The following is a 57671-nucleotide window of genomic DNA, read 5'->3' as shown; positions in this document are numbered from 1 at the left end:
AGCGCCATGGATCATCAATGTGCGCAGATAGCGATCGCCGCGCTTGCTGATACCGAACAGGCGGGCTCGCCCTCCACTGGATCGTTGTTTCGGCACGAGACCGAGCCATGCCGCAAACTGGCGGCCGTTCTTGAAGCAAGTTCGATCACCTACGGCAGCGATCAAGGCTGTCGCGGTCACAGGGCCGATACCTTCGATCTTTCCAAGCCGCTGACATAGTTCGCTGTTGCGAAAGAGCTCCCGAACCCGCCGATCATAAGATGCAATGCGTTGGTCCAGTTCGGCCAACTCCGTTTGCACTTCTCGGATCAGCACCCGCACCAATTCATTGAGACCATCGTCGCTGCCCCCCGTAATTTCAGCAAGGGCCCGGCGCAGCCGTGGGATGTCGCGGGCAATGACCACTCCATGCTCGGCTAGAAGTCCACGAACCTGATTAACGAGCTTGACCCGATCTGCAACCAGACGGCTGCGAATGCGATGAACCGCTTGAATCGCCAATTGATCGGCTAATTTCGGCGGAACAAAACGCATCGTCGGGCGGCCTACGGCTTCGCAAATCGCTTCAGCGTCATTCCGATCGTTCTTGTTGGACTTGACGTATGGCGTCACGAACTGAGGGCTGATCAGCCGAACCTCATGGCCGAGATCGGAAAGCACCCTTGCCCAATAATGCGCTCCGTTCGAGGCTTCCATGCCGACCAGACATCGTGGCAGATTGGCGAAGAAGGGGGCTACCGCATCGCGGCGTAGCGTTTTGCGCACGACGACTTTCCCGTGGCAGTCGACACCGTGAACCTCGAAGACGTATTTCGCTAGATCCAGGCCTATTCGAACGATCTGCATGACATCCTCCTTCGTTGCAGTTGGCGTTCGAGATTTCACCTCGCCTGGAGGGCGGGGTCCATACCATTGGCCTCCGCAGGCAAGGGCTTTCTGACGTTGCTGCCAGATTGGTCGGGTGCAGGCATGTATTCGGCCTTTGAGTGCGGCCTATTGTTGCCGCTGGCCCTGATGAAGTCCGCTGATCGGATCCCAGAAAGGTCAACGCGCTTTTAAGCGGCACCCACTGAGCGGGTTTGTCCGATCCCGGCTCGACCGTCCGTCATCACACCATCAGCGCCTCACCAATCTCGGCAATCCTTCTCGACTGCTCAAACGGCGGCCGAAGCCTCAAAGCGTCGTCCGGACATCATTAGCGCCCAAACGACCCGCGCCATTTTGTTCGCCAGGGCGACGGCGACGACGTTGTATGGCTTCTTCATCAGAAGATCGGCCGCCCAGCGAGTTGATGGCGCTTTTCCTGTTCGGCTGAAGCGGCGTACGGCATGGGCACCGACCACGAGAAGGCGGCGGAGATAAGGATCGCCCTGCTTGCTAATCCTGCCGAGACGGTCCTTGCCGCCCGATGAGTTCTGCCGCGGCACCAGACCTATCCAGGCCGCCAGCTGCCGGCCGGATTTGAAGAGCGCTACGTCTGTCACGGTTGCGGCGATAGCGCTTGCAGTGATCGGGCCGATTCCCGGAACTGTCTCCATGCGTCGGCTCAGTTCATTCGAGCGATGCCAGGCATGAATCTGGCGATCCATCTCGCTGACCTTCTCGTGCACTTCCCGCAATTGCCCGATCAGCGGAAGAAGCGCCGACTGCGCAAGCGGCGAGATGAGATCGTGATCATCATCTTCAACCAACGCGATCAGCATTCCGACGCCAGCAACACCCTGGCGGGTCACGATGCCGAACTCCGCCAGGTGGCCGCGCAAGGCGTTCACCAGCATTGTCCGTTGCCGGATCAAGAGCTCGCGGACCCGATGCAGCATCAGTACGCTCTGTTGCTCCTCGCTCTTCACCGGAACGAAGCGCATCGTCGGCCGGGCCACCGCCTCGCAGATCGCCTCGGCATCCGTCGCATCATTCTTCTGCCGCTTCACTTTACATATGGCTTGACGTAGGATGCAGGCATCAGCCGAACGTCGTGACCCAGTGACATAAGAACCCGAGCCCAGTGGTGCCCCGTCGCGCAAGCCTCGATGCCGATTAGGCACGGCGGCAATGCTTTGAAGAACCCAGCGACATCATCGCGGCGAAGCTTGCGACGGACAACGACAGCATCAGCGCCATTGACCCCGTGGACCTGAAACACCTGCTTGGCGATACCAGACCAATTGTGGTAATCTTCTCCATGGACGGCTCTCCCTCATGTGACTTTCGACAGCCACACTTTGGCACCGTCCACCACATCAGGTCACCGTCCCTGGCGCAGATCAGGTGACGCTTTCCTTTTCGTCCAGTTCGTTCGCCTCGACCTGTTCGGCTTCTTTAAGCCCGAGGAGAAGCTGATCTTCAGTAAGTGTTTCGGCGCGTCGGCCCGCTGGCGCTGCAATCCTCTGATGATCTGGCGCAGATAGGCATTTTCCGCTTCGCGCGAAAGCACCATCGCTTTGAGCGCATTCAGGTCACTCGGGGCGCAGGTGCAGGCGGCACGGCCGGTCCAGTCCGCGAGTGTCAAACGGTCGAGAGCGATGTCTCGCCGCTTGCAGATTTTTGGCAGTCTGTAGAGAGTGAGGTGATCGGCGCATTTGGAGACGGCGACTAGGCTAGGCTACGATCGCTTTTGTCGGAATGCCACCTTCGATCAGTCTTGCGGGACCCTGGTAGGCCGGCGGGCGCGCCTGAAGTCGGATCACCAGCATCGCTATAGAAACCGAGGGGACCACACCTCTTCGATCAGTATTTTCCAGCCTGCTCAAGTTGCTCGAAAAGCTCTTGTACGTTGTTTTCAAGAAATGCTTCCTCTCCGTTCCGATGGATGAGTTCAAAGCTTATCCCCGTATTAGGGCATCGAGAAGAGAATGCTTGTGTTAGGCCAGGTCCCTCAATAATGGTCGTGTCGAACGACAATCCCCGCGCTCTAAGCGTATTGACCGCCGCCGACACATCGTCGACAGCTAATGCAACATGAGCTAGACCTACCCCGTAATTTTGGACAAGTTGAGACACCTGCGACTCTGGCTCTGTGCCTTGGCAAAGTACAAAGCACATGTCGTTCCGAACCATGTCCGCACACACCATCCCAGTCTTCTTACCCTTTATATGCAAACGCCGCCTAAGCTTAAAGCCAAGGACATCTTGAAACAGGTGGATAGCGTCATCTAGTTTATGAACCGCCAAAGCTATGTGATCAATGCTGTGTAATCGAGGGTCATGATGGCCATTTGCCTCGATAGATACTTTCAGAGAGCCATCAGACGGCGAACCCACGGGATAAGTCATTTTTTTTGAGTCCTTCTGTTTAGGTGACGCAGCCAATTTAATGATCAAGCCATAAGCTTGCTAACAGCCTGATTACACATGAGTAGCCTCGCGTACGGGAATGGTCCATTTTTGCGTGGTCGTGGGACAATTTCTGCTCAGTGTGAGCGCGTTTGTCGATGACTTGCATTTAACATGCCAACGGAAAAAACAGGCGCTGGCGTCTGGAGCGGTTTCGCCGCTGACAGGGGGCAGGTCAAGCCGGTCAGGTTCACGCGCTTTGAAGCGGTGGGATCCCGATCGTCTGGTCAGGATCATGCGCGCGGAGCGCAAGGCATGATCGCCTCAGGAGTTGTCGTTTACGTGTCGTGCCACCAGATCCGGAGAGCATGAGGAACTGTGGGGCGGTTGGTGGCGGAGGCTCTCTGAACGGGCCGGAACGGATGCGGTGCTTCTTGATCTTGTTGTATAAGGTTTTGCGGGTAATGCCGAGCGCGGCGGCAGCTTTGCCGCGGTGAAGCTTGTTCCGGCGCAACGCGTCGATGACCCATTCTCTCTCCGAAAGGGTCGTGGTCCCTTTGGTTGCCGGTTTGGCTCCAAGAACCGGAAGGACCCGTTCCGCCGTGATAATGTCTGCAGCCGCTCGAACAGCCGCCGCGAACCGAACCGAGACAGGGTTTTGGTGGTCAGCGAGCCGGACATGGCATCGTCATCGAGCAGTCTTTTGACCACCTCCCCCGCCCCCTTGGCGCGCAACTTTGGCATCACCGCAGCAAGCGGCTCGGCGCGCTGCGAAAGTTCTGCGGCCAGCCGCAAGGCATCATCCGCGCCCTGGGCCAGCGCCAGGCACGCCGCCCTTTCAAATTCTTTTTGCTCCCCCGGCCGAATCCGCTTGGCGCGACCGTCACCGGTTCGGAAGGCTAGAGCAAAAGCCTGGGCCATCAGCAGCGGCACCGGCCGCGGCCAGCGCAGCTTTTGCGCCAGAACCAGATCGGCGCACCACCACGCCAGCAATTCCGCTCCCGGCGACAGGGCAACAACACGGCTGGCGGCTGCCGCAGCTGTAAACGGCGCCGGCCGGCCGGCGCGCATCACATCGTCAATCGCACCCGGGAGATCGGCAAAACCGTCATCCCAGCGCAGCCCGAACTGATCGACCTTCAGCCAGCCTCGCGACGTCGATCGCCGGCGGCCGCGATGCCAGCTGCCGCCACGCAGCCAAAATGTTCCCGGCGGGGCCGGGATCGCCGTCAGCAGGACGCAGATACCAGGCATTGCGTAGCGCGGCCTCATCCTCGGAGCGGCCGGCTAGGCGCACGGCGGCAACGGCGCATTTCAAGGCAAGCCGCTGCCGCCAGGCGCCGGCCCAGGAAGGCTGCGGCGCCCGTGCGAGGCTGTCGAGCGCGCCCAAGGCGGCGCCGGCCTGGAAGGCGGCGTCGGCGTCGCTCGGCCCGCCGCCGGCGGCAAGCGCCCAGGCCGGGACGGTCGGCGGCGAGGCGGGACTGGCGGTCGCGGGATCGAGGCGAATCATGATTTCGAGGGTAAAGCGCCGGTGCGCTTTGCGCTAGAATTTTCGCGCCAAAACGCACAGCCTGTCGGCGTGATAAAACGAACGATAATTGCATTATCGTTCGTTTTTGTCATTACGTTAGAAATGGCCGCTGTCGCCCGCGGTTCAACGGTCGCAGGAGAGTGTCAGCGACCTTTTTGAAGACTGGTGGTCATTAAAGGAGGTTGGACGATCACGGTGCACGGGCATCTGCCACAGACGCTTTCAACCCTGCGGGCGCAAGTCTGTCACCGGCCGGTAGAAGATCACACGCACCGACGGAACAAGCTGGTTGAGGTAATCGAAATCCCCAACATTGCCGGTCAGGACCGTCGCGCCCAGCAGACCGGCCTGGTGCAAGATCAGCGCATCGTTGAGGAAGCGGCGTTCATGGCCCTCCCCTTTCGGCAGACGGCTCAGCCGGAACAGCAGGCCGGCAAGCATGCCGGCGCGTCCCCAGGCGGTGGCGTCGGGTGCATGCAGCCGGTGCACTGGAATGTCTTCAATCGTGCCTGCAACCACTTTCAGGACCGACTTCGTCGTGGGGTGCGCTGGGTCGAGCCGGCCGAACAGGTGGCTGAGCTCGGCAAGGCAGACGGCCGAGTGCTGACAGAGCCTATAGATCAGAAGGTCATCGACCACTTTGGGCGTGCGCCCCTGAAGGACATCCAGATAGACGCTCGTGTCGAGAAGCAATGCACCGCCGACAGGCGGCTGGTCCCCTGCCCAGGACAGAGCGGAATCCGGCCGCCGTTCCAGCCCGCCGGCACGCCGCTGTGGTTTGAGGGAACGCAGTGCGCTCCCGAGATCAAACGCCAAGATCAATGTCTGCGGAGATGCTGCCCTTGCGGCGGACGAGCTGGGCGCCAAAATCGTCCTCGAGGGCCAGCCGCGACAAGGCGAGCTCCAGCAGCTCAGTGTCGGAGGTCACATGAGCGCGCTTCTTTGCCGCCTCGATCAATTCCGACGGCACCCTCCCGGAAAGGCGTGTGTTCTTGGCCGCGCCGAGAAGGCCGACCGCCCTCGCCTGCTCAAGCACCAGACGGTTCCGGGTGTGGGCGATCCGCTCCTCGCTTTCGGCTGCCGTTGCGCCACGTACGCTCATCCTGGATTCTCCTGTTGAACGAAACATAAGGGATGTTGAACATGAAGGCAAGGATCGGCACTGAGAAAGAGGGCTCTAGGAGGGTCAACACTGGATCGGACATGGTCCGTCGCCCGGTCATGCTATAGCACGACCCAGCGTGTGGTCGTACGCGACCGGCGCAAATCCCGGGAGCTATTGGTCAAGCACCTCGCGGTGGACAATTGGGCGCTTTGGTCGCACGTTGGGGCTCTCAGAATCGCACCACTGTGACATTCAAATGATCGAGAGTTTCGATGGGCAGTCCCCGCAATTTCATGACGCCCATCGACGCGGTCGACACCAGCGACCTGCCTGACATTGTCGACGTCGTCATGGAAATGGGGCACCCGGATGAGGCTCCCTCCCCTCCCACGCAGGTCCTCGACCCGCGACAAGCATCACTGCCTGCGCATCTCGAAAAGCTGGCCGACCGCGCGCGCGATTACGTCGAGGCGGCGAGTTCGGCAAACACCCGTCGCGCCTATGCCGCCGACTGGAAGCATTTTTGCGCCTGGTGCCGGCGCCAGGCGTTTGATCCGCTGCCGCCAGATCCACAAGTCGTCGGCCTCTACATCACGGCCCAGGCCTCAGGATCGGAACGGGACAAAAAGTCTGTGTCGACCATTGAGCGCCGCCTGTCGTCGCTGACCTGGAACTATACGCAACGCGGTCAACCGCTCGACCGGAAGGATCGGCATATCGCCACCGTGCTCGCCGGTATCCGCAATAAACACGCCTCCCCTCCCCGTCAAAAGGAAGCCATCCTGCGCGACGATCTTGTCGCCATGCTGGAAACGCTCGATCGTGGCACGCTGCGCGGTCTGCGCGGCCGCGCCATGTTGCTTTTGGGCTTCGCCGGCGGCCTGCGCCGCTCCGAAATCGTGGGCCTCGATGTTGCGCGCGATCAAACCGAGGACGGCTGCGGCTGGATTGAAGTTTTCCCGGACAAGGGCGTGCTGGTTACGCTGCGAGGCAAGACCGGCTGGCGCGAGGTCGAGATTGGCCGCGGCTCGTCCGATGCCACCTGCCCGGTCGTCGCCCTGCAGACCTGGCTGAAGCTGGCCCGCATCGCGCATGGCCCCCTCTTCCGCCGCGTCACGGGGCAGGGCAAAGCTGTGGGCGCCGAGCGGCTCAACGATCAGGAGGTGGCGCGGCTGGTCAAACGCGCGGCCTTGGCCGCCGGCGTGCGCGGTGATCTTTCCGAGGGCGAGCGCGGCCAAAAGTTTTCGGGCCACTCGCTGCGTGCCGGCCTCGCGTCCTCTGCCGAGGTTGACGAGCGCTACGTGCAGAAGCAGCTTGGTCACGCCTCGGCAGAGATGACACGCAAATACCAGCGCCGGCGCGATCGCTTCCGCGTCAATCTAACTAAGGCATCAGGATTGTAGAGTGCGGTACGCCCCCCAGCCGCAGGGGACTCTGGATGCGCCAATCCACCCCGGCGCCACAGATCCAACCGTCAAGTTGATGGGTTTCCAAGGTTTATTGGTGCGGCGCAAGCCTCCAACTTGAGGAGCTGTTCCCAGCTGGGAACTCAAAGTACGGGTTGTGCGAGAAGTTTGCTTCTCGATGAGTTCTCCAGGATCCTTCGCCGACACGTGGACTAGCCCCCGAGGGAAGTTGCCTGGCGACTGCAGGAGCCTCTTGCTCGACGCTGGAGGAAAGTGCGCGTGGACAGGGCGCCCACGTGCCAAACGGTGCTGATTGCTGTCAAATCGCATGGGACGCCTGGCGACAGATCCGAGCCGCTGAGTTGCCATTCGCGAGAGTCGCTCGGCCCGGAAGGAATGCCTCGTTGCAGGGTAGGGGCCGTGGGGCGTCTAACTTGTCAGCCTGGGGCGATCACCGAAGTGGCATCGGAAGCGGCGCGGCATGGCTGCATCACAAACACAACCCATCGTCTCCGACGCAAAGGATGGTGACTCCCCTAGGACTGCGCGAGCTCAGTGCCTCCTCCGTCACAACGGGAATTTCGCCGCCGCGCCAATGGGGGGTATCTCTCCATGCGCAGAAACCTACCGGCGCTTCTGTAGGTCGCTCGCCGCCGTACGCGGAAGCCAGAGGCCAACCGGTACACCAACGTCGACTACCTACGAGAACAAAACGGGCAACGGGGCTCCCCGTGCCCCCATGCTGCGTAACCACCTTCATAGCTGTCTTTTTCAATGCCTGATGCGCAACTTTGACGGCACAGGGAAGCCAGCGATAACGAAAAGTTCCCAGCTGGGAACTGCCCTGCGTCCATTTGCTCGAATTCTCCGAATCGGGCATACCTCCAGTAACGGAAAAACCGCGTAATTCGAAAAGTTGGCGTAGTTGGCGTGGCGTTAACAGCTTGTTAACCACAGTCGCTATCAATAGGCGCTGGGTGCAAGAGGAGAATCTGGGTGACGCGGCATCTAAGTAGCCTTCAGTTCATGAATACCTTTTCGACGAAACTCGAGAAGGCACTCAACAATCTTTCGCTGGCTCAGTATCCTCCTGATGCGATTCGTACGATGCGCAAATTCACTTCGACGGAAGTGGCAGCATTGCTAGGAGTGACCGAAGCTTACATACGGCAGGTCTCCTTAAAAGGGCAGGGACCTGAGCCAGAGACAACGACCACCGGAAAGCGCCTATATTCTGTGGAGCAGGTGCTGGACCTTCGGATGCACTTGGCGGAAAAGGCACGGAAGAAATGGATCAATCCTCGTCGTGTTAAAGGCGAGGATTGCCAGATCATCGCGATCACGAACTTCAAAGGTGGATCGTCCAAGACAGCGACCACTATTCACTTGGGTCATTGGTTGGCACTACGTGGATATCGCGTTCTCGCAGTCGACATGGATCCCCAGGCGTCGTTAACAAGTCTGCAAGGAGCGTTACCCGGATTTGACTACCGAGAAGGTGACACCCTTTACTCAGCGATTCGGTTTGACGATCCGGTGCCAACGGAAAAGATTATTCATCAGACGCATATCATCGGATTCGACGTCATCTGCGCCGGTCTTGAGCTGACAGAATTCGAAACGGCCGTCACCCTTGAGATGCGCAAGAGCGGTGGAACCAGTTTTCTGCTTCGAGTGTCACAGGCCCTCGAACAGATCGTCGATAGCTACGACATCGTTCTTCTCGACTGTGCGCCGTCACTCAATTTCCTGACACTTTCATCGCTCACTGCCGCTACCGGAGTCCTAATCCCAGTTCCAGCGCACATGCTCGATGTCGACTCCACAGGGAAGTTTTTGGAGCTGGCCGCATCTTATATGCAAATCCTGGATGAGGCTGGTGCAGGCGCACGTTGGGATTTCGCCAAATTCCTCATCACAAAGTTTGAGGCCAACGACCACCCGCAAGCCAACATGCAGGCCCTAATGCGCCAAGTGTTTGGCGAGGATTTACTTCTGAATTCAGTCTCCAAATCCACTGCGGTTGCGGACGCTCTCACTTGGAAGCAGAGCCTCTATGAAGTGCAACGATCGAGGTTTTCGGCACCTAAAACTTATGATCGTGCAATCGAATCGATCAATGCCGCGAACGCGGAAATAGAAAGCCTCATCACAATGGCATGGAGGCGAGAACAGTGAGCCGTAAAGATTCTAAGGGCATGTTTGCTGCTGTTTTGGGGCAACTCGGGGAGGACAATTCGGAGGAGGGCGTCAGCCGCCGCACGTCATCGCCGCACCTGATGAAGGTGGCGGCTGGTGTTCGCCAAATGCAAGAGCGTAGCGATATCGCGGACAAGTTACTGAAGTCAGGCGAACAGATCATTGAACTCGATCCCGACAAAATACGGCCGTCGTCTATCACCGATCGATATGATGACGCCTACGAGATTTCCGCCATTGCTGAGATCACTGAATCCATGCGGGAGCGCGGTCAAATTGTGCCTGGATTGGTTCGGCCAGTACAAGGCAAGGATGGCGAGTTTCAAATCGTCTATGGTCGCAGAAGATTAGCGGCAGCTAAGCAGCTTGGGATCGGATTCAAAGCGGCCGTCCGCGAGTTAACTGATGAACAAGCAGTCATTTTCCAAGGCGAAGAAAACACCGCTCGAGAGGATCTTTCATACATTGAGAAGTGCGCTTTTGCGCTTGCGCAGCAGGAAGCGGGATACAAACGGGACACCATCTGCGCTTCGCTGTCGACAGGAAAATCGCATGTGTCCGAGATGATCAAAATCGCCTCATCGGTCGACAAGGAGATACTGCAATCGATTGGTAAAGCTCCCGGGATTGGTCGAGGACGATGGCAGGAATTCTCGAACCGCTATTCCATAGACGGCTCACCCGCAAAAGCTTTCGATCTTGTTCGCAAAAACAAATTCCGCGAGGCAACGTCCGACGACAGATTCATTATTCTGCTTGAGACGCTTCCATCGGATCATAATGCGATCAAAGAACCTGCGGGTCCGGCCAAGCCATCAAAGCCCAAGATTGCTATGAAATCCTGGGCTGCTCCAGACAAAACAGTCAGCGTCAGCCTCAAAGACAACGGAAAAACTACCATGATTGCCGTGGGAGAGGCTGAAGGATCGCGTTTCGCAGCGTTTATCGCCGGACAACTGGACGACCTGTTTGAGGCCTTTCGGAAGTCCATCACGAAACAAGGAGTCTGAAACCGCAAAAGAAAAAGGCCCCCGAACGGCAAGCCGTGGAAGCCTCTCTCTGAACTAAGCACTCTGAGAATCGCATCTCCACGAATCACTGTCAAGAGTCATTGGCGTCGTTTTGGCGAGCAGGTTTCTTTTGCCTAATCGAGGGTGAAAGAAAATGGAGACGACTATTGCAACGACGCCCTTTGGGCGGCGGCCGATGACGCTTGGCATGATTTCAAGCCAGGTCACCGCAAGGGCGGTGCCGAAGGACGCGACTGTTCACAAATGGCATGTCTTCCAGGATATCAAGGACGCCAGGATCGCTCTGGGGGCCACAGATCGCGCTTTGGCCATTCTCGACGCACTGTTGTCGTTCCATCCGGACACGGCGCTTTATGGCGACGGCGAGCTGATCGTCTGGCCATCCAACGAACAGCTGATCCGCCGCGCCAACGGAATGCCCCCAACGACCTTACGGCGGCACTTGGCCGTCTTGGTCGAGTGTGGATTGATCATCCGTCGGGACAGCCCAAACGGCAAGCGCTTCGCCCGGAAAGGGCGGGGGGGCGAGATCGAGCAAGCCTATGGCTTCGACATCTCGCCGATCGTCGCGCGCGCCGAGGAATTCAAGGAGCTGGCGGAAGCGGTCAGATACGAGAAGAAGGCCTTTCGTCTCGTTAAGGAGCGGCTAACCATATGCCGGCGTGACATCGTCAAGATGATCGACGCCGGGATTGAGGAGGGCGTGCCGGCGAATTGGGGCAGGGTCCAGCAGGCCTACCAGGCGATTGTCGGCCAGATACCACGCACCGCACCCAGACAGACCTTCGAAGCGATTGCCGAGGAGCTTGAAGGCCTTTGGGCTGAAGTGCGTGAAGCATTGGAATCATTTGTAAAAACACAGAAAATGGACGCCAATGAGTCCCGAAATGGACGCCACATACAGAATTCAAAACCAGACTCTAAACTTGAATCTGAAAGTGGCTTAGGAAATATAGATGAAGCGGGCGGCAACGTTGCGGACACCGACAACGTACGGAGCCTGCCGAAGCGCGAGCTGCCGCTAGGGATCGTGCTGGATGCCTGCCCGAACATGCTTTGGCTGGTAAAGGGCGGCGGCGGCATCCGCAATTCGCGTGAATTTCTGGCCGCGGCCGAGGTTGCCCGGCCGACCATGGGCATCAGCCCGAGCGCCTGGGAGGAAGCGCGAACGGCAATGGGTGAGCAGCAGGCGGCGATTACCATTGCTGCGATCTACCAGCGACAGGACCAGATCAACAGCGCCGGCGGATATTTGCGCAGCTTGACGGACCGGGCAAAGACCGGAAAGTTCTCGGTCTGGCCGATGGTGATGGCTTTGTTGCGGGCCAAGCTTGACGCGTCGAAGACGGTCGGAACCGGTTCAGGAACTGAAGCCGCTGCCGTCGATTTGGAGACGGCAGGCAAGGTTGTGCGCACCGAATCCCGGTTGGAAATCAGCGATGCCTTGCGACGCAGCCTCGACAGACCGGGGCGCGGATCATGATGAGGAGGGCGGGTTTTGATCCGCTCTATAAGCTTGAACGATCGCTGCAGCGCTTGTCGGGACGAGCGTCTTATGAGAGCATCGAAGGCATGAAGAACGAACACGACCGGGAACCGACGCCCGATGAAACCGCCGGAATGGTGTGGTGGAACTCACTTGCGGAATCCGATCGTGCGGCTTGGCTGGCGCGGGCTGACAGCGCGGTTCCAGCTGATGCCTGGGCCGTGTACAAGCGGCTCGGGGATCTTGAGCGTCAGCCACGGACCGTAAACTGAGGACCATTCTGTAACGGGATGACGTCCTTGTCCCTCGGTCAGCTCGCGGGTAGTTCGGCGACGAGACCAAGCCGGCGGGCTCGATCAAGCAGGTTCTTGACTGATGAGGCCGACCATTTAGCGCTCCCTCGTGGGGTTCGCTCATGCAGGCGCTCGAGCTGGCCAGCGATGTCGCGTAGCGATAGGTCTGGGTTGGACTGATCCCTGCCACAAGGGTCATCAGGCGATCTTCGGGAGGCTGAGGAGACGCCCTCTTTAGCAGGGTGGATCCGGCCAGGTGCTCGGTGACGAGCCACCTCACTGCCCGCCGCAGTCGTTCAGGCGTCCAGTCGAGGCCGCGCTGCTTCAGGACCCGAGCGATATCGTCCCAGTTGTGATCTGGTCGCATCCGGCGGACTGTCGGAAGCCACTGGTTCATCGTTGATTGTAGCCGTCGGCCATAGGCTGCCTTTTGCACCGCAGTCATCTTCGCCAGGGCTTCGGGCTTGCGCTCCCGGATACCAGGATTGCCAGGCAGCCGCCCCTTCGCTCGTGCGGCGATGATGCCGGCCTTGGTCCGCTCCGAAATCAGCGCACGCTCGAGCTGGGCAACGGCGCCGAGTACCTGTAGCGAAAACATGCCCTGTGGCGTCGACGTGTCGATTGGATCTCGGAGAGATCGGAAATGCGCGCCCTTCTCAGTCAGATCCTCGATCACCTGAAGAAGATGGCTGACCGAGCGCGCAAGGCGATCGAGACGCACAACGACCAGGACATCGCCGGCGCCGATATCGCTGATCAACCGCAATAGGCAGGGCGAGCTCTTGACGCACCGGATCCATGTTCCTGAACGACGACGTCGCAGCCGGCCGACCGCAGCTCAATCTCCTGCGCCTCCGTCGCTTGTTCGTCCGTCGACACGCGCGCGTAGCCGATTTGCCGGCCCTTTGGTCGACCGGAGCGTCGATCTTGCGCTTCACGGCCCATTTGCGGCGTCTCTCAGCATTGGGAAGGGCGCTTGTACAAACGCCGAAGATATCAATAAACGATCGTTTGTAAACGTTTCTAGTGACCCTTTTGCGTAGCTCCTACGGCTTCGATGAGCCTGAAAATCAACGTTTTCTAGCCTCCTGACCGCTCCAGGGCGTGGTGCTGTACAGTCCCGATATGAGGTCATTATCGATAGTGATTTTTCTCCCTGAAGAAGCACGATGTAAGTCCAGCGATACCCTCACTAGCTTGACCAACGCGAATCAGCCATCATGACAACAATGGCTTACACGCTCGACAAACTGCCCCTGGAAACCCTGATCGGGCCGGTTGCCCGCGCGACCGCGGTTGTCGGTTTTACTTCCCGATTTCAATTGAAGCGCTAAGGTGAAAATCCCACCCTGCCGGGCCGCTATTCGACGGCCGAAAACGGGGGGAGGGGGCTTTGCTACAGTCCCGACGCCTTGGTGAGATTGACGCGAAAGCGATCGCGCCGGCGCTGATACTTGCGGGTCATCTCCGCGCTGGTGTGACCAAGCTGCTTCTGGACGTATCGCTCGTCGACCTCGGCAGAGGACGCCAGGCCGGCGCGCAGCGAATGGCCGGCAAACATCATTCCGCGTTCGCCTTCGGGCAGATCGCCGCGCACGCCCGCTGCCAGCGCGGTCCGCTTGACGAGGCGGGCGACCTCCTGGTCGTTGAGCCGATCGGCGCCGACGGCCTTGCCCTGGCCGGTGACACGCCGGAACAGGGGACCGTGCGCGATGCGCGCCAGCTTGAGCCAGGTCTGCAGCGCCACCACAGGGCAGGTTGTGTCGGACGAGCCTCGCCCGATTTCGACCTCGCCCCAGCCGGTCTTGCCGCGCAGGCGCAACAGCATGCCCTTGTCGAGGATTTCGATCCAGCCGGAAGAATCCTCGGTCTGGTCGCGGCCGCAATCCAGGCCGACAACCTCGGAACGGCGCAGGCCGCCGGCAAAGCCGAGCAGCAGCATGGCCCGGTCGCGCAGGCCGCGCAGGGTGCCTCGCTCGAGCGTTTCCAGCATGGCGATCAGATCCTCGGGCATCACCGCCTCCTTCTGCCGGGGCGGGGCGGCGTGCTTGTTGCGGATGCCGGCCATGACCGTGGCGATATGGCGGTCTTTTCTGTCCAGCGGCTGGCCACGCTGAGAAAAATTCCAGGTCAGCGAGGAGAGCCTGCGTTCGATCGTCGAGACGGAATTGGGTTTCTTGTCGCCGGTCGCCTTTCCGGAGGCGCATGCGGTGATGTAGAGCCCGACAACCTGGGGATCGGGCGGAAACATCTCGACGCCTTGGCGCCGGCACCAGCTCGCAAACTGCTTCCAGTCCGAGGCGTAGGCGCGGCGGGTATTGGCCGAGCTCGCCGCTTCGACATAATCGCGGGCGCGATCGGCCAGCGCGTCGAGATGCGCCGGCAGGCGAGGATTGGCGACGGCCGGAAGAGGGGAGGGGGCTTCGGCCGGCGGTTCTTCCGGCGTTGCGCCCATCTCCATGACGACGTCGATGATGTCCGGCAGGTCGCCATCGGTCTCGGCCGACACCTGCGCGGTCGAAACATGATCCGCCGACCCTGCACTGTGGGACGGTCCGGAAGGTCGCTCGGCGTGATTTTCGGGCTTCTGCTCGATGAAAACGGTCATTCCTTATATAAAGACGAAAACGACGGATAAGGCAACATTATCGTTCGTTTTAAGCACACGACAGGCACAGCGCTTATTGTCCATTTTTGTTGTCAAAAGCGCCGCCGTGATTCATCGTACTTTCGATGATTCTGCGCCCCAAACCCCCTCCGCGCCACGACGCCACGCTTGGCCGTGCCCCTTCAACCGCGCCGATGGCAATGGTGCCGGCCTGGCTGCGCCGGGCGGTTCCCGATGCGCAAAGCCTTGCGGGAAAAGGCGTTGAGGACGTCGCGCTCGCCGCCGGCGCCACCATCGGCGCGCTCGATGCGGTGGTCCGCCGGCAGGAGCGATGGGCCGGCGCCTGGCGGCAGCGCCTGGCGCTTTCGGCGGCCGCTGCAACGGCGAAGCAGGCCGGCCGCGTCGAGGATGAAAGCTCGCTGCGCGATGCCGTGGTGCTCACGCGGCCGGGCGACAATGTCGGGCCCGCCGGTCTTTTGCTCCTCGCCTGGCGTCGGCTGGCGACCCGGCCCGCGGAGGGGCTGCTGGAGGAGAAAAGCCTTGTCGCGGTGCTGGCAGAGTTCGGCTATGCCCGCGACGACGAGGCGGTCCGCGATCTGACGGACGATCTTCGGCAACTCGCCGCCAGGGACGGGACGCTGGGAATGACGACCGGCGCCATCGCGATCGCCGAACGCCACGGCTTTGCGCACGCCCTTGGCGCCTGGCTCGCCGACGCCCTGCTGGCGCAACGGACGGGTTGGGCATATGCGGTGCCGCTGCTGGGGGCCGATGCGGGCTTGGGCGCAAGCGCGCGCCCGCGTCGATCGGCAGCCGGCTCGGTGGCGACAAACATTGAGACAAGCCCTGAGCGTGCGAAAGGGCTGCTTGCCGCGCAGGCACGCGCTGCGTTGCGCGCCATTGATCTTTCCGCCGAGCTCGAGCGCCGCGCGGACCGGCTGCTTGCCGTCACGCCGAAGCTTAGAGCCAAAGCAGCGGACGCTGTTGTCGACAAGCTCCTGTCGGACGACGCCATTGTGGCGTCGGCAAAGATTGCCGGCATGAGCGACCGCAGCCTGCGCCGCTTGTTCGAGCGGCTGGTCGAACTCGGCGCCGTGCGTGAACTGTCCGGCCGCCCGACTTTCCGCATCTACGGGCTGTGACGGCGATGGCGGAGAGTGCGGCGAGGCGACGAAAAAGTGAGCAAGGAGGCGAAGGCCTCTTCGACCGCGAGCTCGACCATCTGCCACCGGAGGCGCGCTGGCGTGAATGGATGAACCGCGTCGAGGCAACTATTTTTGCTGCCAGCGAGCCGGTCGGCCGCGAGACGCTGGCGCGGATCGTCGGCAAGACTTGCAGCATCGATCTTCTCATCGACGACATCCGCGAGGAGTTGCGTGGCCGGCCCTATGATCTGGTGGCGGTCGCCGGCGGCTGGAAGCATCTGACGCGGCCGGCCTATGCCGACGCCATCCGCAGTGCATTTGGCACGGCCACCGGCGGGAGCGGGCATGCCAAAGACCTCACGCAAACCGAAGTGCTGGTGCTGATGTGCATCGCCTACTTCCAGCCGATCACCCGCGCCGAACTGTCCTCCTTCTTCGGCAAGGAGATCAGCCGCGACCTGATCGGCAATCTGCGCAGCTTTGGCTTCATCGCCTCTGGCCCGCGCGCGCCGCAGCCGGGCGCCCCCTATACCTATGTCACCACCCAGGCGTTCCTGCTTGAGTTCGGGCTCGACACGCTGCGCGATCTTCCCGACTTCGGGGCGCTCGAGGACGCTGGCCTGCTCTCGAAGGAAAAGCTGCTGGCGGGCGACATCATGCCGGGGTTCGCCGATGACGGCGACCCTGGTGCCGTCATGGACGAATAGTACCCGCGCCAGGACTGCCACCGATCATCAGGGTTGTGGAACTCGGAGCCTGCGGTGACGCTTTCACGTGGTTCGATCACCGGCCACGCGCAGATAGGCCGTCAGCACGTCGGCAAGACCAGCACAGGGCTGTGGTGGGCACATGGATCTCGGCCTCGTCTGATGCTTGCCCAGGAAGTCGGCGAAGCGGGCAATCAATTCGTCATGGCCGCCCGCCGCCAAGATTATCCGACGCCGATGCGCGACTGCGGCGTCCTCGTGTGTCACAAGCCAGTCCAAACGTTTTGCCGCGAGCTGATTGAAGCAGCGAATGCGTGCGGCGGTCGAGAGATTCGTAAGGGTTCCCCCCAGGCCGATATCGGCGCCGACGGGTGCGCGTAGCACGCGCGAGACAACATCGATGGTTGCCGCCGAATCCGTTGCCGATTCCACCCGGCATATATCCGCGATCGCGCGTTCCAGCCGACGTGCGGCCGCGTTGACCCCTGCCTTTGGGGCAGCCCGCAGATCGAAGCCGCACCGTGCGCAGAAATGCTGAGGGACAAGCTCGACCTGGTCGAACGACACAATTGCGGTGCGGCAAGCGGGACATCGATCTCGAAGGCCGCAGCCATGCGCGGAGCAGGAGATTCGCGACGCCAGGCGCCACCGCCGCCGGAAATAGGGCGCCTCGTCGCTGGCGAGGCAGAGAGGACAATACTGCATCCAGCTCGAACGGTTCCGGTGGACGTTCTCGCGCAATGGCAGCAGGAGTGGCGTCAACGCCGGTTCAGCCATTGCCATTGCCGATATCGTTTCCTGACGAACGTTCGTCCGATCGGCCAGCAGGGCGGCTGCCTCCCGCGGAAGCTGGAGATCGAGACGGGGCGACCACATCCCTTCACCCAGCCCGAGGGCGCTGGCGAACGACCGCGGCGCGATGCCGTTCGCGAGGGCAAGGCGGTGGAGCCAGCTCGACAAAAGCTCGTCCGGCTGCGGGTCAACGGAAACAGGCCACCGATCCCGAACGACATCCCTGTAACGCTCGCGGATCTCGATGGCCAAAGCGCCGCCGGTCACAGCAGTTCGTTGCGCAGCGGCGCCCGGCGGCGCTTCGAGACGGGAATGTAGTGTAGCGCCTCGAGGCCTGATTTCGTGATGCGCTCGGCGCCCAACCTTGCCGCGGCCACGGCCGCCGCGGTGACGATCGCCACGATCTCGCCGATCAAACCTTCGGAAAGCTGGAAAATCGTTCGTGCCAACGGTTCATCGGAGAGATCGGAAGCACGCGCGAGAGGCAACACGCCCTCGAGGCTGTCGAGGAGTGTCAGGAACTCTTCGCCGTATTGCCACCGCGGTACGGCCTGCAGCTCGAACCTGCTCGCCATCTCGCTGGTCTCGTTTATGAAATCGTAGACGGCGACCTCGCCGATCAGGACCGGGGAGATGTCGAACTGACGGCCGATCCGCCTGAGGAAGGCAAGAACCGCCTCGACGTCGCGAGCCCGGCCACGCAGGGCATTGTGGAATTCGTCGAAAATGAGGATCCTGGGCTTCAGGCTGCCAAGCAGATGATCGATCTGCTCAGCCTTGCGGCCGATATCCCGATTGTTGCCGACCGGCGCGCGCAGCGCCTGCAGAATGCTTCCATAAAAGTGCGCAAGGCCGGCCCCCTCGCGCGTCTGAACCACCCATACCCGCTGCCGCTCGGCGGCTCTCAGGCGTTCCACGGCAAATCGTTCCGCGATCATCGTCTTACCGTTGGCATAGGGTCCGACCAACATCAGCCCTCGCGTCCGCAACGCCGGCGGCCGGGCGAGCAACTCGGCAAGACGCTCATGCGCCTGCAGCGCCACCTGATGCCCGACCCATCGCGGCGCCAGGATGTAGGCGATCCGCTCTTCCATGCTTTGGTCGAGATACGGACGAACGTGGTCGAGCAAATGGTCCGCCACGTCACCAGTCCTCGACCGCCAGACGGCGCTTCTGGCGTACCGGATGCTCGGCGGGTGCCGGCGTCGCCGGGCGCATCGCCTCATAGGGTTTGGGCGCTTCGGCTGCGTGCGCCCGGCGGACCGCATTGCGCACGTCCGCCTTTGAAAGTTTCTGCCTGCCAGCGATTTCCGCAATCCGGCGGCGCAGCGTCACCTTCTCGACGTCCGACCGAGCGTTTGCGGCACGTCGGCAAACACGATCACCTTCATGTTCCCACAGTGTGATCGGTGTAGTGAGCCCGTCTCTTCTCGCCACCGGCCGGAACTCGCGTGTGTCGGGATCCCGGATGTAAATGTGGCTGATGTCGCGAGGGTCATATCTCATCTCGAGCCGGCCCAGACGGTCCCGCCGCGGGACGAGACTGCCTAGCCATGGTGAAAAATAGTCCAGCGCGAACTTGCTGACGCCCTGCGGCGAGATGCGCCTCTCCGCCCCAGGCATGAATGCCAGCAGGACCCGCATGGGATCATCGTCGAAGCGGGGCAAATCGTGCGCCAGCCGGTTCCATTCTGTCGCCGGTACCTTCAAAGTCTTTGCGTTCTCCTGCAGATTATGATCGATCACGGCGAGCGCGACGCACCGCTCGAGATCGGCGAAGCTGAGACGGGCTCGCCGCTGCGCGGGGTATTCGTCACGGTCCGCCACGGATCGTCCCGTCGAGCCGGGTTGCGTCACAAGCACGGCGTTGAGCTTCCCGAGCAGCCTTTCGACGACGCCGCCCTGGTGGACGCGGCCGCTATCCCGGTAGCGGACCCGAATACCATAGTCCTCGCATCCACGTTGGAAGGCGTTCCCTTTGAACTCCTTGGCCGAGTCGGTGACGATTAATCGTGGTCGACCGAACATCGGCCAACCATGCTCGATGCCGCGCGCGGCCAACCACGCCTCCCTCGGACACATGGCGTGCGCCAGGCAGAGCGCGACCGATAGCCCCGACGGCTTCTCGAGGGTGAGGCAGATGCCGAGAATGCAGCGGGTCGCCACGTCGGTGACGATCGTGAGATATGCCCGGCCAATGAACGTTCCGCCTCCGTCGACGACCTCCACGAAGTTGATGTCGGTCGGCGTGTGATCGATCTGGCAGACATCCAGTGGTCGCGCCGCATGAATGTATCCTGGTCGCGGTTTGAGCCGCTGAAGGTGCTTTGGGTTTGCAGATCGCTTCTTCGCAATCTCCTCGGGGCTAAACAGCGTGGGTATGCGGCGGGCTACAGTAAGATAGGAAGGAGCTGCCAGGCCGGCCTCCTCGCAGCGAGCCCGGATCTCGGCCACCGCGGGAGCGAGCGGCGGCGCCTCCAGCACCAGCCACTGCTCTCGCAACGTTGTTGCGACGATCGTCTCGATGCCTTGATCAAGGCGCTTCTTGCGGCTGCCATCCAGCCGAGGCAGCAGCGACGTCACAGTTCGATCGATGCGATAGCGCGCCAGCAGATTGTAAATCTGGCGGGTGGAGAGACGCAGCTCAGCCGAGGCTCGCTCGATTGCCGCCCGGCGCGGTCCAAGATCGTCGAGAATTTTGTCGAGCTCGCGCGCGACACGACGTGCCGCCAACCGTGTTTCATCAGATCGCGATGAGCCAGGAGTGGCTTTTCGGTTGTGCATGGGGCGTGGCAAATCGAGCGTCAGTGAAATCGTTAGCGAAAAACTAAGCCCGTCCTAGCGCCCAAACCTAACCGGCATATGACGTTCGGGCGTTTGAAATCGGGAAGTAAAAGCGACAGCGACCGAGGTTTTGGTCCGCCTCGACGAGCGGGTCGCCCGTTCGCCGGTCCGCGACGGCTTTGTCGAGCGCCAGCATTTTGCCGACGCGGCTTCCGCGCTATGGCTCGAGGGCGAACTCGTCCACCTCGAGGACCTCGTGCTGCACGACGCCCACATGGACATCCGAGCCCCGACCCACGAACTCACCCGGGCGCACGCGGTGCTGCGAACCCGTCGGCGGATTTTTGCACAGAAGCCAGACTGGGCGCTCAGCCGCGATGGTTTTTTGGCGCTGACCGGTCGCGTCGGCGCCATGCCGGCGGCGGGCCAAAAAAGCCGGGACGGGGAGGGGGCTGAAACTGCCCCTGTGGAAGCCGACGATCGCGATGACGCTGAGGCCGACCGGCTAGCCGAAGAATTTGCCGAGATCGATGCCGTCCTGGCGCGCTCGTCCAAGATTCTCAGCGGCGCCGACGTGCCGGCGAAAGCGGCGCGCCCGGACGACCGGCCGGACCTGATTTATGATCTCGACTGGAATGAGGAAGAACGGCTGGCCGAATGGCAGGCTGTGCTCGCGGAAACGCGGGAATTCCCGGTCGTGCTGCGCGGGGCGGTCCTGCTCGAAGCCTGGTCGAACATCGAGGTGCTGCAGCATGCCACGTGGCTCGGGCCGCTGCTCGTGGCTGCACTGCTGCGACAGGAAGGACTCGCCGCCCACCATCTCGCCAGCCTGCATCTCGGCGCGAAAAACATTCCGCGCGAGCGGAGGCGGGCGCGCAATCGCGGCGATCGGCTGCTCGCCTTGCTCGATGCCATTCACGACGCAGCAGTGGCTGGCCTGAAGGAACACGATCGGCTGGTGCTGGCAAAAAGCCAGATGGAGCGGCGGCTCAAACAACGGCGCGCCAGCTCGAAACTGCCCGACCTGGTCGAGCTGGTACTCTCGCGGCCGCTGGTCTCGACGGGCATGATCCAGGAGCGACTAAAGGTGACAAAGCAGGGGGCGCTCAATCTTGTCGGCGAGCTCGGCCTGCGCGAGATGACGGGCAGGGGAAGGTTTCGTGCGTGGGGGATCGTGTGATGATGGTTTTTGGACGATAGACGGGCTGATGCTGGCGGCTTGTCAATAGTGTGGTCGGGGATTGCAATGCCGTCACTAAAAACAAACCTGGTTAAATGAATAGATCGGCTCCCAAGCCGACCAATACAGCGGACGCCATGCAGCCGCTTTTCGAGGTGGCCAGCACTTCGATTCTTAACACACCCCGGGAACCGAAGCCTTGCGGCCTGCACCTCTGTCCGGATGGCTGACCAAGGACTCCCGGGGCCACCGGCCTGAACCGGGCATCCCGCCTGAGGGGCCGGATTCGGGTCTTTTCGGCTGATCTGTCAACAAAGGAGCGATTCTGCAAGCGTTCGTCGACGCCTTGCGATCCTCTCAGGTTGGGGGATCGAGGTCACCTGTGCATGTGGCGTACACCGTGCTAGTGCAGTCTTGGGACGGCACGGGGCTTCACATGGACAAGCAGACTAAGGGTGCATGGGTCATCCATCACGGCAGGAAGATTTCGGGCGACCAGCGTGGCGCGTCGGAATACAGCGCGATAGACCTTGCGGCGAAGGCGGCTTCGCTGCTGGTCAGGCTTGCGGAGAGCAAGCAAGCGGACTTGAACAAGAGCCAAGTGATAGCCGCTGCAAGGATCGGCGGCCTGAATCCTAAGACAGAGCTTCAGGCATGCCTCACCCAGCTTCAGAATCGGCGGGTCATCGACGTCGCCGCTGACGGTTCGGTTTCGGTCATTGGCGTGACCGGTCGCACCGCGCTTGGTCACGCCTCGGACCTTTTCGACGAGAACGAGCCCCAGCCCTTCGAGCTCGCCTCCATAGGCCTGGCGGAGCTGGCATCGTCCTCGCCCGTCGGCGTGAAGGCTGCGTCCGAGTACGTCGGCGACACCTATAAGCTCACCAAGAACGATACCTCGGATTTCCTCGGCCAGGCTTATGGCATCGGGTTCGTTGACGCCGAGGGAGAAGGCGATGACCGCCTTCTGTTCAACGGCAACCTGTTCCGCCGGAACACAGCGAAAAGACCAAGAAGGTGCTCGACTCGCTGACCCCGGCCGAACAGGCAAGCCTCCAGCAGTTCGAGCAGCTGCTCAAGGTGAAGGGCGCGGTCGTAGCCACTCACGCCAAGAAGATGCTTGGCGCCCCACTGCTCTCGAAGCTGCAGGCCGCTGCCGTCTTCGACATTAACGTAGTTTCCAACGAGGCCGGCGAACACGCGTTCATGACGTCGCCAGGCGCGTTCCACAAGTTTACCAGTCCGCTGATCGACGACGCGTTTGACCATGCCAAGGCGCTGGTTTCCGCTCTCAGCTACGGCATGTCGCAGAGCACGCCTGTCCGCGGCCGGATTTGGGGAGTTGAATTGATCCTTGCCAAGCTGCTCCGGGGCGAGGCGGTCGGCCCAGCTCCTGCCATCGGGAGCGACTACAGGGCGCTGGAGTTCGAGCGCGTCGTCCAGATAACGCGTACCGGAAACGGCTATTTCACAATGCGCCTCCTGAAGATGGAGGTCGGTCAGATCGCCTTGCAGGTTCTGAAGGGTGGCGATGCCGCCGCAGCGGCGCTGGAAGTGCTTCCGAGCGCTGGCATGAGCGGGTACACTCCTCCGGAAGCCGCTCGGACGGATTTCCGGACAAAGAAACAGGGCCCTCAAAGCAAGTCGCAGATGCGGACGCTGTTGAGCGCCGTACGCGGTGGAGGCAGCCTATGATGGCCACGGCAAGCGGTGCAAAGGGTCTGAAGACCGAAGAGCTGGTCAGAGCCTATTTCCTCCGTGCCGGGTTCTTCGTTATGCGCGGAATCAAGCTGCGGCATGATGGCGTCGAGCTGACCGACATCGACATGTGGGTATACGAGCGTTCAGCGACGCTGGCCCGGCGGCGCACTATCATCGACATCAAGGACAAAAGGACTCCGCAAGCCGCGGAACGGCTGTTCTTCGTCAAGGGAGTGGCAAGCGTCATCTCCGTCGAGGGCGCAGGCGTGGCCACGACCGACAGCCGCCCGATGCTCCGGGAGCTGGCGCGGAAGCATGGAGTCCTGTGGATCGACGGGGCGGACCTCCAGCGCCTCAAGAACAGCGACGCGCTTTCCGGACTGAACCGCATGACCGAAGAGGAATTCAACGGCGAGATCGCCGATATCGACAACGCGAGAAACGGTCGCGTCTTGAGGGACAAGATAGACGAGGTGAAATCCGCTGTCGCCGACAAGTTCGGGCCGTCATGCGCCAATACCGCGCTTGAAGGCTTCCAGCTGTTCGCCCGCGAGGCCGTGAACGCGCATCCTGCTTCCGCCGCCGCTCGGGGAGCCGGACGCCTCACCTATCTCGCAGCCGCCATCGCTGCCGCCGCCTTCGATTTCGCGTCTGCGGACACCGCCCTCAGACCCTCTGCCGAACGCGTTCGACACATGACCGACGCCATCCGTTTCGGGGCGAACACCGAGGGAGCACTCGCTAACCTGCGGTGGACCGAGGCTGCGATCAGGGAATACTTGCCGAACGGCGCAGGGCTGGCTCAGGTGGTCCGGGAGAGATTCACGGCGGAGCTGAATGCGGTTCCTGCCGAAGCACTGGCAGAAATCGTCATCAGGCTGAGCAATTCGGAGAAGCTGTTCAGCATCGCCAAGTCCCTTGAGAAGGCCGCCTACGCGTCACATCTCGTTTCCTTCGATCACCTCGACGCGGACACAAAGGGATTTCTCGGTGCGTTGCTCGACTTCGGCGATATCAGCCGACCGAAATTCGCGGAAGGTTGGACAGGCCATCCGCAGGCTGACACTGGCATATCCGGCAGATTCATTGAAGTTAAGAACGACGGCCGAAAGGTATCGGATAAGAGCGAGGAAGGCTCTGATAAGAGGAAAACCCCTCCGGCTCCGGGAAAGAATCAGCGCCGTCTGCTGTGACGGCCGGCCTCGTCAATCGTGCGGCCGCTGCCTCACGCTTTTGAAGCCTGACATTATAAGCCGCGCTACCGAGCGGCCCCAATGTCGAAAAGCTTATGGACGAGCCCATCGATGTTGTGGGAGTCCAGCCCCTCACTTGAACCGTCTTCTGTGATGATCAACCTTCCGTCTGGTGACGTCTCGGACCACCGAGCAAAGCCATTCGCACGGTATAGCGTCTCCTTCCTAGCCCACCGATTACGATAGGACGGGAGGTCTAGCCTGCCGCAATGCTCCCAATACCAGACCTGCTCGCCAGCCGTGACGCGAAAGTCGGCCCAGCGCCCTCTGGCGTTGTCGGAGAACGGCAGCGGCGGCTCCACCTCGTAGATCAGTAGCCCGCGCTGCTCGAACCCATACAGAATGTTGGCAATCGCCAACTCCGATTTTGAGCTGACATATTCGCCACGAATGGTGCGATGCTTGAGGTGCTCCTCAAGGAATCCCCGCGTCTGGTGGATGATCCCGGCAGGCAGGCCCGTCGGTGGTATCGTTCGCTTGGGATCAGTTTCGCGCAGCAGGTTGGTCGTCCTCGCGCCGACATCGGAGAAGGCGTCGTGGCGGTAGGCGAGCACCCGGTCGAATCCTCCTTGGTGCAGTATCCAGATGCGCTCGGTCTGCCGAGTTAGCGCCGTGTAGATCATCTCGCGCGACAGCAATCGGCTGTTTGCTGGAAGGACCAAGATGACAACGCCGAACTGGCTGCCCTGCGCCTTATGAACTGTGACAGCGTAGGCCAACTCTAGATAGGGCTGGCCGTCATCCCGAAATGCCGAGCGTGAAAAGCCGAATGAACGGTCGCTACGTCCGGCGAATTCTACATTCACAAATTTGGGGTTCGCGTGACCATAGGCAGTCTGCCCCGTAACAAGTCCGATCTCGCCGTTCGCAATGTATTCTTTCTCTTTGGGACTATAGCCCGGCTGGTACTGATAGGCTTCCCGCTTGTGATTTCTGACGCAGATCACCTTGTCCCCGTAGGTGATCTGTTCGGGTCCCTGCGGCTTGACAGTTCGGAACCACTTCTTTCTCCAAGATACCTGGTTGGACCTGATTGCGCCGGCCAACCGTTCGGCCCGATATCGGTCCTTGATGAGCCGGTTAAGATAGATCGATCCACCGGCTTGCGCGCGGTTGACGGATAGAATCTGCCAAGCCTCGGCCTTCGCGGAGCAGCCGGAATCGAAGTTGAGATAGCCTTTGGCGTTCTTGGCGGCGCCGAGCGAGGTTTCGATATTCGCAATGACGTCTCCACGATCGTTAGCCGCGAACTCTGTCTCGAAGATCGACTGAACCAGCCCGGGCAACTCCGCCACGGATTCCCATTGCCGCAAGCGAAGGTGATGGTCATCGAATCCATCGAGCGTCATGGCAGCGACCTCGTCCTCGCCCGGCTCCAGATGGCGTCCCGAAAAGATTGCCGCAAGCTGCGCATCGCTTCGGTCGCCCCGCTGGCGCATCGACACAGTGAGTTCGGCCACACATTGAGGGTGGTGGCGCCGAAGGTAGGCGATGATGTCGACGAACGGACACCCGGCACCGATCGGCGGCAATTGGTAAGGATCGCCGACCAGGATGATCCGGCATGTGGGTGGTAGCGAGTCGAGCACGGCCGCGAGCATGTCCTCCGTCAACATCGACGCTTCGTCGATGATACAGCAGGTCGCCCCGTCCTTGGCCGCGCCGGGATTGGGAGCGTAGCGGCCAGTCTGGATGTCGTATCGGTCGAAGGCGAGCAGGAACTGCGCTATGGTGCGCGCTTCTCCCGGACGGTTGGTCTCGGTCCCCAACCTCACGCGGGCCTTGCCCGTTGGAGCCAGAAGCAATACGCGCAAGCCGACGATTTCCGGCCGTTGCAGCAGCAGTTCCAGAACCGTCGTCTTGCCCGTTCCTGCCGGGCCGACGAGCATCGCAATCCGCGAACCCGCGAGCCGCGCCAATGCCGTCGCTTTTTCCTTGCGCGCTCTCGCTTCGGTTTCGACGTCGCCAGGCGAGGAACCGAATTTATCCTTCAACAGTGCGGACCAATCCACTGTTGTGGCGGCTGTGGATATGGCAGCTCGTTCTTTGACAGCCTTCTCCAGCAGCTTACGGTAGGCGACATATCGGTCGAGCTGCGCGGTCGGATTCTTGTCGCCCGGCCCGACCTCTACCTGCGGGGAAAACTCGTCGCGGAAGAGGTCCAGAAGGTCGGCGTCTAGTGGAAGCGGGCGGGTCAGCGTCAGCGCGGCGGCTTCCTCCGCCAGCCGGTCGGCGGCGACGATCGTGTTGCCTCTTCCAGCCGCCTCTTCGAGCAGCTGCGCGGTGGCTGCTCGCAGTCGGAAGCGATTGTCGTATTCACCGAGATCCTTACAGCACCCACCCGGCAGGGGGTGAGCCTCGGCGACAACGGAACCCGGCAACAAGCCGCGATCGACGGTGGCGAACGCGACAGGGTCCTGTTGATCGCGGTCATCTTCGAACAGCCTGTAGGGATTCTTTAACAGGTCCGACGACTCTATCCGGCTGGTCGCGCGAGAGGCCTGATCCTTAGTCAACTCGAAACGGGCAAGGAGTTGGAGAGTGTCGTAGCGCGCGGCGTCGCCCCTGACCTTGGCCCATCTCTTTTGCAGCGTGGATGTGATCGTCGGCGATCCTGGCGGAGCGGCGCGGCGGCCGGACAGGATCTCATCCGCCACTGGCCAAGGGTCCTCGTTCGATTTCAAAATGCCGCTAAGCGCGATCGCGAACAGCGTGCCGTTGAAGCCGCTGTGCAACGTCGACAGGGCAACGCCTAGGCCGGGCGCCGGTCCTTGAAGTCGCCACAGGTTGGAAAGTTGCTCGTCGATCCATTCGATCTGCCCGGTCCAGGGACCGTCCAGCACCGTCGCGATCTTCTCGAAGGCGGCACGGGCGGCGAGCAAGGCTGCGGCCGTAGCTCCATGGCTGACGTGTTCGCTGCCGTAGGAGAACTGGACTCGTGCGTCCTCCGGGGCGAACGCGACATAGTCGGCGGGATCGAGCGTTTCGTCGGCAGCGGCCGCGCGTAGGATGTCGTGATAAGGCAGGACGAAGCCTCCACCGTATCCTGCCAGGTCGCCTTCGCCCTTAAATGGACGAAGGCTATGTTGGACAGACCGCTCCCATACCATCGCCCTCAACCGGTTATCGGGCGTAGTATCGGCAGGATCGTAGTCGTATTCGAAGATGCGGTGCTTCTTCTCCAGGATCGCCGCACCAAGCAGCACGCGCCGTTCGTCGTCGCAGAGCGGTGTTCGCGTCGCGTAAAACAGCACCAGGCTCTGATGCTCGACCAAAGGTTCGGCGAACGCGTCCAGCAACGCCTTCTGGTGATCGTGATGCTGGACCCACGACGTGTTCTGGAGGAACGGTGGTTCGGACGGCTCGCGCTCGGGGTCGATCGCAAGCTCCAGGTCTGCGGCAAGTGCAAAACCGCTCTCGCGCAGCATCCAGCGGTAGGGGATCAACTGGGCGCCGAAGGCGGGCAAGTGCAGCGTTTTGGGCCGCATATGGCGGTGATCCTCGCTCCACGTCGAATAGCTCATCACGCTCTGGATGGTGTGGTTGCGCGGGGCGAGGAAAGCGGCGCTAGCCTTGATGCAAGGCGGGATCTGGGCATCTGTCAGGTCATCGAAGGCTTCCCCGGCAAGCTGAATTTCCACAGGGTCCTTGCGGCCCTCGGCTATAAGTCGAAGCGCCAGGCACGACGCGTTGCCTAGGGGGTCGTCACAGACGTGGCCATCCCACGCCCGATCATGCCAAGGCACACGGACCGAGACATGACGAACTGCTGCACTCATGCGTTCTCTCCCCAAGCCTTCGTGAAACGGACAGACTCCGCGTATTGTGAGCGCCGCCCCCCAGCTAGTTAAAACGGATCATTCTGGCCGATTGAGTAGCCATGAGTGGGGTCCGCCGTCAGTCGTACGCGTCCTTGCTATCAAGGTAATCGGCAACGCGGTTTGGTCTGACCGGAAGTGGCTCCGCGTCGGCGAACTGGCTCGGCAAGCGAACTTCCGGTCCCTCACCGAAGGGAATCGACAACCCGTAGCTTATCGCAAACCGTCGAAAATCGCTGGAAGCCAACCCTGTCATGTCCAAGTCCTTAGGTGCCGCAACTTCCAATAGCTGGTACGGCGGAACGCCGGCCCCAAAGTGCCCAAACTTGTCATAGGTCGAACTGATCGCGGTCTGGTACCAAGCGGAAGGAGCGCCGCCGCCGCCCAAGAAAACGACGAGTGGCGTCATTCTCGTTCTATCGAGACCGCCAAGACTGCGAATGTTCTTTCGTGTAGTGTGATGGTCTTGAATTGCGTCTTCTTGCCAATTTCGACCATCCTTTTGCTTGGCCGTCATAACGACCTTCCCGACCAACTGTCTCACGCGATGTTCGAAATCTGCCAGGACTTCAACGTTTCCATTGCTGACTAGTCGCTTGAGTTTCTTGTCGTCGATATCACGTGGTGAGCCTGACCCGAGCGCCGAAGCCAAGGCCGAAATTCCGAGCGGCGATACCTTACCGGAATAGAAATAGACTCGGCGCTCGCCATGGTGATTCAGGAACTTGAAGGCTACGCCATCAACCGTTCCGCCACCGATATCGAAATAGACATAGATTCCTGCGACCGCCTCCCGCGACATCACGAAGGATTGGACTGCAGCCGCTATCTCGGGAACCGCATGAAAATCCGAAACCTCGCCCTTGAGACGATCAACATCCCGCCGATAGGCGGAAACGGCTTCCCCCACGGTTTTTGGGAGCTTGGCGTTCGCAACCCAAATCCACGAAATACCCAGCACCCTGCGAAAGGTGTCGATGGCTACCGAATCGTAGTGTTCCACCGGAACGCCGATATTTGCCGACCAGACAGGAACTCGGTTCCTTAGCCTGTCACGTTCGTGCTTGCGTATCCATTCCTGGCTGCGTGAGAGCACCTTGGCAAGAAACCAGCTAGCGAGCGCACATGTGGCTTCCCTGCTGCCAAGGTCGACGCCATCGACGACAGGCAAGTCTTCGCCAATTGGCGACCCGGCGAGCCTCATCTTGAGATATGGCACCAGCACCGCTCCGCGCGGAGCCTGATCGGCGGTATAGAGCGTGCCCTTTTTATCCACCGCGACGATGGACGGCAACAAGGCGTCATGCGCCGAGGCAGCATCGAAGGTCACAAGGAATGAGTCTTCCGTCCCAACGTCCCGGAAGCAAACCTTGGTGAAGCTCGTGCCGAAGTCGATGCCGAGATTCAGGAAGACCTGGTCTCGTCCCGTGGATCGCGCGCTAGGTTGTCCTAACCCATCCCCGGAGCGCTTCTCATTGTGTTCAGCAACTAGACGTTTGGCGGCGCGGCCGGCCCCAACGACCAGCCGTTTGACTTTGGCTACCGGAGTCGGTTTCTGCGTCGATCTCTGCCCATTCTTTGGCCTGGAATCGACCGTTTTTCGGGTCGCCTTGCTCTTCTTGGAGGCGGGATCGTAGAGCTGATCAGGTAGCTGCCCGGACGTTTGTGAAACCGTTGGCGGAACTTCGGTCGGCAACGGCAGACGCTCGGCGGGGAATTCCGTCGGGCCTAGAGGAGCCACTTCATCGGTCGGGACCTCTATCTCATCGAGGGGATCCGTCGCGCTGTGCTCGCCAAACAGCCGGTCGCGGAGAGTAAGCAGTCTTTGTCGCCAATTACCAAGCATCATTCCACCCTGATTACCCCGATCGCCAACGGAACCATCGTTTCCTCGACGTGACGCCTTCTGGTTACCCGCTCGATCTTTGTCTTGAGTTGCTCTTCCTCTTTGCGGATGAGACCTTCCGTCATCGGAATGGGCTTGAGATTACCCGCAACTTTGAATCGCTGGATGCGCCCCCCGAGTTCATCCAGTCGACGTCGCGCGAATTTTTTGGCGCTGGTTTCCTGCTGTTCGCAACGGACAGCGTTTTCCGCCTCAAAGTCCGAAAGCCGTTCGCCGAACATGTCCGCCAGATGCTGTTCGCAGACCGAAGCGGCTTCGAGCACAGATTTTATGTCTCCGATGACGTTCTGGGCGTTGGGAAAAAGGGAAGCGGAGCCTGCTGCAATCGCGATGAGTTCTTCGGAACTTGAATTGCTCAGGGGTTCCGCATCGCCGATACGCAATGCGCTAAACGCCAGCGTCTCATTGGATCTGACACCCGCGAATGACCACCGATGCGCGGAAAAAACATAATCCCCAGGCGGGAAGCTGGTCGCTCCTGACGGCAACTTGAGCGCTGCCACCCGATGAAGCTGACTTCGATCGGACTCATAAGCGTTTCGTATCCATTGTACCAATGGATGGCTCGGCTCGATGAATTCTACGTCAGGACTGACATCGTCAGTTTGGCGAGGATCGAACAGGCACAATATGGGCTTGTAGCTCTGGTGCATCCTTGTACGCGTTGCCGGCCTTGCCTCAGCGACGAAATAGCCGAGGTCCCTGCGGGCTTCCTCCGAAAGCGTAATCCGCGCTGAATTGTCTATCCGCGAGTTCGGTTCGATCTTGGTGCCAGGATACTTCCTGGCGAAGAAATCCTCCACGAGCAGTCTGAGTTCGGACGCGCTCAACCAGCGTCCCTTACTGCGGCTGTCTGTAATATGTTCAAGGATATAGTCGGAGAATCCGATCAGGTTGACGGCCTGCTGCTCCAGTTCATGTTGCTGCTTCTGCGTATTGTGTATCGCGAGCTCGGCCACCTTGGCTCTCCTGTCGCGTTCATCGTCAGACAGACGGGGGTTGAGGAGATCGAGCATGATCTGCTCGGTCATCTCGCCCAAAATCTCCTCCATGTCTCCGATGCTCTCGCTGAACACCTTGATGCGGTCGTAAAGCCGCATCAGGATTCGATCTTCGATGGTGTTGGTCACCACTAGATTGATGATCGAGATCCGCTCCGCCTTCTGACCGAGGCGATCGAGACGCCCGATGCGCTGCTCGATCCGCATCGGATTCCAGGGAAGATCGTAATTGACGACGAAGCGGCAGAATTGGAGGTCGATGCCTTCGCTGCCGACTTCGGACGAAAGAAGCACCGAGGGTCCTTCCGACAGTGCAAAATCCTGGATCACCGCGTCCTTGGACGAGCCCATGTCGCCCATGATCAGTCCCGCCCTGATCCCGTCGGCCTTTAGCCGCCTGGCGAGGTACTTCAGCGTCCCGCGATAGAAAGCGAATATGACGAACTTCTCTGCTGGATCTTTCGCCAGTTCGCCCGCGAGGAACTCTCTCAGTGCACGGTATTTTGCATCATTTTTTTCCAGTTCCGCCAGGTCAAAGCCAAAACCGTATGCAACCGGAGCCTCGCTCGCGCTTTCGGGCTGGTCTTCGCCGTTCTGCCAGTCATTGCGGCTCGTCCCTTCGATCAGGCCGGTCGACAGACCGAAGTCTTCCCAAAGCAGCTCGTCGATCAGTTCCTTCTCTTTCCAACTCTCCAGTGCCCCCACGATAGAACTTGCCATTTGGCGCTGGCGGGCAAGCAGCGAAAACAGCGATACCCCGGTCTTGCCGACGGACTGGTCGCGAATCCTTTTGGTGACGTGATCGTAAATGGCTGCTTCAGCCTTGCTGAAGACGACGTTCAGGACCTGTGGCGCCCGCACGACGTGGGTCGGCAATACCTCCCTCTTGCGGCTTCTCGTCATGTATTGCGAAAGCAGAGACCGTGATTCGAGCAGGCGTAGCAACTCGACACGTTTCTCGGAATCCTGTGCGGCCTTATCGATTTCGGATCTTATTCGACGAAGCACCGCATCCTTTTTGAAGTAATCTGATTTTTCAGCATCCATTATGGCCGCGCGTGCCTCGGCAACGTCCACTGGCTGCCGCCACAACGCTCGCTGCGCTCGTACGATCTGGGAATTGGCTGCCAGCATTTCCTCAAACAGCGACGCGTCGTAGAACTGGTCCTCGTCGATCAGGCGAAGCAATTGATAGAGATTATCGCTTTTGATCTGGATCGGAGTCGCGGTCAGCAGCACCAGATGGCGGGACGCTTCGCGCAACAAGCGGCCAAGGCGATTGTTCGCTGTCGATGGATTGCGCAGATAGTGAGCCTCGTCGATGATGACATGGTCGAAGAGCGCGAACTCCTCGGTCGCCGTATTCTGGTCAAGCAGCCTGGCAAACCGCGCCCGCGTGCCACCAACGCTTTCATCGAGGAATCTCGCAGGCGGCCGAAGGCCTTCCAAGCTAGTAATGTAGACGAACGCATCGGAAGACCGACGACCGGCGATATCCTCTCCCTTCTCTAGGAGATCCTTTGCAGAGATAATCTCTCCGGTGATGTTGAACCGCTTGCGCAGATCGCCACGCCACTTTTGCCTCAACATGGCCGGACAGACTATCAGCAGCCGCCGTGCTGAATGTCGTGCCTGGATTTCCTTCCATATGTATATTGCTTCAATGGTCTTCCCGAGACCAACCTCGTCGGCGATCAGCATGCGGCCAACGGGCGATTCGATGAACCGCATCACCGGCTTGAACTGGTGCGGATAGAAATCGGTATTGCTGGCCTCCATCGAATAGAAGACGTTGGTCAGATCCCCCTTGATCTTCTCGAATGTCAGGACCCGCCGCAGGTCGCTTGGGGTTCCGAACCTTCCTGCCTTCAGGAGGTCGATGAGATCCGTCTCCTCGACGACGGGCTCCAGTTGCAAATAGCGTTTGAACTGCTTTTCGTTTGGGCCGAAGTCCACTTCGACCATCAAGAAAGTTCCGGCCATCCTTGTTCGGCCAGTCGTGGCGCCCTGGCGGCCCGGATTGTCCCGCAGGCAAACCTTCACACCGCCTTTTTCCGGATCCCAGCCAGTTGGAGATTCCGCAGCCGTCGTTGCCACGTCGCTACTCCACCTTCTTGTCGATGAAGCCCAACGTCGTTGCGTTCTCCATCAGGGTCCGAACCTTGCCGCGGTCCAATCCGGAATGAACTTCGGCGTCGATCTCGAGCTTCAGGGACACGTCGCTTCCAGGCAGCGTCGTCAATTGCTCGATGATGCCCTCGACGATCTGACGGAATTCATGGGCCGGTCGTCCCGGCGAGATCATAACGGTCCCTATGAAGCGTGTCGGCTTCCGCTCCTCTATGGCCGTCGGCGCTGCCGCCCCTGCACCCAGGGCTCCAGGAGCCTCTTCCATCCCGCCGGCGCCGCCTCCTCCAGTAGGCTGCACAACGGTTTCACCCTTCGGGCTGGGTCGATTCGCCTCGGCGACATCGGGCTTGATGATGACGCTGTCGCTGTCGATCACCACCGCGGCATTAGCCGCGTTCTCGATCGCCAGACCGATATAGGACTGCGTGGCCTCGTCATACCGCTCGGCGTAGGCGAACGGGCCGGGGATTATGTTTGAGATTGCCGATCTGACTGCATTCGTCAGCACGGTCCGGTTCTTGACGCGCGGCAGGTACGTGTAACGATTCAGGTATTCCCACAGATCCTTCAGCGAGAGATGCGGCTTGCCGTTCCAGATATATTTCTGCAGGTCGCGGTCGAGCCGGCCGGGTCCGAGTTCCGGCATCAATCCTTCCTCGCTGACCAGCTTCTTGCTCGCCCGCGAGAGAACCCCATCCTGGGCCGCGATTTTGCCCGTCATCCATTCGATGTCCTTGGTCGCATCTTCTTGGATGGGGTAGATCAGATAGCACCAGGATTCGCGCATGCGCGTTTTCATCGTCTCCTGCGCCTCGGTTAGCTTGGCTTTGGCCAACGCTTCGTCGCTCTGCGTCAGGTTGAGTCGATCGGTGTCCCGCACTATCTCGCCCCAGGCGAGCGCCGAACGCATGGCTTCCTTCAGCCCGTCAATCTGCTTGGTCTCGGCCGCCAGAAACACCAGCGTGTTGCGATAGACGCGTGGCGCGGAGCTGCGCTGCAAGAGAACATCCTTGGCCTCGGCCATCGCCTCGGAACCGTCGCGTCCCGAATGAGAGTGCGCCACGCCCAGAACTACGCATCGCACGCCCCCTGCCTCGTCTGGGACCTCGCCCGAACCAGCCGGAGCAACCTGCACGGCATCGAAGAGGCCGCGATCGGCGATGCCGTTGATGTATTTTGTCAGTTCTTTATCGATGGTTACGAGAACCAGTGCCTCTTCTATCTGCCCGGCGCGATCGGCCGCGATACGGTTCAAGCTCGCCGACATCGAGTACCAGTGCTTGCCAAGATCCGAGTGCATGAATTTGGCCTGGTTGGTCAGCCGCCGCAGCGCATCACCGAAGATCGCCGGCCGCTCGCCGGGCTGCACAACGCCGAGATTGATCTGGCGATCGTCCAACCCTTTGTTCTGCTGGCCGTGCATGGGCGCGGAGCCCATGAAGATGGTCCGTGCCACGCGTCGCGTCGCCGAGTAGCGATTTAGATTCGGAGCAGACTGGTCGATCTTGTAGGGCGTCGACATGGTGCCATCGACGTCTCCCGCGATGATCGCCTGCCAGGAAGGCTCCAGGTAGTGCAGCAGCTCGGGCTCGACCCGGGCGGAGCTGATCGCCACGCTGCCCGGCATAATCATCACGGAAGGGTCGTTGTTCATCCAAAGCTCGTGGATTGCCTGCGCCATCAGCCGTAGCACGCCACGTGTGCGCTGGAATTTTTCCAGCGAACCCCAGCTGACATAGAGCTGGTCGAACAGCTCCGGATGGATCGGATACGCCTTCTCCAGCTTGCGGCGATAGTCCTCGTCGGCCACCCCCTGCGGGAAGTCGTTTGCGTTCTCGCGATAGAGCTTGGCGAATTGCTTCAGCGTGTTGTCTCTATGATGGAACCGGTCGCCAGGGATTTCCTTGAACAGCCGCCGACGGACGATCTCGTAGCTCTCCTCCTGGCTAGCGGGTCGCCATGATGACTCGACACGAGAAAAGGTCTGCTTGAGGCGCGCCAGCGCTTCCTGTCCGCCTTCACCGCCGACCTCAATCTGGCTTGCCGGAAGCGAGGCGACCAGCAGCGTGCCGGGGCTGGTCTTCACCGCCTCTGTGAGGGATTGGACGAAGGACAGGTTCGCGTCGAACGAACCGGATGGCAGCCCCTCGACCTTGTAAATCTGGCGGAGGTACGCGACCCACTCGTCGATCAGGATCAGGCAGGGAGCGAACGTCTTGAACAAGGATTCGAGCAGGTTCGAGCCGGGCGCAATGCCCTTGGCGTCGTTCTCCGCCACCATGGCGAAACCTTCCGCACCGCCGAGCTGCCAGGCAAGCTCGCCCCATGTGGTTCGAATCTGCAATCCATCCTTTGTCTTCAGAATATCCTGCGGCCCGCGCGAGGTGCCCACCAACACAGCTCGGGCTATCCTGTCAGGAACCGTCAGCCCTTCCTTCTGCAGGAGTTGATCAAGGCCGGGCAGGTCGCGGGCGGGGGTGCCGCCGGCCATATGATAGAGGGCTAGCATCGAGTGGGTCTTGCCGCCGCCGAAATTGGTCTGCAGTTCGACCACTGGATCGCCGCCACTGCCGGATAGCCGTTTTGCTGCTCCGACGAGCAGCGTCGAAAGTCCGTCGGTCAGGTAGGTGCGGGCGAAGAATTCCTTAGGATTGGAATATTCCGAAGGCGCTGAACCATTGTGCACCTTGCCTAGGTCAGCGGCGAACTCGGCCTGTGTGAAGATGCCGGTGGCGACGTCCTGGTGCGGCTCGACCACCTCCCGCCATGGCACCAGCCCTGCAACGGTTTCCACCGAGATGTCGGACCGCTGCGTCTTTCGACGCTCCTCATTGCGCTGCAGCTCAGTGAACTTCATGCGCAGGATCGTATCGCGCATAACTCCGAGCTTTTCGGCGGTGTCGCCGGCGCTAATCGAGCTCAACAGCCGGCGCATCGAATCCAGCGCCCGCTCGGCGTCATCATAGGTGAAATTATCGTTGTGCGAGAGCCGGTTGCGAACCTCGAGCAATTCCGAGACGAACGAGCGCTCCGTATGGCCGAGGACGTTGGCGAAAGCCTCCTTCCAGTAGACCATCATGGTCTTCAGCAGGCTGGCCTGATCCCAGACCACAGCGCCTTGGGCAACGCGAAGGCCGTTGATGCGCTCCACGACCAGCACAGGCCAATGCCCGGTGAGAGAGGATTCGAGCCGCTTCTCGACAAATGGCGTCAGGGCTTCAGGTAGAAGCTCCATGCCCTCGAACACATGCTGTCTTGCGCTTTTTGCCATTGTTCTTGCCCCTAGCAATCATCATGTCGAAGCCGTATCAGGAGCTGCCCGGTCCTGACGGGCAGCTAGACGGCCATCGAATATTGCCCACCACGCTTCGCAGTTTCGGAACTCGCGGCAAGCCGCGTCAGATCCGACCACACGGCGATCAGCGCGTTGTAGGAAGTCGCCTCCTTGGCGTCCTTGCGCTTTTCGCAAATGTTATAGAGGCAGTAGGCGAGGTCCTTGACACTCTCGGCCATGGCCGGACCGATCGCTCGGATCAGCACCGCGGCGTCGTTTTCGCCACCCGTCTCCAGCGCATGGACGACATGCTGGCAGCACTCCCAGACCGTGAGGTGCTTGTCTTCAGCAGGGTCCCACTCCTCCTGCAATTCCTCGCGTTTGCGGATTCGCACCTTACCAGCCGAGCTCTCCAGAATGCCGGCGTGTTTGCCGCTCTCGACCGAGACGCCGCGACCGCGGGCAATGTTGTCGGCCGTGCCATAGGGTCCGGGGCCCATTCCGAACTGCTCGAACCAGGTGATGGCGAGGCGCGTATCAGCATCAAACTCGCCGACTACATCGCTCAGATATTCGTCGACCTCGCGGTTAATAAGCTGAAGCGCGGACTTCACGCTCATCCGCGTGTCGTCGCGTTCGAGCACTGCCGAATGCCGGCTGAAAATGCCCATCCCGGGACCGATGGAAGCCTGTGGAATGTCCGACGGTGCGATGTTCGCTGCAAGCAGTTCACGCAGCGCCTCAGGTAGCTCGCGTTTCAGTTCTCGGACGAACTCGGCGCGGGAGATGATTCCTGCGTCAGTTCGCTTTTTTCGACAGACAAGCACTACCGAGTTGGCAAGGGCGTTTGAGCCGGAGGCGCGCATTCGATTTGCGAGTTCAGTTCGAAGTGGCCAAGTGCCGACCACGGCATATCCCGCTTCGATAACGGCTTGAAGGAAAGTTGCCCAACCTGTTGAGCTGATGCCTTCGTCCTGAATTTCACTCTGTTTGAAGGCGTAATAAATCGCCGCAGGATATGTATCTGATGCGCCAGAGGCCATTCTACTGATCGCATCCCGCATACCGTCCATGAAGAATGCCTCGGCAGCATCCTTGCTGCGATGCCGATAGGGTGTAGCCACGAGCTCCTCGCGCTTCGGTGTTGCGAGCATGCTAAAAAGATCTGGATAGACCTCCTTCAAGGAGGGCTTCAGCCAGCAAAAAAAGAAATCAGAGAGGTCTGAGTATCCTATGTTGTCGTAGTATGGAGGATCTGTGGATATCACAGATCCGGGCAAGTATGTCATTGTTTGAGCATCTTGATTTAACGCAGATCCAAACCCTGAAGGGATAAAACGCTCGATTACTTTTATGATGCTTCTGAGACTTGTGCGAAAGTCTCCCGCAGCTTCATTAAAAAGATTATTTTCCCCGAAATCCCATAGCATCGGGATCGCCTGGCGACCGAAGAGATTTCGCACCTGAGTTTTGGACGACTCCCATCGGCATAGCGAATTCTGGATATCGGACAGGCGGCTAACTCCAAGACTTAAATATACACTTACCGCTTCAGAATAAGCTTTCGCGCCGTTGCCGCCGTCGCGAAGGGGAATTTCCTCCGAACTGGCCATTGCAGTTTGCGAGTCCTTTACAATTTTGACGCGCACTTGATGCAACAGTTCACTGAAAGTGTTTAGTGCTACTAGCTGGCGATCTGTGAAGAGGTCGCCGAAGGAATGCATACCGTAGTCCGGGGGGGTAAATGCACGACGATCAGGAGATATACGCATTTCGGGTCGCGACTTCGGGACCGCAGACCGCGCTACTTCGTATTGATTGTCATCAGGCGCCACATATATCCGCCCCTTACTTCCCTCCGCGACGACAGCAATCAAGGTGGCCGGCAATGGAGAGGACTTCGCGGCTGCCCTTACATGGTTCATGGTGATGGCTGCGCCGGACATAAGACAGACGAAATTTGCTCCGCGACCGGCCTTGGTTCCCTTAGCTGCCTTCTCTAGTTCAGCAGCCGTGCCGCCCTTGCGAATTCTGTACGAAATCGTCTTTTTTGCCCTATCTATAATTGGTTCAATCCACGTTTCTTGGCCCTTCTTGCTTGAAAGCAGAAAGCTTGACGCGATCGGTACCTGCACATCCGCAAAAGCGGGATCTGGACTCGGTACCGTCCGGGCCCAGATCCAGGCGATCACGGTGGCCTTTCCCCCTCCGTATTCCTTCGGCAGGTCGACCTGTGGATAGAGGTGGCCGATCCGCTCGAATGCCTTCTCGCGCATCCATTCGCCGTAATAGCGCACATCCTCCGCCAGCCCCTCGGCGTTGCGGTAGTGGTTGCGCTCCTTGCCGCCCGGATGGACCGGCGACATGTCCTTGAACTTCGGTGGAATCTCGATCATCGCCTTGCCGATCATCACCGCGACGGGATTGAGATCGCTGCCATAGGCTGGAAGGCCTAGCCGCTGAGCTTCCACAGGGATCGAACCTCCGCCGGAGAACGGATCATAGACAGGCGGCAGCTCGCCGCCACAGCTCTTGCGTATTTCAGCCCGAGCGCGCTCCAGCACCTCCTCGTTGGTGCTGTTTTCCCAGATAACCAGCTCCTCGATGATGTCGAACAGCCGCTTGCGCTCGGCCTCGACAGCTTCCGGCGTCGTGAACGTTTCCGGATGGCTCGACGGATCGTCCACGAGTTGAGCGAATAGCACCGCCCGGCACGCCGCTAATGGGCGCCTTGCCCACCATAGATGCAGGGTCGAGGGATGGCCGTGACGGATCGATTTCTCCCGCACCGACGCCTCGTTGATCTTCTCCAGCGGAATCGCGACTTCGATGAGTTTCTTTTTGGGGGAGATCATGGCTGTACCGGAAATTGAATGATTGAGGGCACGGCGACCAGTTCCGGCCCCCGTGGCGGAGCGTTCTTCCGCCAGCCGCCCTTGATGGTCTTGATGGCCGAGATCGGCAAATGCTGCGCCTTCGGCAGTTCGAAGAGGCCCTTTACGTGCCAGAACACTACCCAATAGCCTTGGTTGTCGGCGGCGTACTGTTCGGTCGTGGGCGGACGATGGGCCATGCCGAGCGGGTGCTTACCGCTGTTGCTCTCCTCGCAGCCGATATACCATCCGCCCCAACAGACCTTGAACGAAACCTTGGCCGGCAGGTGCTCATCAGAGGGATAGATCAGCACGCGCACGGGTGTGCCGCCGCGCATTTCTTCTACATTCCGGAACAGCTCCCATTTCCTTGAGCCGAAAGCGACGAACCCTTCCTTCTCGGCGATACCTTTTCCTGATTGCAGGTGCTCCAAGGGCACCGGCGCCAGGATGGCAAAATCTCCCGTGACGGTCATGAAATTCCCCCTGCCAGCTACCTTACTAGGCTGATGCAATATCGGTAGGCCGCTGCCTCTTCGATCCGCACCTTGTCACCAGCTTTGGCTCGATTGAGCTTGTAGAAGTCGCCAACCCAACCCCTACGGCGAAAGAATTTTTTCTGTCCGTCGAGGTCAGTTCGAACCAGCTCCGGCCCGCCCCAGTCCACAATCAATTCGCGACTTGCGGTTTCCGAGTCGTTGCTACCACCGATTGCATCCCGTGGAAACTTGTCCATCAACTTGGTCAGCCGGATATAGCTATTCTTCAGTGCACCATCGGTGACCTCGCATTCGCCAATCAGCCGACCACCGCCATTGTGGAACTTAGGAGCAGTCGCACTGGCCGGAAACTTTGTTTTCGGTGCGGGAGCAGGTTGAACAGGCGCGTTCGACTTCGAAACCCGGTTCCCGGCAGCAGCCGTGCTGCCTGGCTGAGGTTTCACAGCGTCTACAGAAAGGTCTGCCAACTGGCGGGCGATCCCATCCGACGTCTCAGCGTCCAGGACCACTTGGCTCACAGCGCCAGACTTGTGACGATACGGAACAGGCGACGAGAGCTTGCGGACATCAGCCAGCTCCCACGGCGTGGTCCACTTCCCGACGGCGCCGCTGCGGATCATGTCAGGAGGGATTCGGTGCTTGTCAAAGGTCGCAATCATTTCCTCCTGCGACAACGGGGCGCCCACGTCCACCAGACGGGCCACAGCCCATACCGCTCCAGTTCCCTTCCGGATCAGTCCGATCCAGCCACGGTGTCCCCACGTCCTGGACCGCATCTCCCAAGTCTTGGATCCATCCAGGATGTAGCCGATCCAGGGATCGTCAATGATCAGCCCCTTGGTGACATTCACGATGGTCTTTCCCCGCTCTCAAGCAATTTCTTCAGATCGACCTGGATTGCGGTGATGCCGAATTCAGGCTCCTGGCTGAAAGGTCTGCGTACGTAGATCGGCTCGCGCGCGAATCCTGCTTCGATCTGCACGACGGCCAGGATGAATTTCTCGGGCTCGTGCAGCGAGGTGATTACCTCCTGCCGCGTAATCATGACATTGTCGGCACCGTCGATCCGTCCCTTTACTTCGATGAACCGCATATGGTTTGCGCCGCGCGAGGCGATGTCGTACCCAAGCTTCTGCGCGGATACATCATCCGGCTCGTTACCGAGCGCGCGTTCGGCGACCATCACGGCGTTCATCGCTGCGATCTCGATCTCGCGGCGGGCGACTGGGTCTTCGGAAAAGCCCTTGCCCACACCCGACGCCGGCTGCAGCGACGCCAGCAGCCCGCGCGGGATGACCACCATGCCACCGCGAATCCTTGGCGGCTGTGAGCTGATGAACTTTTCCTGCTCCAACAGAGCTTCCCGACGCTTGCGTCGCTCGGCGAGATCCTCGGCGCGGCGCTGGGCATTCTGCCAGTTCAGCCGTGTCTTCTTTCCAGCCCGCTCTTCCTCGCGCAATTCCGCGGCCCGGTTGTCCCAGTAGTTGATCTCCTTCGCCAGCCGGGCCTTCACTTCCTGCTCGACTTTGGCGATCTCCGGAAGCCGTCGTGCCTTCACCTCGCCGACGTGGCGCTGCGCCATGTCCACGGTGGCGAATCGAAGCGCGGTCTTTTCAAGGTCCGAACTCAACCAGTCCTGCTCGAGCGCATCCTTCACCAACGCCAATTCCTCCGCCGAGGCGGGACGTAGGTTCAGATGTGGTGCGATGCCTGCATCGTGCGCTTCCCCGTCCTTACGAACGGCGGTGAACTGGAGTTTCTGCGACACGATATGCGGCTTACCGAGACTTGTCTGGCGTCCGTCCTGCACACTGTGTTCCAGCAGGAAGACAGCCGTTACGTCCTGGCTATCGTCAGTCTCGTCGATGAGTACGGCGCCTTGCTTCAGGACATGGTCATACTCTTCGCGGATCAGTGAAATGACTGCCTCCAACAGCGGGTGTCCTGGGCACACGAAGCTGGCGACCGGCTGCTGATTGATCCGCCCCTTTTCGAAACAGATACGCTCATATTTCTTCTGGAGCGGAGCGCCCATGCCGATCTGGCGATCACGCTCGCGTACACGAAGTGGGACATGAGTAATCTCGAAACGCGCTTCCTCGCGCTTCCTGATCTGGCCCCCGAGCCGCTGGAAGGCTTCGATGAAGAAGCTCTGGATATGATGCGGCTGCAGGCGCTGAGCGCCCGCGCGTTCCATCTCCAGTCGAAGTTCGTGAACCTGCGCCTCGGGCATTGTGTCGTTGGTCAAAGCCCGACGCTGCAGCAGTTCGAGAAGATGCTTTTGATCGACGGCGCCGTCGACCTGCCTGAACAGCCGCGCCTTCACATCGTCCTGCTCGCCATATTGGATGGCCTCGAAGAGGAGGTCTTTCAGCGCAACACCTTCGAACAATTCGCCAAGCACGTCATAGACCCTACCGCCAAGGGCCTCGCGAGCAGCCTCCAGCTTTTCCAAGAGTCGGCCATAAACTTCGCCCTCGCGCGTACCCGCCGCAACGAGATTCCAGAGATGGCAGACTTCTGTCTGGCCGATGCGGTGAATTCGGCCGAAGCGCTGCTCGATCTTGTTGGGATTCCACGGCAGGTCGTAATTGACCATCAGATGACCGCGCTGAAGGTTCACACCTTCGCCGGCCGCATCGTTGGCAACCAGAACCAGCAGGTCACGATCCTGCATGAACCTTTCGATGACCTTTCTACGCTCGTCGCGAGAGACGCCACCGTGGATCACTTCGACTGCCTCTGGATTGCCCAGGCGTCCGCGGATCTTGTCGGCAAGATAGTGGAGGGTGTCCTTGGGCTCGGTAAAGATGATCAACTTGCGGCGGTTGCCAGCGGCATCCGTCATCAGGTCATCGTCAAGGATTCGATTGAGCTGCGACCATTTCGTGTCGACGCCGGACTGGACGACGGACAGCGCCATCTGCTCCAGCTTCTTGAGCGTGCCGACCTCCATCCTGAGTTGCTCGACCGTTTCTGCCGTGGTCGCGCCGGTGGAAATCAGATCCTCGAATTCGTCTATCTCCTCCTGGCTAAGCTCCTCCAGGTTTCGGAGGGTGTCGCCGTTCCCTTCAATGCTTGCGATTCCTCCGCCGCGCCCCTTCGAGGTCAGGCGGGCTTCGGCGAGATCGCTCTCCAATCGCTCCCGCCGACGCTTCAATGATTGGTAGATCGCGGCGGGTGACGAAGCGAGCCGTCGCTGCAGGATTTGGAGCGCGAAGCCTACATTGTTGCGTTTCCTCCCATCGTCAGCAAAGCGCTGCACGCGGTTCATCTCGGTCCGGACATACTCGGTCACGGCCGAGTAAAGTGCGGTCTCGCCCGCCGAAAGCTCGTATTTGACTGTTCGGGCGCGCCGCTCCGGGAACAGAGGACGGCCGTCAAAGCGAAGGAGTTCTTCCTTGGTCAACCGCCTCATCATGTCGCCCGTGTCGGCAAAATGCACGCCGTCGCGGAACCGGCCTTCGAACCGATCGCCGTCGAGGAGCGCCATGAAGAGCTGGAAGTCCTCTTCCTTTCCGTTATGTGGTGTGGCCGACATCAGGAGAAAATGCCGGCACAGTTCACCGAGCTTTTGTCCGATCTGATATCTTTTCGTGTATTTGACCTCGCCGCCAAAATAGGTCGCCGACATCCGATGGGCTTCATCACAGATGATGAGGTCCCACTCGGTCGCCTTCGTCAGTTTCTCCTGCAGGTCTTCATTGCGGGCGAGCACGTCGAGGCGAACGATCAGCCTGTTGCGATCTTCGAAAGGATTCCCGGACCGGGAGTTCTCGATCATGTCCCGGGTAAGAATGTCGAACTCAAGATTGAACTTTTCGCCCAACTCGTCCTGCCATTGCTCGACTAGGCTGCCAGGGGCAACCACGAGACAGCGCTCGAGATCGCTGCGTGCGATCAATTCCTTGATGAGCAGCCCGGCCATGATGGTCTTCCCCGCACCGGGATCATCGGCCAGCAAGAACCGCAGGGGTTGGCGCGGTAGCATTTCGCCGTAGACAGCAGAAATTTGGTGCGGCAGCGGATCGATGAGACTGGTGTGAATGGCAAGATAGGGATCGAAGTAGTGGGCGAGTTTGATGCGATTTGCCTCCGTCACCAGACGCAACTGGCCACCATCCGCGTCGAATGACCAAGCTCGTCCGCGCTCATCCAGCTCCAGGCCGTGCTCGTCGTCCCTGTACAGCGTGCTTTCGGCGACGGTGCCTTCCGGATCGCGGAAGACGACATTGATCGCCTGATCGCCCATCCAGTCCACCGATACGATTTGGACGCCTCGGCCCGGAGCAATCCCGCGCACGAGGGCGCCACCGCGAATGTCTTCAAGCCTGGTCATCCGGCCGTCTCCCGCCCCGCCGCAGCTCCTCGACGATACGACCAGAATTTGCGAGTGCCAAAACTCGCTTTGCATCGGCCTCGTTCAACAGGACGATGTGTTGTCTTCTTGGATCTTCGTTGACAGCGTCATTCAAGAGCCCGAGTCTTTTCATGACATAAAAGAGCATCGCGACGCGGACCCGAAGAACACATTTGCGCCCTTTCATGCCGTAATCCTTGGCCACGACTTCCTGCTGCGAACTCGTAAGCGCAGGATGGGGCGCGATTTCCAACGGATAGTATTCGTGCCAGAAGTGATCGGCCTCACCCGACGCACCGGGCTCATCCTCGCCACGTGATTTCAGGATGCGCGGCAGGAGGAAGTCCTTAAACGTTTCCTCCAGATGACAGAAGGCACGGGCGTGCCACCGAAATCCGTCATAGCCGAAAGCGTGTGGCGTTATGCGCCGCCATTTCGGATCGGGGCGCTGGGGGTTCATCGATTGATACATGACCTCGATTGAACGCTGATTTCGGATGGCGTTCAAAACCGCCCTCAACACATCACCGTCGACATCACGCTTCGGCGTCAGGGCGACGTCTGCATCCGGTGCTGCTGATATCCATGAGTCCCGTTGCCAGTCCGCTCCTTCAACGACGGCCTGTAACCTAGACAGGAATGCATCCGGATCGGGATTGAGGAACTGCGGCTTGAATCCATCGGCCGCAATGTAGCGCTTGGCGCTCTTGTCATACGCTACATTTCCGGGGGCTCGCTCTTGATAGAGCGTCAGATCCTTCGATGCCTGCGGGACGGAAACTCCGAAAGAGTTAATGATATCGGACCGATTGACGCCACCTTCCCACAGGAGCCGGAACTCGATGAATTCGAGGCGGCGCTCCACGCCCCACTTCAATCCCGCCACAGCTTCCGTCATCCAGTTTCTCCGCATCCATATAAAAAGTATATGGACATATCTATGATACCTGTGTAATTTCTATCCTCATCATGGAGTCGCGTCAAGCGGAACCATGACCGGCAACAGGGGAAGATCGGCCATGAGCATGTCAGATCGACGGACCATCGTCGCCCATGGCCGAATCGCGGCGCGCGAGATTCGCCTCGACGCCGCGCGGCGTCGCCAACATGGCCTGCAGATTATGTCGTTCGAACAATTGGCGGTTCGCCTCGCTGGCGGGTTCGCCAGGCCGATCGACGATGAGAGTTTGCGCACCGCGATCCAGGCGGTCTTGCCGTCCACCCCGCTCGGCGAACTGGAAAGCATCAAGCTGCTTCCCGGTATGGTCGACGCATCGGCCGACACCCTTCACAAGGTCTGGCGCGCGGGGATCGACCTGGCCGCGCGCGCAGCGGACCATCCCCCCCTCGACTCCATCGCGCGGCTTGAAACCGCGGTGCTGGCGCAACTGCCGCCAGGGATGATGCGCCCGGTCGATCTCGTCGCCGCGGCCAGTCTGCGCCTTGGTCATGCCAAGGCCGTGCTCGGCCTGGTCGAGATCATCGGGATCACCGAGTTGTCGCCCTGTTGGCGTCCCCTGCTTCAGGCACTGACCGCCCATACCGCAGTGACATGGACAGCGGGTCCGCGTTCCACACCCGCTTGGCTCGAAGCAACGGGCGTGGCCGTCAGCCGGACAGGCCCTCAAACGCCCGCCATCAGCGCCGTCAGCGCGGCCACGGCCTATCATGAGGCCATCGAAGCTGTCCGCTGGGCCCGCAGCCTGTTGGCCTCCGGGGAAGCCGCCCCGGCTGACATCGCCATCGCAGGCGCCTCGACGGCCGAATATGACGACCATTTCCTCTCACTTCGCGCCGACGCCAATCTCGATCTTCACTTCGTTCACGGGATCAAAGTCACGACAACGCGGGACGGCCAAGCCGCCGCGGCGCTCGCCGACATCCTCATCCGAGGCCTGTCGCAGACCCGAATGCGCCGCCTGGCTGGACTTTGCGGATCGGCAGCAGGGCCGTTCCAGAGCTTGCCCCCGGGTTGGATGCGTATCCTTCCGTCGGACGCACCGCTGGCTTCTGCCGCCGCCTGGACCCGCTTGCTCGTTCGCTTGACGCCGGCTGACTGGCCCGACGCGCAGGATCATGCCGCGACGCTGCGCGGCATCGTTGCGCTCCTCGCCAAGGGCCACACCGCAGCCGAAGAAATCGGCGCTGCGCTTCTCGATGGCCGAGCGCTGGCGATCTGGCGCAAGGCGCTGTTGGCCGGTCCCTCCGGATCGCTCGATGCGACCCTCGAAACCTTGAAACAGGATGACGGTCTGGAGGCCTGCGTCTCCGTCGCCTGGATGCCGGCCAGCGCATTGGCTGCGTCGCCGCGCCGGTTCGTTCGGCTCGTCGGCCTCAACTCGGCGCGTTGGCCGCGCGGCATTTCGGAAGATCGCCTGATCTCCGACCACATCATTCCGACCGTCGAGCTTGATCCGCTTCCGGTCGGCGCGGCCGACCGGCGGGATTTCGAGACCATTCTCGCGACGACCGAGCGCCAGATCATTCTGTCGCGGTCTCGCCGCGACAGCGAAGGCAGGCTCCTCGGGCGCAGTTCCCTGCTTGGCGATCATGCCGGCGAGACCTACATCCGCCGCAATGCGGTCCCGCTCCACGCTTTCAGCGAAACCGACCGGCTGACGGCGCGGCCGCAAGAGTTTGCACATGAATCGCAGGCGATCAGCGCGACGACCTGCTGGCGCAACTGGCACCGCAAGGAGATTACGCCGCACGACGGCCTGGTTCGGGCGAACCATCCTCTCCTGCTGGCCATCCTGGCCCGAACCCAGTCGGCCAGTTCGCTCAAGCTCCTTCTGCGAAGCCCCCTCGGCTTCCTCTGGAAATATGGGATGCACTTGCGGATGCCCGAGAGCGGGACCGACCCCCTGGTTCTCGATGCGCTCGGCATGGGCGACCTCGTCCACATGACGCTCGACCTCGCGCTCCAAAAGTTGGAAGCGGCAGGTGGCCTCGCCAAGGCCGACGAATACCAGATTGTAGCGGCGGTGCAGAACGCCGCCCTCGAGGTCGCGGGTGTCTGGGAAAGCGAACGCGCCGTCCCTCCCGCTGTTATCTGGCGCCGGACGCTGGATGAAGCGCGCCTGCTCACGAGCCGCGCGCTCACCTATGGTGATGAGCATCTGCCGGACGGCCGGTCCTATGGGGAAGTGGCGTTTGGCGGGCTTAGCGTCAAATCGGATGCCGACAGCCCGTGGGATTCGGCAACGGCCGTCGAAATCCCCGACGCCGGGTTTCGCATTGCCGGCTACATCGATCGTCTCGACATTTCAGGCGATGGCAAGCGCGTCCTGGTCCGCGACTACAAGACCGGCAGGCCACCCAAGGACAACATCGGCCTGGATGGTGGCCGGGAATTGCAACGCTGCCTCTACGCCTTCGCCGTGAAGGCGTTGCTGGGTGCGGATGTCTCGATCAGCGCGTCCCTGCTCTACCCGCGCGACCAGATCGATCTGCAACTCGACGATCCCGAAGCCACTCTGGTCGAGATCACCGGATATCTGAAGGCGGCGCGAGCCAATCTGACAGCCGGCAACGCGCTCATCGGACCGGATACCGGCGGAACCTACGACGACCTGGCTTTTTGCGCTGCCGGCGAACGCGGGCGCCACCTATTGCAAACGCAAGCTTTCGGCCGCGACCGAATTGTTTGGCGACGCCGCGCAAGTCTGGGAGGCGCAGTAATGACCGTTGTAACGAAAGACCTTCGCGATGACGCCGCCCGCTGCAACGCGATCCGCGTGCATGATCGCTCGATCCTGGTCGAGGCTGGCGCCGGGTCCGGCAAAACGGCTGTCATGGCCGGTCGCATCGCGCTCATGCTGGCCGAAGGCATCGCGCCCAAATCCATCGCGGCGGTGACGTTCACGGAACTGGCGGCCAGCGAGCTTCTGATCCGGGTGCGCGACTTCGTCAGCGACCTCTCCGCCGGACAAATTCCGCCCGAACTGCGGATCGCCTTGCTCGGCGGTCTGTCAGACACTCAAAAAGCCCATCTCGCGACGGCGAGCGCCGCAATCGACGAGATTACCTGCTCGACCATCCACGGCTTCTGCCAGCGCCTGATCAAGCCCTATCCGGTCGAGGCTGATATCGATCCGGGTGCCAGTGTGATGGATCGCAACCAGGCCGACCTCGCCTTCATTGAGATCGTCGAGGTCTGGCTGCGGGAGCAACTCTCAGGTGGCGAAGGCGGTATCATCGCCGAAATGGTGCTTCAGAATCCCGGTGAGACCGTCGGGCTGATCCACAAGATCGTCGCGAACCTGCGTCGCCGTCGAACGGTGTCCGCCCCGGCGGTCACCCGGCTGGCGCCGCACTTTCAGGCCTTCCTCGCCGCGGCCGACTCCTTCGCCGAGTTCATCCGTACCGCGCCTGCGGTCGAGGAAGAAACGGCAACGATCGCCTCGCGGTTCGCCGAAATGGCGCAGGCCCTTGATAACGCTCCGGTCGCCGAAACGCCGGCCGGGCTGGTCCGCCTGCTGGTATGCCAGCCGCACCGCGATCTTTGCACCAAGAGCGGGGCCTTCTCCGCATTCAAGAGGAAGGGCAAATGGGTCGACGCGGCCAAGCGCGAGGGCTTGGCCAAGGCTGATGGCGAGCGCCTCAACACGGCGGCCGAAGGCCACTATGCGGCTTGCTGCGAGGCATGGCAGACCATGCTACAGAATGTCGCCAGCCGCGTGCTCGCCGATCTGATCGCCCAGCTGCAGCCGGTGCTGCACCGCTTCCGCGACCACAAGCGTTCGGCTGCTCTGCTCGATTTCGACGACCTGATCTTCGCCGCGCGCGGCTTGCTGCGTGATCATGATGATGTTCGCCGCGCGCTGGCGGCGCGTTTCGCCCATGTTCTTGTCGATGAGTTTCAAGACACCGACCCGCTGCAGACCGAGATCTTCTGGCGTCTCTGCGGCGAACCGCCCGCAGATGGTTCGACCGCCGACTGGTCGGCTTTTCGAATCCGTCCCGGCGCACTGTTCCTGGTCGGCGATCCCAAGCAGGCAATCTATCGTTTCCGTGGCGCTGATGTCAGCGCCTATGTGCGGGCGCGGGATGCGTTTCTCGCCCAGAACCCGGACAGTGTCCTGTCGATCTCGACCAACTTTCGCTCCTGCGCTCCCATTCTCACTTATGTGAACGAGCGCTTCGAGACGTTGCTGTCGAGCGAAGGCCAGCCGGGCTTCACCGCGCTCGACCCGTTCCACGCCGATCGCGGAGAGGCGCTGTGTGTCGCAGCCCTGGATGTCGCGGTCGCCGACGAGAACGGCAAGGCCACGGCCGAACAGCAGCGTGACGCCGAAGCCGAAGCGGTCGCCGAAATGTGCGCCCGCCTGATCGGCAGCGAGATGATCCTCGATCGCCGAAGCGGCGCCAGCCGGGTCTGCCGGCCGGGCGACATCGCCTTGCTCGCGCCTACCGGCAGCGATCTGTGGCGCTATGAAGAGGCGCTGGAACGGCACGGCATTCCGGTCGCGACTCAGGCGGGCAAGGGACTGTTTCGCCGCCAGGAAATCCAGGACCTCATCGCCCTGACCCGCGTCCTCGCCGATCGGCGCGACACCCTCGCTTTGGGCGCACTGCTGCGCGGTCCGCTCGTCGGCCTAACCGAGGAAGAGCTTCTCGACATCATCTGGTCGCTGCCGCGCTCCGAGGACTATCCGGACGCGCTGCCCCGGCTCGATCTCGGTGTCGATGCCAGCGGCATCGAACACAAGCTTGCCCGTACGACCATCGAGAAGCTGCAAGCACTCTACCGCCGAACCAACAGCACCACGCCGCATGACCTCCTGTCGCAAGCGGTCGATGTGATGCGGGTACGCCCGATCCTGCTCGAACGGCACCGGGGACAGGCGGAACGCGCACTCGCCAACGTCGATCTCTATCTGAGCCTGACCTCCGCCTTTGCGGTTCGGGGCCTTCGCGCCTTTGCCGAGACCATGACGGCGGCCTGGACCGACGAATCGCGCGCCGTCGAGGGACGGCCCGACGCTCAGGAAGAAGCCATCGCCCTCTACACCATGCACGCGGCCAAAGGCCTGGAATGGCCGATCGTCGTGCCGGTCAATACGATGACCGGCATCATGGCGCCGGAAATCGCCGTGACCGATCGCGACAACGACATCTTCTATTGCCCAGTCTTTGGCGTCCGACCGGTCGGGTATGACGACGCCCGCGACGGGGAGAAGGCCGAGCTCGACCGCGAGCGCATCCGGCTCTGGTATGTCGCGGCCACCCGGGCGCGCGAGCTCCTTGTCCTGCCTCGGCTTGACGCCGCGCCGTCGAAATCGGCCTGGATTTCCCTGCTCGATCTCTCGCTCGCCGAGCTTCCGCCTCTCGATCTATCACATCTCCCGCCGGACATGGGAGCAGCAGCTGCCGGCCAGAGCAACTTGCAGACACGGGAAATCTTTGCGGCGGAAGCGGCTGCCATCGCAGACCGCCATCGTCGCCTGACTTGGCTGGCACCGAGCCGCGACGAAACCTGCACGGGGCCAGTTGTGACCCCCGAAGCGGCAGAAATCTGGGCGGCAAGCGACGCGGGTCAACCTCATGACGAAGCCGCGCCCGCCAGCGTCCAGGGCGGACGCGAACGCGGTCTCATCCTGCACAAGCTTCTCGAGGAGGTTCTGACCGGCGAAACCCCTGACGATGTGGCGTCTCTGAGCGAACGCGCCCAGGTGCTCATTACCGCGATTGGCAGGCCGGCGGCTGATGATCCCGCTCAAGGTCTTTCGCCCGCCGAGCTCGCGGGCAGCGTCGCCCGCACGCTCGCTTTGCCGGAGATCGCCGAGCTTCGGCCGACCCTTGCGCCAGAGTTTCCGGTCTATGCCTCGGCGTTTGTCGACGACCTTGAACAGGCGACCGCAGGCATCGCGGACGCCATCAGCTTTGGGACTGATGGAAAACCGCGGGTCGTCATCGACTGGAAGAGCGATGTTCAGCCAAGCCCAGAGATCATCGAGCACTACCGCGCTCAGGTCCGGAATTATCTGAATATGACCGGGACCGAACGGGGGCTGATCGTCCTCGTGACGTCGGGCGAAATCCTCTCGGTTACGCCTTCGCCAGTCGCCGCGGTCGCGGCGTAGGCGGCAGGCGCCGGGGAGGATTGATGCACGCGCGAACAGACGCCACCGCTCCCGGGCAGGACGACCTCTTCACCGAGGAGGTGTCGCTGCTCCTCCCGGCGCGAATGGCCGTCGAGGGCAAAGTCTTGGACAGCACGACGCGCCAGCAGGCGGTGCCGTCGATACAAGCCATGTGTCGGCTCAAGCCTTTCACGGTTCGGCGTGTCGGTGGATTTGAAACGACGCTGTCAAACGGCCAGACCCTCATCATACTCAGCGGAAAGACGGCGACTAAGCTGGATGCTGACCTCATCCTGCTCGTACCCGACGCCCAGCGTCCAAAGGAGATCAAGGAAGCGCTGGAGCGTGGAGAAGGGCGTTGGCTCCGTCCTACGCCTATCAATCCCGCTCTGGTAAGCGTTCCAGATATGACGGCCCGGCTTGCGGCCGTTACCGTGTCCTGGGTTGACGCCTTCCATCTGCGCGAAGGCCGGGCGGCCGTGGACGGCAAGCCGGCCGTCCCCGGACTGAGGCGACCCCAGATCGGCGCGCTCCACGCGGCCCTCGCGCACGCGACGCGCTCGACCGAGCCCGCGACCATCGTCATGCCGACCGGCACGGGCAAGACCGAGACCATGCTTGCCCTGAATGCTCGCCAGCAATTTGACCGGTTGCTGGTCGTGGTTCCAACCGACGCCCTTCGCGAACAGATCGCCGGGAAATTCGAGACCTTCGGCGTCCTCAAGAGCCAAGCATGTCTGGACGCATCAGCCCACTATCCCGTGGTGACCCGTCTTGCGCACATTCCCTCGTCTGTTGCCGAGGTCGATCAGATCTTCGACACGGCCAACGTCATCGTCACCACCATGCACATCGCGGGGCGGGCAGACCCCCAGGTTCAAGAACAGATGGCGGCGCGAGCCGCCGCACTGTTCATCGATGAGGCCCACCATATCGGCGCCCGGACATGGTCGGAATTTCGCGGTCTCTTCGTCGATCGCAAACCGCCGATCCCGATCGTCCAGTTCACCGCCACCCCGTTTCGCGAGGACGGGCGGCGCGTGGACGGGGAGTTCATCTATACCTACCCCCTGAAGAAGGCGCAGGAAGAAGGCTTTTTCAAACCGATCCGGTTCGAGGCCGTCTTCGGACTTGATCGACCTGACGCCGACCTGGCGATCGCCGAAAAGCTTGGCGAAGTCCTTGCCGAGGATCTCGCGGCTGGCCTCAATCACCTCGCAATGGCGCGTTGCAGTACGATCGAACGCGCAAGGCACCTGCATCGGCTCTACACCGAGACCTATCCGGAACATCGCCCAGTCATCGTCCACAGCCAGCAGCCGCTGCGGGAGAGACGCGAAAACCTTGCCGCGCTTCGACGGTTCGAGAGCCGGATCATCGTCTGTGTCGACATGCTGGGTGAAGGGTTCGATCTCCCCGAGCTAAAAATCGCGGCTCTGCACGACCACCACAAGAGCATCGCTGTCACGATCCAATTTGTTGGCCGCTTCACCCGGCAAGACCCGACCTTGGGCGATGCGACCGTCATCGCCAATACCGGCATTGATGACATCGATCGATCGCTGGCGAAGCTCTATGCCGAAGACGCCGATTGGAACGCGTTGGTCGAGGCGCTGAGCTCCGCCAAGATCGAGCGCCAAGTCCGGCGTGCCGAGATGTTCAAGGGCTTCACCGGCGATCTCGACGATATCCCGTTGCAAACCCTTGAGCCGAAGATGAATGCGGTCGTGTACCGGACCTCCTGCGAGAGCTGGGATCCCTTCCAAGCCGAAGATCTCTACGACCCCGGCTTCTACCTCGGCATGAAAATCAATCCGCACCAGCGCGTGGCGATCTTCGTCACCCGGGCGGAGGAGCAGGCCCGCTGGACGACGGCCCAGCACGCCATCAACGTGACGTGGGACCTGCATATGCTGCATTGGGACCAGGCAAGCGGCCTGCTTTATATCAGCAGTTCGGCCAAGGGACCGTTCGACCGCCTGGCCAACGCCGTTTGCGGCGAGACGGCCCGCCGCGTCGAGGGCGAAGATGTCTTCCGCAGCCTGCACGGCTTCAAACGCCTGATCCTGCGCAACCTCGGCCTCACTCACCATCAGGGCCGCGGCGTTCGCTATTCCATGTACATGGGCGTCGATGTGGCCGACGGGCTGGATAGCGCCAAATCCCAGTCACGGATCAAGAACAACGTCTTCGCCACCGGGTTTCTCGACGGCGCGCCGGCCTCGCGAGGCTGCTCGGCTAAAGGCAAGTTCTGGTCGATCTCCAAAGTGCGTGATCTCACCGATTGGGTCGACTGGTGTCAGGATGTCGGCCGCGCCGTGAGTGATCCTGGCATCACCACCGACGGTGTGTTCAAGAGCGCTATGCGACCGCGCCAGATCAGTGATCGCCCGGCGGTCCCGCCCGTGGCGATTCATTGGCCGGAATCGCTTCTGACGCAGATCGAAGACCGCATCGAAATCACCTTTGGCGACAAGCAAGTCCTGTTCACCGAATGCGACATCGAACTGGTCGACAATGCGCGAACGGGGCCACTGCGCTTTGCCGTGCGAAGCGAAGACCAGTCCGCCGAGTTCGAGATCGTCTTTGCCGATGGCGGAGCGCGCTACCCCCAGCGCAACGGCCCCAAGGCGACGATCAAGGTCGGCAGCAAGATCCAGATGCTTTCGGAGTCCTTCGCCGATGATGCGCCCCAGATCGACTTTGGTGACGGCTCCCTGCTGATCTACAGCCACCTCTATGCCCTGCCGGAAGGCGAGACGGTCCAGCCCTATCCGCCCGAGAAGATCGGAGTGTGGGACTGGTCGAAAACCAACATCCGCGCCGAAGCGCAAGGCGTCGCGAAGCGGGCCGATTCGGTCCAGCGGCTCGTCATCGAAACCTTGTTGGCCGACACCGATCCCTATGACGTCATCTTCGACGACGATGGAAAAGGTGAAATCGCCGATGTGGTCGCATTGCGCATCACCGACAGCGTCGTGTCTGTGACCTTGTTTCATTGCAAATATTCGAGCGCCGCAACGCCCGGTGCTCGGCTCAACGACCTCTACGAGGTGTGCGGACAAGCTCAGAAATCGGCCAGGTGGCGTGATCGGCCCAACCGGATGCTCCAGCACATGCTGAAGCGCGAACAGATGCGGCGCGACAGGGGGCTCAGCTCGCGGATCGAGCGGGGTTCGGCGGCCATGATCAAGAAGCTCAAAGCCGGCTGGCAGGACCATCGCTTCGAATATGACGTTCGCATTGTACAGCCCGGTCTTTCCCGCCAAGCGATTGGCGAGGGGGGTCTGCACCTGCTCGCCGGCGTCGAGACATATCTCCTGGAAACCCGTGCCATGCGCCTGCGGATCATCGGTAGCAACTGATGCCCAGGTTCGTTCAACACCGGCGCGCCCGAAAACAAAGTAGCGGCGACCAATGTCGTCACTTGCATTGGCTCAGGAAAACCTATTCCCGGAAGATGCGCACAAGGCGCTCGCCGCAGACCTGAACCGAATCCGGTTGACGGGATGGAGGATAAACTCGCGCGGCTTGGCGATACAACGGCGATCACCGGAAGGATCAGCACAGCCTCGGGCAGCGTCCTGATCTCCGGTATGCACTACGCCGAGGCCGCCGCCAGATCGAGACCAACATAAACCGTTGAGGTCAGCGGCCCCGTTGCGATGCCGTGGGTTTCGATGCAAAAAACGAGCGAAACCTTCCCGATGGACTGCAGGTGTTCCTGCAGGACATCGAAATCGTCGAACTCCTCGTCGCCATCGGCCGCTTCCAGTTCTTGGCGCTTCCTGTCGATCTCTTCCTTCAGCTGCGGCCGGATGAAGTCGAACTCGCCCGTCTCGGGCGTGTAGTGAAACAGAACCGTGGGGATGTTTTCCCACTCTGGAACGTGCTCTCCGTAACCAAACTCCCCGGTCGCCGGATCGTATCCTGCAGCGACGACTTCACCCGTGATGGGGCAGCGCAACACGAGAAGCTTTTCTTCCTCCCAGTCGATCGTGACGAGAGCCTTCGAGAATGCGGTATCGGCCATAATTCTTTCTCCGGCTGCTTATGAGTTTGGCTGCGGATATCGCGGCAATAGTACGCACGTGCAACAGCCAATTTCAGTCAGATTGTCGCATTGGCGGCGTTGAACACCGCAGTCGCGCCCTATGAGGTGCAGCGCTCAGAGCCGCCCATGCGGATGCGCCACTCAGCTCCCCCGACTGTTCAAATTTCATCCAAGCAATTCAATGAATCCATTAAGATCAAAGCATGAGTCGTATCGATGTTCTGGCGCCCTTGCATAAACTGCACCTCCGGAAGGCGCGTAGCATCGCATCATCGTTCCAGACTTATCCGTGCGGAAAGCTACACACCCGCATATCCATATCAGACGCAGGAGATGTCATTGACGCTGCATGACCACATCTATGGCTGCCTGTTGGGAGGCGCGTGCGGAGACGCTCTTGGCGCTCCCGTAGAATTTCTCAAGCTGGAGGAGATTACCGCTCGATATGGCTCGCAGGGAATCTTGGACTTCGATGCAGCCTACGGCGTCACTGGTGCGATCACTGACGACACGCAGATGACCCTTTTTACGGTCGACGGGTTGATTAGGGCTGCCATTCGAATGTCTGAGAAGGGTATCGGACATCCGCCGGCTGTCGTGCATCATGCTTACAAGCGCTGGCTCGTCACACAGGATCAGCCATTCGAGCAACTCTCATCCGACGACGAACTCGACGGCTGGCTGATCCGCGAGAAGAGGCTTTGGACGCGAAGGGCACCTGGAAATACTTGTCTGTCTGCACTTCGGGAAAGCAGGTCATTCGGCAGCGCCGCGAATAACAACAGCAAAGGCTGCGGGACGGTCACGCGGGACGCGTCCTTCGGCTTTTTCGCAGTCGATAACCCGCACCACGCTTTGAGTCTCGCGATGGAGACAGCAAGAACCACGCATGGGCATCCCTCCGCTGCCTTTTCATCCGGAGCGCTCGCGGCGATCATTGCCTTTGTGGCGCAAGGAGAGCCACTTCCGCATGCCGTCGAGCAGGCACTATCGATCCTGCAGAGCGAACACGACGCCCGCGAGGTCCAGGACGCGCTCCGGCACGCGGCGCAACTAAGCAGTGCGACAGATTGGCGCGATCGGCTGTCCGAGCTTGGCGAGGGCTGGGTTGCAGAAGAGGCGCTCGCGATCGCCGTTCTTTGCGCGCTCGCCGCTGAAGGCCCTCGGGAGGCGATCATCGCGGCGGTCAACCATAGCGGCGATTCCGACTCGACTGGCGCGATAGCGGGAAACGTCGTGGGGGCTTTGCATGGACCCCGATCACTACCGACGGCGTGGGTGGAACGTGTGGAGCTTGGCGATGTGATCGAGACGTTGGCGAGGGACTTCGCGGCTATCATCGAAGGTCGCTATGAAACCGAAACCTTCTGGGACCGATATCCGGGCTGGTAGGTGAACCAGAGGACATCGCAACAAATTAACCCTGTCGGCTCGGCTTCTTTCATTTGAGATCTGTCTCGGATCCCGATCGGTTACGGCCGTTCACGCAGCGGCATGAACGCAAGCGGCCCCCGATGGTGCGTCAACACCGAACCGAGACGTGACCCGCAACCTGGTGAGAGGTCTTGGGCTATGAGAATTGATAGATGGCATTTCCGCTTTCCGCCGTCCGGAAGGGGACCTCCGGAATTCGACGATGCGGCTGGCGGGTTATCGACGCCATTTTGGACAATCGACAGGATCGCTGCCGCCTGGAGCCTTCGACAACGACGTCGACAGGCTGGTCGATGAAGCTATGAAGGCGGCGCTTGGGCGTACGCATCCGGTGAAGACCGCAGACGTGCGCATCCGGCAGCCAGGAGAACCTGAGCACCGGAGTGCTGGGGTCAAGCTTTCTTTGGGGAGACGCGAGATATTCTTCGAGGAGGAGTTCGACCTCCTCGATGCCTTCATCGGTGAAGGCCAAGATCCCGTCGTCATCGTTGGCCCCGTAGACCCAGATGACGCCGTCCTCGGGCTCGAGACCGAGGGTCAGTTCCTGGATGAGCGCTTCGCTGACGCCGAGGTCCCTGGCGACACGATCGACGGTGTAGACGTGATGCACCTTATTGCGCTGCATGATCAGGCCGCCGCTGGTTGGGTCCGCAGTTGTGCGGATCTCCAATTCCACGGCAGCAAATCATCGATCCGATGGGCCGGATAGGCGGGCAGTCGGGCGAGGACGTCGGCGAGCCAG

General features: G+C 60.8%; 36 protein-coding genes and 5 pseudogenes (1 of these 41 running past the window's edge). 15 read left to right on the top strand and 26 right to left on the bottom strand.

The window, feature by feature from the left end; genetic code table 11:
• From NKJ12_RS28075 to NKJ12_RS28035, 9 genes and pseudogenes are all read right to left on the bottom strand, one after another.
• A protein-coding gene (locus NKJ12_RS28075) for an IS110 family RNA-guided transposase (protein WP_352706562.1) crosses the window boundary here: on the bottom strand, window positions 1-846 show its 5' portion. It extends 186 nt beyond the left edge of the window; the window shows 846 of its 1032 coding nt (coding positions 1-846); the start codon lies at window positions 844-846; its stop codon lies beyond the left edge, outside the window.
• Between the two features lie 308 nt (window positions 847-1154).
• Window positions 1155-2184 (bottom strand): annotated as a pseudogene (locus NKJ12_RS28070) (IS110 family RNA-guided transposase).
• Window positions 2185-2461: 277 nt separating this feature from the next.
• Window positions 2462-2645: pseudogene (locus NKJ12_RS28065) on the bottom strand (IS66 family transposase); the annotation flags it as partial.
• Between the two features lie 82 nt (window positions 2646-2727).
• The gene (locus NKJ12_RS28060) at window positions 2728-3273 is read right to left on the bottom strand and encodes a VOC family protein (RefSeq protein ID WP_352706559.1); all 546 of its coding nucleotides are present in this window, start codon (window positions 3271-3273) and stop codon (window positions 2728-2730) included.
• A gap of 250 nt (window positions 3274-3523) precedes the next feature.
• A complete protein-coding gene (locus tag NKJ12_RS28055; RefSeq protein WP_352706557.1) occupies window positions 3524-3787 on the bottom strand; it encodes a helix-turn-helix domain-containing protein in 264 nt (87 codons plus the stop codon).
• A gap of 152 nt (window positions 3788-3939) precedes the next feature.
• Window positions 3940-4356, bottom strand: a pseudogene (locus NKJ12_RS28050) (DUF1403 family protein); the annotation flags it as partial.
• Between the two features lie 25 nt (window positions 4357-4381).
• Window positions 4382-4783 (bottom strand): DUF1403 family protein, encoded by a 402-nt coding sequence (locus NKJ12_RS28045; protein ID WP_352706556.1) that lies wholly within the window; start codon window positions 4781-4783, stop codon window positions 4382-4384.
• 243 nt (window positions 4784-5026) lie between these two features.
• Complete coding sequence (locus NKJ12_RS28040; protein WP_352706553.1) at window positions 5027-5620, bottom strand: type II toxin-antitoxin system VapC family toxin; 594 nt, start codon at window positions 5618-5620, stop codon at window positions 5027-5029.
• Window positions 5610-5906 carry a hypothetical protein gene (locus NKJ12_RS28035; protein ID WP_352468047.1) on the bottom strand — a complete coding sequence of 99 codons (297 nt, stop codon included), beginning with the start codon at window positions 5904-5906 and terminating at the stop codon, window positions 5610-5612. The genes NKJ12_RS28040 and NKJ12_RS28035 overlap by 11 nt, the downstream gene beginning before the upstream one ends.
• 275 nt (window positions 5907-6181) lie before the next feature.
• Here NKJ12_RS28035 and NKJ12_RS28030 point away from each other — a divergent pair, with 275 nt between their 5' ends.
• From NKJ12_RS28030 to NKJ12_RS28010, 5 genes are all read left to right on the top strand, one after another.
• Window positions 6182-7312 carry a site-specific integrase gene (locus NKJ12_RS28030; RefSeq protein WP_352706551.1) on the top strand — a complete coding sequence of 377 codons (1131 nt, stop codon included), beginning with the start codon at window positions 6182-6184 and terminating at the stop codon, window positions 7310-7312.
• Between the two features lie 999 nt (window positions 7313-8311).
• Window positions 8312-9493 carry a plasmid partitioning protein RepA gene (gene repA / locus NKJ12_RS28025; RefSeq protein ID WP_024927411.1) on the top strand — a complete coding sequence of 394 codons (1182 nt, stop codon included), beginning with the start codon at window positions 8312-8314 and terminating at the stop codon, window positions 9491-9493.
• Window positions 9490-10524 carry a plasmid partitioning protein RepB gene (gene repB, locus NKJ12_RS28020; protein WP_352706549.1) on the top strand — a complete coding sequence of 345 codons (1035 nt, stop codon included), beginning with the start codon at window positions 9490-9492 and terminating at the stop codon, window positions 10522-10524. The genes repA and repB overlap by 4 nt, the downstream gene beginning before the upstream one ends.
• A gap of 154 nt (window positions 10525-10678) precedes the next feature.
• Entirely contained in the window at window positions 10679-12028 is a 1350-nt protein-coding gene (gene repC, locus NKJ12_RS28015; RefSeq protein ID WP_352706547.1) for a plasmid replication protein RepC, read from the top strand.
• The gene (locus NKJ12_RS28010; RefSeq protein WP_352706546.1) at window positions 12025-12303 is read left to right on the top strand and encodes a hypothetical protein; all 279 of its coding nucleotides are present in this window, start codon (window positions 12025-12027) and stop codon (window positions 12301-12303) included. The genes repC and NKJ12_RS28010 overlap by 4 nt, the downstream gene beginning before the upstream one ends.
• A 38-nt stretch (window positions 12304-12341) precedes the next feature.
• Here NKJ12_RS28010 and NKJ12_RS28005 read toward each other — a convergent pair.
• Together NKJ12_RS28005 and NKJ12_RS28000 are read right to left on the bottom strand one after the other, a co-directional pair.
• Window positions 12342-13269, bottom strand: a pseudogene (locus NKJ12_RS28005) (recombinase family protein).
• A gap of 451 nt (window positions 13270-13720) precedes the next feature.
• Window positions 13721-14932 (bottom strand): site-specific integrase, encoded by a 1212-nt coding sequence (locus NKJ12_RS28000; RefSeq protein WP_352706544.1) that lies wholly within the window; start codon window positions 14930-14932, stop codon window positions 13721-13723.
• A gap of 125 nt (window positions 14933-15057) precedes the next feature.
• Between NKJ12_RS28000 and NKJ12_RS27995 the strand changes: the two genes are divergently transcribed.
• Both NKJ12_RS27995 and scpB read left to right on the top strand, forming a co-directional pair.
• Window positions 15058-16074, top strand: coding sequence for a DUF1403 family protein (locus NKJ12_RS27995; protein WP_352706542.1), 1017 nt, complete (start codon window positions 15058-15060; stop codon window positions 16072-16074).
• A gap of 5 nt (window positions 16075-16079) precedes the next feature.
• Window positions 16080-16784 (top strand): SMC-Scp complex subunit ScpB, encoded by a 705-nt coding sequence (gene scpB, locus NKJ12_RS27990; protein WP_352615659.1) that lies wholly within the window; start codon window positions 16080-16082, stop codon window positions 16782-16784.
• A 63-nt stretch (window positions 16785-16847) separates the two neighbouring features.
• Here scpB and NKJ12_RS27985 read toward each other — a convergent pair whose 3' ends face one another.
• The 3 genes from NKJ12_RS27985 to NKJ12_RS27975 are packed head-to-tail and all read right to left on the bottom strand — an operon-like array spanning window position 16848 to window position 20360.
• Window positions 16848-17828, bottom strand: a complete 981-nt coding sequence (locus NKJ12_RS27985; protein ID WP_352706539.1) for a TniQ family protein — start codon at window positions 17826-17828, stop codon at window positions 16848-16850.
• Window positions 17829-17839: 11 nt separating this feature from the next.
• Window positions 17840-18718 (bottom strand): TniB family NTP-binding protein, encoded by an 879-nt coding sequence (locus NKJ12_RS27980; RefSeq protein ID WP_352706537.1) that lies wholly within the window; start codon window positions 18716-18718, stop codon window positions 17840-17842.
• Between the two features lies 1 nt (window position 18719).
• On the bottom strand, window positions 18720-20360 hold the full coding sequence (locus NKJ12_RS27975; protein WP_352706535.1) for a TnsB C-terminal domain-containing protein: 1641 nt from the start codon (window positions 20358-20360) through the stop codon (window positions 18720-18722).
• 130 nt (window positions 20361-20490) lie between these two features.
• Here NKJ12_RS27975 and NKJ12_RS27970 point away from each other — a divergent pair, with 130 nt between their 5' ends.
• From NKJ12_RS27970 to NKJ12_RS27955, 4 genes are all read left to right on the top strand, one after another.
• Complete coding sequence (locus tag NKJ12_RS27970) at window positions 20491-21540, top strand: RHE_PE00001 family protein (RefSeq protein ID WP_352706533.1); 1050 nt, start codon at window positions 20491-20493, stop codon at window positions 21538-21540.
• Window positions 21541-21976: 436 nt separating this feature from the next.
• Entirely contained in the window at window positions 21977-22573 is a 597-nt protein-coding gene (locus NKJ12_RS27965) for a hypothetical protein (RefSeq protein WP_352706530.1), read from the top strand.
• Entirely contained in the window at window positions 22558-23235 is a 678-nt protein-coding gene (locus tag NKJ12_RS27960) for a hypothetical protein (RefSeq protein WP_352706528.1), read from the top strand. The genes NKJ12_RS27965 and NKJ12_RS27960 overlap by 16 nt, the downstream gene beginning before the upstream one ends.
• Window positions 23232-24434 (top strand): hypothetical protein, encoded by a 1203-nt coding sequence (locus NKJ12_RS27955; protein WP_352706526.1) that lies wholly within the window; start codon window positions 23232-23234, stop codon window positions 24432-24434. Before NKJ12_RS27960 ends, NKJ12_RS27955 begins: the two co-directional genes overlap by 4 nt.
• Window positions 24435-24499: 65 nt before the next feature.
• Here the strand turns inward: NKJ12_RS27955 and NKJ12_RS27950 are convergent, their stop codons facing one another.
• The 9 genes from NKJ12_RS27950 to NKJ12_RS27910 all read right to left on the bottom strand — a co-directional run bounded on the left by NKJ12_RS27950 (window position 24500) and on the right by NKJ12_RS27910 (window position 45254).
• Window positions 24500-28273 carry an AAA family ATPase gene (locus NKJ12_RS27950; protein WP_352706524.1) on the bottom strand — a complete coding sequence of 1258 codons (3774 nt, stop codon included), beginning with the start codon at window positions 28271-28273 and terminating at the stop codon, window positions 24500-24502.
• A 118-nt stretch (window positions 28274-28391) separates the two neighbouring features.
• Window positions 28392-30161, bottom strand: coding sequence for a hypothetical protein (locus NKJ12_RS27945; RefSeq protein ID WP_352706521.1), 1770 nt, complete (start codon window positions 30159-30161; stop codon window positions 28392-28394).
• On the bottom strand, window positions 30158-33316 hold the full coding sequence (locus tag NKJ12_RS27940; protein ID WP_352706520.1) for an SNF2-related protein: 3159 nt from the start codon (window positions 33314-33316) through the stop codon (window positions 30158-30160). The genes NKJ12_RS27945 and NKJ12_RS27940 overlap by 4 nt, the downstream gene beginning before the upstream one ends.
• A gap of 4 nt (window positions 33317-33320) precedes the next feature.
• A complete protein-coding gene (locus NKJ12_RS27935; RefSeq protein ID WP_352706518.1) occupies window positions 33321-36620 on the bottom strand; it encodes a DUF499 family protein in 3300 nt (1099 codons plus the stop codon).
• Between the two features lie 65 nt (window positions 36621-36685).
• Entirely contained in the window at window positions 36686-39478 is a 2793-nt protein-coding gene (locus NKJ12_RS27930; RefSeq protein ID WP_352706516.1) for a DUF1156 domain-containing protein, read from the bottom strand.
• Window positions 39475-39972: a hypothetical protein gene (locus NKJ12_RS27925; protein ID WP_352706514.1), complete on the bottom strand. Its 498-nt coding sequence runs from the start codon at window positions 39970-39972 to the stop codon at window positions 39475-39477. Before NKJ12_RS27925 ends, NKJ12_RS27930 begins: the two co-directional genes overlap by 4 nt.
• Window positions 39973-39989: 17 nt before the next feature.
• Window positions 39990-40847, bottom strand: coding sequence for an ASCH domain-containing protein (locus NKJ12_RS27920; protein WP_352706511.1), 858 nt, complete (start codon window positions 40845-40847; stop codon window positions 39990-39992).
• The gene (locus NKJ12_RS27915) at window positions 40844-44335 is read right to left on the bottom strand and encodes a DUF8742 domain-containing protein (RefSeq protein ID WP_352706509.1); all 3492 of its coding nucleotides are present in this window, start codon (window positions 44333-44335) and stop codon (window positions 40844-40846) included. The genes NKJ12_RS27920 and NKJ12_RS27915 overlap by 4 nt, the downstream gene beginning before the upstream one ends.
• Window positions 44322-45254 carry a WYL domain-containing transcriptional regulator gene (locus NKJ12_RS27910; RefSeq protein WP_352706507.1) on the bottom strand — a complete coding sequence of 311 codons (933 nt, stop codon included), beginning with the start codon at window positions 45252-45254 and terminating at the stop codon, window positions 44322-44324. Before NKJ12_RS27910 ends, NKJ12_RS27915 begins: the two co-directional genes overlap by 14 nt.
• A gap of 121 nt (window positions 45255-45375) precedes the next feature.
• Here NKJ12_RS27910 and NKJ12_RS27905 point away from each other — a divergent pair.
• The 3 genes and pseudogenes from NKJ12_RS27905 to NKJ12_RS27895 all read left to right on the top strand — a co-directional run bounded on the left by NKJ12_RS27905 (window position 45376) and on the right by NKJ12_RS27895 (window position 54806).
• Window positions 45376-48037: pseudogene (locus NKJ12_RS27905) on the top strand (PD-(D/E)XK nuclease family protein).
• A complete protein-coding gene (locus tag NKJ12_RS27900) occupies window positions 48037-51441 on the top strand; it encodes a UvrD-helicase domain-containing protein (RefSeq protein WP_352706506.1) in 3405 nt (1134 codons plus the stop codon). The pseudogene NKJ12_RS27905 and the gene NKJ12_RS27900 overlap by 1 nt, the downstream one beginning before the upstream one ends.
• A 23-nt stretch (window positions 51442-51464) precedes the next feature.
• Window positions 51465-54806, top strand: coding sequence for a DEAD/DEAH box helicase (locus NKJ12_RS27895; RefSeq protein ID WP_352706503.1), 3342 nt, complete (start codon window positions 51465-51467; stop codon window positions 54804-54806).
• A gap of 236 nt (window positions 54807-55042) precedes the next feature.
• Here NKJ12_RS27895 and NKJ12_RS27890 read toward each other — a convergent pair whose 3' ends face one another.
• Window positions 55043-55474, bottom strand: coding sequence for a hypothetical protein (locus NKJ12_RS27890; protein ID WP_352706501.1), 432 nt, complete (start codon window positions 55472-55474; stop codon window positions 55043-55045).
• Window positions 55475-55834: 360 nt separating this feature from the next.
• Here NKJ12_RS27890 and NKJ12_RS27885 point away from each other — a divergent pair, with 360 nt between their 5' ends.
• On the top strand, window positions 55835-56887 hold the full coding sequence (locus NKJ12_RS27885; protein WP_352706499.1) for an ADP-ribosylglycohydrolase family protein: 1053 nt from the start codon (window positions 55835-55837) through the stop codon (window positions 56885-56887).
• 178 nt (window positions 56888-57065) lie between these two features.
• Here NKJ12_RS27885 and NKJ12_RS27880 read toward each other — a convergent pair whose 3' ends face one another.
• Both NKJ12_RS27880 and NKJ12_RS27875 read right to left on the bottom strand, forming a co-directional pair.
• Complete coding sequence (locus NKJ12_RS27880) at window positions 57066-57605, bottom strand: hypothetical protein (protein WP_352706497.1); 540 nt, start codon at window positions 57603-57605, stop codon at window positions 57066-57068.
• A partial coding sequence (locus tag NKJ12_RS27875) for a transposase domain-containing protein (protein WP_352706564.1) occupies window positions 57557-57671 on the bottom strand: 115 nt, incomplete at its 5' end. The genes NKJ12_RS27880 and NKJ12_RS27875, both read right to left, overlap by 49 nt.

Origin of the sequence: Mesorhizobium sp. M0195, assembly GCF_040322115.1 — a bacterium.
In the GTDB taxonomy this organism is placed as follows: domain Bacteria; phylum Pseudomonadota; class Alphaproteobacteria; order Rhizobiales; family Rhizobiaceae; genus Mesorhizobium.
This window is presented reverse-complemented; position numbering and strand designations above follow the sequence as displayed.

Bases quoted from the DNA above. Each gene is read 5' to 3' on its own strand.
- NKJ12_RS28060 (WP_352706559.1), bottom strand. From the start codon at position 3,273: ATGACTTATCCCGTGGGTTCGCCGTCTGATGGCTCTCTGAAAGTATCT.
- NKJ12_RS28045 (WP_352706556.1), bottom strand. From the start codon at position 4,783: ATGATTCGCCTCGATCCCGCGACCGCCAGTCCCGCCTCGCCGCCGACC.
- NKJ12_RS28035 (WP_352468047.1), bottom strand. From the start codon at position 5,906: ATGAGCGTACGTGGCGCAACGGCAGCCGAAAGCGAGGAGCGGATCGCC.
- NKJ12_RS28030 (WP_352706551.1), top strand. From the start codon at position 6,182: ATGGGCAGTCCCCGCAATTTCATGACGCCCATCGACGCGGTCGACACC.
- repC (WP_352706547.1), top strand. From the start codon at position 10,679: ATGGAGACGACTATTGCAACGACGCCCTTTGGGCGGCGGCCGATGACG.
- NKJ12_RS28010 (WP_352706546.1), top strand. From the start codon at position 12,025: ATGATGAGGAGGGCGGGTTTTGATCCGCTCTATAAGCTTGAACGATCG.
- NKJ12_RS28000 (WP_352706544.1), bottom strand. From the start codon at position 14,932: ATGACCGTTTTCATCGAGCAGAAGCCCGAAAATCACGCCGAGCGACCT.
- NKJ12_RS27995 (WP_352706542.1), top strand. From the start codon at position 15,058: ATGATTCTGCGCCCCAAACCCCCTCCGCGCCACGACGCCACGCTTGGC.
- scpB (WP_352615659.1), top strand. From the start codon at position 16,080: ATGGCGGAGAGTGCGGCGAGGCGACGAAAAAGTGAGCAAGGAGGCGAA.
- NKJ12_RS27975 (WP_352706535.1), bottom strand. From the start codon at position 20,360: ATGCACAACCGAAAAGCCACTCCTGGCTCATCGCGATCTGATGAAACA.
- NKJ12_RS27965 (WP_352706530.1), top strand. From the start codon at position 21,977: ATGGACAAGCAGACTAAGGGTGCATGGGTCATCCATCACGGCAGGAAG.
- NKJ12_RS27955 (WP_352706526.1), top strand. From the start codon at position 23,232: ATGATGGCCACGGCAAGCGGTGCAAAGGGTCTGAAGACCGAAGAGCTG.
- NKJ12_RS27950 (WP_352706524.1), bottom strand. From the start codon at position 28,273: ATGAGTGCAGCAGTTCGTCATGTCTCGGTCCGTGTGCCTTGGCATGAT.
- NKJ12_RS27945 (WP_352706521.1), bottom strand. From the start codon at position 30,161: ATGATGCTTGGTAATTGGCGACAAAGACTGCTTACTCTCCGCGACCGG.
- NKJ12_RS27935 (WP_352706518.1), bottom strand. From the start codon at position 36,620: ATGGCAAAAAGCGCAAGACAGCATGTGTTCGAGGGCATGGAGCTTCTA.
- NKJ12_RS27930 (WP_352706516.1), bottom strand. From the start codon at position 39,478: ATGATCTCCCCCAAAAAGAAACTCATCGAAGTCGCGATTCCGCTGGAG.
- NKJ12_RS27925 (WP_352706514.1), bottom strand. From the start codon at position 39,972: ATGACCGTCACGGGAGATTTTGCCATCCTGGCGCCGGTGCCCTTGGAG.
- NKJ12_RS27915 (WP_352706509.1), bottom strand. From the start codon at position 44,335: ATGACCAGGCTTGAAGACATTCGCGGTGGCGCCCTCGTGCGCGGGATT.
- NKJ12_RS27910 (WP_352706507.1), bottom strand. From the start codon at position 45,254: ATGACGGAAGCTGTGGCGGGATTGAAGTGGGGCGTGGAGCGCCGCCTC.
- NKJ12_RS27900 (WP_352706506.1), top strand. From the start codon at position 48,037: ATGACCGTTGTAACGAAAGACCTTCGCGATGACGCCGCCCGCTGCAAC.
- NKJ12_RS27895 (WP_352706503.1), top strand. From the start codon at position 51,465: ATGCACGCGCGAACAGACGCCACCGCTCCCGGGCAGGACGACCTCTTC.
- NKJ12_RS27890 (WP_352706501.1), bottom strand. From the start codon at position 55,474: ATGGCCGATACCGCATTCTCGAAGGCTCTCGTCACGATCGACTGGGAG.